This window comes from Proteus hauseri ATCC 700826, assembly GCF_001654965.1.
Taxonomy (GTDB): Bacteria; Pseudomonadota; Gammaproteobacteria; order Enterobacterales; family Enterobacteriaceae; genus Proteus; species Proteus hauseri.
On sequence record NZ_LXEV01000021.1, the window covers coordinates 173015 to 230685 of the forward strand.

General features: G+C 37.2%; 56 protein-coding genes, 2 tRNA genes and 1 pseudogene (2 of these 59 running past the window's edge). 29 read left to right on the forward strand and 30 right to left on the reverse strand.

Going from position 1 to position 57671, the window contains the following annotated elements:
• From arnT to lplA, 5 genes and pseudogenes are all read left to right on the forward strand, one after another.
• A pseudogene (gene arnT, locus M997_RS08670) lies at positions 1–143 on the forward strand (lipid IV(A) 4-amino-4-deoxy-L-arabinosyltransferase); it begins 1520 nt to the left of the window's first position.
• A complete protein-coding gene (gene arnE, locus M997_RS08675) occupies positions 143–484 on the forward strand; it encodes a 4-amino-4-deoxy-L-arabinose-phosphoundecaprenol flippase subunit ArnE (RefSeq protein ID WP_064719718.1) in 342 nt (113 codons plus the stop codon). The pseudogene arnT and the gene arnE overlap by 1 nt, the downstream one beginning before the upstream one ends.
• Positions 478–882 (forward strand): 4-amino-4-deoxy-L-arabinose-phosphoundecaprenol flippase subunit ArnF, encoded by a 405-nt coding sequence (gene arnF / locus M997_RS08680; RefSeq protein ID WP_109406115.1) that lies wholly within the window; start codon positions 478–480, stop codon positions 880–882. The genes arnE and arnF overlap by 7 nt, the downstream gene beginning before the upstream one ends.
• 151 nt (positions 883–1033) lie before the next feature.
• Positions 1034–1525 (forward strand): NlpC/P60 family protein, encoded by a 492-nt coding sequence (locus tag M997_RS08685; protein ID WP_064719720.1) that lies wholly within the window; start codon positions 1034–1036, stop codon positions 1523–1525.
• 77 nt (positions 1526–1602) lie between these two features.
• Positions 1603–2622, forward strand: a complete 1020-nt coding sequence (lplA, locus tag M997_RS08690; protein ID WP_064719721.1) for a lipoate--protein ligase — start codon at positions 1603–1605, stop codon at positions 2620–2622.
• Between the two features lie 93 nt (positions 2623–2715).
• Here lplA and M997_RS08695 read toward each other — a convergent pair whose 3' ends face one another.
• The 10 genes from M997_RS08695 to ppsR form a co-directional block, all read right to left on the reverse strand.
• Positions 2716–3084 (reverse strand): helix-turn-helix domain-containing protein, encoded by a 369-nt coding sequence (locus tag M997_RS08695; RefSeq protein ID WP_064719722.1) that lies wholly within the window; start codon positions 3082–3084, stop codon positions 2716–2718.
• A 519-nt stretch (positions 3085–3603) separates the two neighbouring features.
• Complete coding sequence (locus M997_RS08700) at positions 3604–4398, reverse strand: heme ABC transporter ATP-binding protein (protein WP_064719723.1); 795 nt, start codon at positions 4396–4398, stop codon at positions 3604–3606.
• On the reverse strand, positions 4398–5399 hold the full coding sequence (locus M997_RS08705) for a FecCD family ABC transporter permease (protein ID WP_064719724.1): 1002 nt from the start codon (positions 5397–5399) through the stop codon (positions 4398–4400). The genes M997_RS08700 and M997_RS08705 overlap by 1 nt, the downstream gene beginning before the upstream one ends.
• A complete protein-coding gene (locus M997_RS08710; RefSeq protein WP_064719725.1) occupies positions 5399–6214 on the reverse strand; it encodes a heme/hemin ABC transporter substrate-binding protein in 816 nt (271 codons plus the stop codon). The genes M997_RS08705 and M997_RS08710 overlap by 1 nt, the downstream gene beginning before the upstream one ends.
• Before the next feature lie 15 nt (positions 6215–6229).
• Positions 6230–7279, reverse strand: coding sequence for a hemin-degrading factor (locus M997_RS08715; RefSeq protein WP_064719726.1), 1050 nt, complete (start codon positions 7277–7279; stop codon positions 6230–6232).
• 35 nt (positions 7280–7314) lie between these two features.
• The gene (locus M997_RS08720; RefSeq protein WP_064719727.1) at positions 7315–9342 is read right to left on the reverse strand and encodes a TonB-dependent hemoglobin/transferrin/lactoferrin family receptor; all 2028 of its coding nucleotides are present in this window, start codon (positions 9340–9342) and stop codon (positions 7315–7317) included.
• A 70-nt stretch (positions 9343–9412) separates the two neighbouring features.
• On the reverse strand, positions 9413–11611 hold the full coding sequence (locus M997_RS08725; protein WP_064719728.1) for a TonB-dependent receptor domain-containing protein: 2199 nt from the start codon (positions 11609–11611) through the stop codon (positions 9413–9415).
• 74 nt (positions 11612–11685) lie between these two features.
• Positions 11686–11868 carry a hemin uptake protein HemP gene (hemP, locus tag M997_RS08730; RefSeq protein ID WP_239994663.1) on the reverse strand — a complete coding sequence of 61 codons (183 nt, stop codon included), beginning with the start codon at positions 11866–11868 and terminating at the stop codon, positions 11686–11688.
• 235 nt (positions 11869–12103) lie between these two features.
• A complete protein-coding gene (locus M997_RS08735; RefSeq protein ID WP_064719730.1) occupies positions 12104–13153 on the reverse strand; it encodes a 3-deoxy-7-phosphoheptulonate synthase in 1050 nt (349 codons plus the stop codon).
• Positions 13154–13273: 120 nt separating this feature from the next.
• The gene (gene ppsR / locus M997_RS08740) at positions 13274–14140 is read right to left on the reverse strand and encodes a posphoenolpyruvate synthetase regulatory kinase/phosphorylase PpsR (protein WP_064719731.1); all 867 of its coding nucleotides are present in this window, start codon (positions 14138–14140) and stop codon (positions 13274–13276) included.
• Positions 14141–14360: 220 nt separating this feature from the next.
• On the opposite strand from ppsR, the gene ppsA reads away from it, so the two are divergent.
• On the forward strand, positions 14361–16739 hold the full coding sequence (gene ppsA / locus M997_RS08745) for a phosphoenolpyruvate synthase (RefSeq protein WP_064719732.1): 2379 nt from the start codon (positions 14361–14363) through the stop codon (positions 16737–16739).
• A gap of 440 nt (positions 16740–17179) precedes the next feature.
• On the opposite strand, the gene ydiK is transcribed toward ppsA, so the two are convergent.
• A complete protein-coding gene (gene ydiK, locus M997_RS08750; protein ID WP_064719733.1) occupies positions 17180–18292 on the reverse strand; it encodes an AI-2E family transporter YdiK in 1113 nt (370 codons plus the stop codon).
• 218 nt (positions 18293–18510) lie between these two features.
• Here ydiK and ydiJ point away from each other — a divergent pair, with 218 nt between their 5' ends.
• From ydiJ to M997_RS08810, 12 genes are all read left to right on the forward strand, one after another.
• Positions 18511–21570, forward strand: coding sequence for a D-2-hydroxyglutarate dehydrogenase YdiJ (gene ydiJ / locus M997_RS08755; protein ID WP_064719734.1), 3060 nt, complete (start codon positions 18511–18513; stop codon positions 21568–21570).
• Entirely contained in the window at positions 21567–21980 is a 414-nt protein-coding gene (gene menI / locus M997_RS08760) for a 1,4-dihydroxy-2-naphthoyl-CoA hydrolase (protein ID WP_064719735.1), read from the forward strand. The genes ydiJ and menI overlap by 4 nt, the downstream gene beginning before the upstream one ends.
• 162 nt (positions 21981–22142) lie before the next feature.
• Entirely contained in the window at positions 22143–22763 is a 621-nt protein-coding gene (locus M997_RS08765; RefSeq protein WP_064719736.1) for a hypothetical protein, read from the forward strand.
• Positions 22764–23169: 406 nt separating this feature from the next.
• Entirely contained in the window at positions 23170–23538 is a 369-nt protein-coding gene (sufA, locus tag M997_RS08770; RefSeq protein ID WP_064719737.1) for a Fe-S cluster assembly scaffold SufA, read from the forward strand.
• A 17-nt stretch (positions 23539–23555) separates the two neighbouring features.
• Positions 23556–25058 (forward strand): Fe-S cluster assembly protein SufB, encoded by a 1503-nt coding sequence (gene sufB, locus M997_RS08775; protein ID WP_064719738.1) that lies wholly within the window; start codon positions 23556–23558, stop codon positions 25056–25058.
• Positions 25059–25102: 44 nt separating this feature from the next.
• On the forward strand, positions 25103–25849 hold the full coding sequence (gene sufC / locus M997_RS08780; protein ID WP_064719739.1) for a Fe-S cluster assembly ATPase SufC: 747 nt from the start codon (positions 25103–25105) through the stop codon (positions 25847–25849).
• On the forward strand, positions 25824–27131 hold the full coding sequence (gene sufD / locus M997_RS08785) for a Fe-S cluster assembly protein SufD (protein ID WP_064719740.1): 1308 nt from the start codon (positions 25824–25826) through the stop codon (positions 27129–27131). Before sufC ends, sufD begins: the two co-directional genes overlap by 26 nt.
• Before the next feature lie 8 nt (positions 27132–27139).
• The gene (gene sufS, locus M997_RS08790) at positions 27140–28378 is read left to right on the forward strand and encodes a cysteine desulfurase SufS (protein ID WP_064719741.1); all 1239 of its coding nucleotides are present in this window, start codon (positions 27140–27142) and stop codon (positions 28376–28378) included.
• Between the two features lie 25 nt (positions 28379–28403).
• Positions 28404–28832 carry a cysteine desulfuration protein SufE gene (gene sufE, locus M997_RS08795; protein ID WP_064719742.1) on the forward strand — a complete coding sequence of 143 codons (429 nt, stop codon included), beginning with the start codon at positions 28404–28406 and terminating at the stop codon, positions 28830–28832.
• Positions 28833–28950: 118 nt separating this feature from the next.
• The gene (locus M997_RS08800; RefSeq protein ID WP_064719743.1) at positions 28951–29868 is read left to right on the forward strand and encodes a L,D-transpeptidase family protein; all 918 of its coding nucleotides are present in this window, start codon (positions 28951–28953) and stop codon (positions 29866–29868) included.
• Positions 29869–30040: 172 nt separating this feature from the next.
• Positions 30041–30295 carry a hypothetical protein gene (locus M997_RS08805; RefSeq protein WP_064719744.1) on the forward strand — a complete coding sequence of 85 codons (255 nt, stop codon included), beginning with the start codon at positions 30041–30043 and terminating at the stop codon, positions 30293–30295.
• A 137-nt stretch (positions 30296–30432) separates the two neighbouring features.
• Positions 30433–30855, forward strand: a complete 423-nt coding sequence (locus M997_RS08810) for a hypothetical protein (RefSeq protein ID WP_064719745.1) — start codon at positions 30433–30435, stop codon at positions 30853–30855.
• Positions 30856–31038: 183 nt separating this feature from the next.
• Here the strand turns inward: M997_RS08810 and M997_RS08815 are convergent, their stop codons facing one another.
• The 6 genes from M997_RS08815 to M997_RS08840 all read right to left on the reverse strand — a co-directional run bounded on the left by M997_RS08815 (position 31039) and on the right by M997_RS08840 (position 36339).
• Entirely contained in the window at positions 31039–31275 is a 237-nt protein-coding gene (locus M997_RS08815; RefSeq protein ID WP_064719746.1) for an Lpp/OprI family alanine-zipper lipoprotein, read from the reverse strand.
• Positions 31276–31541: 266 nt separating this feature from the next.
• Positions 31542–32600 carry a linear amide C-N hydrolase gene (locus M997_RS08820; protein WP_064719747.1) on the reverse strand — a complete coding sequence of 353 codons (1059 nt, stop codon included), beginning with the start codon at positions 32598–32600 and terminating at the stop codon, positions 31542–31544.
• 170 nt (positions 32601–32770) lie between these two features.
• Positions 32771–34183, reverse strand: a complete 1413-nt coding sequence (gene pykF, locus M997_RS08825) for a pyruvate kinase PykF (RefSeq protein WP_064719748.1) — start codon at positions 34181–34183, stop codon at positions 32771–32773.
• A 450-nt stretch (positions 34184–34633) separates the two neighbouring features.
• Positions 34634–34710: transfer RNA gene (locus tag M997_RS08830), tRNA-Val, on the reverse strand.
• A gap of 28 nt (positions 34711–34738) precedes the next feature.
• Positions 34739–34815, reverse strand: a tRNA-Val gene (locus M997_RS08835).
• A gap of 150 nt (positions 34816–34965) precedes the next feature.
• On the reverse strand, positions 34966–36339 hold the full coding sequence (locus M997_RS08840) for an MATE family efflux transporter (RefSeq protein WP_064719749.1): 1374 nt from the start codon (positions 36337–36339) through the stop codon (positions 34966–34968).
• Positions 36340–36647: 308 nt separating this feature from the next.
• Here M997_RS08840 and M997_RS08845 point away from each other — a divergent pair, with 308 nt between their 5' ends.
• A complete protein-coding gene (locus M997_RS08845) occupies positions 36648–37310 on the forward strand; it encodes a riboflavin synthase (protein ID WP_064719750.1) in 663 nt (220 codons plus the stop codon).
• A 118-nt stretch (positions 37311–37428) separates the two neighbouring features.
• Here M997_RS08845 and cfa read toward each other — a convergent pair whose 3' ends face one another.
• Positions 37429–38583: a cyclopropane fatty acyl phospholipid synthase gene (gene cfa / locus M997_RS08850; RefSeq protein ID WP_064719751.1), complete on the reverse strand. Its 1155-nt coding sequence runs from the start codon at positions 38581–38583 to the stop codon at positions 37429–37431.
• 306 nt (positions 38584–38889) lie between these two features.
• The gene (gene punC / locus M997_RS08855; protein ID WP_064719752.1) at positions 38890–40113 is read right to left on the reverse strand and encodes a purine nucleoside transporter PunC; all 1224 of its coding nucleotides are present in this window, start codon (positions 40111–40113) and stop codon (positions 38890–38892) included.
• Between the two features lie 119 nt (positions 40114–40232).
• On the opposite strand from punC, the gene punR reads away from it, so the two are divergent.
• Positions 40233–41135 carry a DNA-binding transcriptional activator PunR gene (gene punR, locus M997_RS08860; RefSeq protein ID WP_064719753.1) on the forward strand — a complete coding sequence of 301 codons (903 nt, stop codon included), beginning with the start codon at positions 40233–40235 and terminating at the stop codon, positions 41133–41135.
• A gap of 21 nt (positions 41136–41156) precedes the next feature.
• On the opposite strand, the gene purR is transcribed toward punR, so the two are convergent.
• Positions 41157–42182, reverse strand: a complete 1026-nt coding sequence (gene purR / locus M997_RS08865) for an HTH-type transcriptional repressor PurR (RefSeq protein ID WP_064719754.1) — start codon at positions 42180–42182, stop codon at positions 41157–41159.
• Positions 42183–42450: 268 nt separating this feature from the next.
• Here purR and cydH point away from each other — a divergent pair, with 268 nt between their 5' ends.
• Positions 42451–42534: a cytochrome bd-I oxidase subunit CydH gene (gene cydH, locus M997_RS17935; protein ID WP_103004765.1), complete on the forward strand. Its 84-nt coding sequence runs from the start codon at positions 42451–42453 to the stop codon at positions 42532–42534.
• A gap of 131 nt (positions 42535–42665) precedes the next feature.
• Here cydH and sodB read toward each other — a convergent pair whose 3' ends face one another.
• On the reverse strand, positions 42666–43244 hold the full coding sequence (gene sodB / locus M997_RS08870) for a superoxide dismutase [Fe] (RefSeq protein WP_064719755.1): 579 nt from the start codon (positions 43242–43244) through the stop codon (positions 42666–42668).
• Between the two features lie 257 nt (positions 43245–43501).
• Here sodB and M997_RS08875 point away from each other — a divergent pair, with 257 nt between their 5' ends.
• Together M997_RS08875 and M997_RS08880 are read left to right on the forward strand one after the other, a co-directional pair.
• Positions 43502–44281, forward strand: a complete 780-nt coding sequence (locus M997_RS08875; RefSeq protein ID WP_064719756.1) for a nucleotidyltransferase domain-containing protein — start codon at positions 43502–43504, stop codon at positions 44279–44281.
• Between the two features lie 240 nt (positions 44282–44521).
• Positions 44522–44860, forward strand: coding sequence for a Grx4 family monothiol glutaredoxin (locus tag M997_RS08880; protein ID WP_064719757.1), 339 nt, complete (start codon positions 44522–44524; stop codon positions 44858–44860).
• Positions 44861–44982: 122 nt separating this feature from the next.
• Here the strand turns inward: M997_RS08880 and rnt are convergent, their stop codons facing one another.
• Both rnt and gloA read right to left on the reverse strand, forming a co-directional pair.
• The gene (rnt, locus tag M997_RS08885) at positions 44983–45624 is read right to left on the reverse strand and encodes a ribonuclease T (protein WP_064719758.1); all 642 of its coding nucleotides are present in this window, start codon (positions 45622–45624) and stop codon (positions 44983–44985) included.
• 95 nt (positions 45625–45719) lie between these two features.
• Entirely contained in the window at positions 45720–46127 is a 408-nt protein-coding gene (gloA, locus tag M997_RS08890; protein ID WP_064719759.1) for a lactoylglutathione lyase, read from the reverse strand.
• 182 nt (positions 46128–46309) lie between these two features.
• Between gloA and M997_RS08895 the strand changes: the two genes are divergently transcribed.
• Together M997_RS08895 and slyA are read left to right on the forward strand one after the other, a co-directional pair.
• On the forward strand, positions 46310–46549 hold the full coding sequence (locus M997_RS08895; protein ID WP_064719760.1) for a DUF1289 domain-containing protein: 240 nt from the start codon (positions 46310–46312) through the stop codon (positions 46547–46549).
• A gap of 453 nt (positions 46550–47002) precedes the next feature.
• Positions 47003–47431 carry a transcriptional regulator SlyA gene (slyA, locus tag M997_RS08900; RefSeq protein ID WP_064719761.1) on the forward strand — a complete coding sequence of 143 codons (429 nt, stop codon included), beginning with the start codon at positions 47003–47005 and terminating at the stop codon, positions 47429–47431.
• Positions 47432–47661: 230 nt separating this feature from the next.
• On the opposite strand, the gene M997_RS08905 is transcribed toward slyA, so the two are convergent.
• Positions 47662–48129 carry an outer membrane lipoprotein gene (locus M997_RS08905; RefSeq protein ID WP_064719762.1) on the reverse strand — a complete coding sequence of 156 codons (468 nt, stop codon included), beginning with the start codon at positions 48127–48129 and terminating at the stop codon, positions 47662–47664.
• A gap of 218 nt (positions 48130–48347) precedes the next feature.
• On the opposite strand from M997_RS08905, the gene anmK reads away from it, so the two are divergent.
• The 4 genes from anmK to pdxY all read left to right on the forward strand — a co-directional run bounded on the left by anmK (position 48348) and on the right by pdxY (position 52554).
• The gene (gene anmK / locus M997_RS08910) at positions 48348–49460 is read left to right on the forward strand and encodes an anhydro-N-acetylmuramic acid kinase (RefSeq protein ID WP_064719763.1); all 1113 of its coding nucleotides are present in this window, start codon (positions 48348–48350) and stop codon (positions 49458–49460) included.
• A gap of 43 nt (positions 49461–49503) precedes the next feature.
• Positions 49504–50157 (forward strand): pyridoxamine 5'-phosphate oxidase, encoded by a 654-nt coding sequence (pdxH, locus tag M997_RS08915; RefSeq protein ID WP_064719764.1) that lies wholly within the window; start codon positions 49504–49506, stop codon positions 50155–50157.
• A 133-nt stretch (positions 50158–50290) separates the two neighbouring features.
• Entirely contained in the window at positions 50291–51565 is a 1275-nt protein-coding gene (gene tyrS, locus M997_RS08920) for a tyrosine--tRNA ligase (protein ID WP_064719765.1), read from the forward strand.
• A 119-nt stretch (positions 51566–51684) separates the two neighbouring features.
• Positions 51685–52554 (forward strand): pyridoxal kinase PdxY, encoded by an 870-nt coding sequence (gene pdxY / locus M997_RS08925; protein ID WP_064719766.1) that lies wholly within the window; start codon positions 51685–51687, stop codon positions 52552–52554.
• Between the two features lie 89 nt (positions 52555–52643).
• Here the strand turns inward: pdxY and gstA are convergent, their stop codons facing one another.
• The 6 genes from gstA to sapC form a co-directional block, all read right to left on the reverse strand.
• On the reverse strand, positions 52644–53255 hold the full coding sequence (gene gstA, locus M997_RS08930) for a glutathione transferase GstA (RefSeq protein ID WP_064719767.1): 612 nt from the start codon (positions 53253–53255) through the stop codon (positions 52644–52646).
• A 222-nt stretch (positions 53256–53477) separates the two neighbouring features.
• Entirely contained in the window at positions 53478–54185 is a 708-nt protein-coding gene (locus M997_RS08935) for a DUF3592 domain-containing protein (protein WP_064719768.1), read from the reverse strand.
• Between the two features lie 260 nt (positions 54186–54445).
• Positions 54446–55234 (reverse strand): enoyl-ACP reductase FabI, encoded by a 789-nt coding sequence (gene fabI / locus M997_RS08940; protein WP_064719769.1) that lies wholly within the window; start codon positions 55232–55234, stop codon positions 54446–54448.
• 208 nt (positions 55235–55442) lie between these two features.
• Positions 55443–56252, reverse strand: coding sequence for a putrescine export ABC transporter ATP-binding protein SapF (sapF, locus tag M997_RS08945; protein ID WP_064719770.1), 810 nt, complete (start codon positions 56250–56252; stop codon positions 55443–55445).
• Positions 56242–57243, reverse strand: coding sequence for a putrescine export ABC transporter ATP-binding protein SapD (gene sapD / locus M997_RS08950; RefSeq protein ID WP_064719771.1), 1002 nt, complete (start codon positions 57241–57243; stop codon positions 56242–56244). The genes sapF and sapD overlap by 11 nt, the downstream gene beginning before the upstream one ends.
• Positions 57243–57671 carry the 3' end of a putrescine export ABC transporter permease SapC gene (sapC, locus tag M997_RS08955; RefSeq protein ID WP_064719772.1) on the reverse strand. The gene runs 465 nt beyond the window's last position, so 429 of the gene's 894 nt are visible here — the last part of the coding sequence; its start codon lies off the right edge, out of view; the stop codon is at positions 57243–57245. The genes sapD and sapC overlap by 1 nt, the downstream gene beginning before the upstream one ends.

Genomic DNA, 57671 nt, shown 5'->3' on the forward strand with positions numbered 1-57671 from the left:
GGTTAGAAACAGCAAGAAAAGAAGGTAATGTTTCAGTTGTTGTAACATTCAAAGATCCGAAAACATTAGCGAGATTCCCAAGACCTGAAGAGTTGGTAACAAATCAGAGAATAGCAATATTAACTTATGAGAAACGAGAGTGATGTCATTTGTTTTATTGCTAATTGTTAGTTTGTTAACTTGTATTGGACAAGTTTGTCAAAAACAAGCTGTTGTAAGTTGGCAAAGTAATTCAACCATAAAAGCCAGAAAAACGATTTTCTGGCTTATTGTTGCGATAGCAATGTTAGGCTTTGGTATGCTGTTCTGGCTGCGATTATTACAAATTTTGCCACTGAGTATTGCTTATCCGATGCTAAGTATTAACTTTATTGTTGTCACTCTAATAGGGCAGTTTGTTTATAAAGAACCAGTGAATGCTAAGCATTGGATAGGAATTGTTTCAATTATGTTGGGTATCGTGTTGATGAGTACGCAATCATGAAGGGGTATCTATGGGCTATTGCTAGTGCGCTATTAGTAACAGCAGCTCAATTACTATTAAAAATAGGAATGTCGAGATTACCAGAATTACAGTTGGAAAAGCACTGGTTTGATTTTTCATGGCTATGGGCAAATGTTGGATCTTTAAGTATCGTATTTGCTGGCCTTGTGGGATATGTATTATCAATGGTGTGTTGGTTATTCACATTACGAACAATACCTTTAAATAAGGCGTACCCACTTATTAGTTTAAGCTATGTGTTTGTTTATATCCTCGCAGTTGCATTGCCTTGGTTTCAAGAAACACCGTCATTAACAAAAACGTTAGGTATTGTATTTATTATGATTGGCGTTTGGTTGATTAGTCAAAAAACAAAAGAAACCACAAAATCCCACTAAACATTTTCACGCTATTAATGAATAATCTCTCTCATTGTGAGTTATTGTGCTATTAGCTAGTGAGTTATTATACTTCTATCTTCAATAGCTTGTTTTTGTTTGTAAAAACAGATAAATTTTAAAACCTACTGCGATTATTATGGTGAATGCAATGAGAAAGTCAGTTTTTTATCCTTTCTTACTCTGTATTATCCTTTTGGCTGGTTGCTCCTCTAGCCCTTCTAAACGCATGCCTCCAGCTCCACCATTAAAAACACAGCTTTCTGATCCTATTATGGTTATTGTTCAATTAAAGTCGCAATTAGAACAATGGTATGGCACACCTTATCGGTATGGTGGAATGAGCCCTTCAGGAATTGATTGCTCTGGCTTTGTTTATAAAACTTATAGTGATCGTTTTGATATTCAGCTTCCACGTATGACGATTGATCAAACTAAATATGGTACACAAATTAATAAAAATGATTTGATGCCAGGTGATTTAGTTTTCTTTAAAACAGGTGGGGGTGAGAATGGGCTTCATGTTGGTATTTATGATACTGATAATACCTTTATCCACGCATCAACAAGTAAAGGGGTGATTCGCTCATCACTTGACAACGTTTATTGGAAAAAGACTTTCTGGCAGGCTCGTCGTTTGTAATTTCGTGCCATTGAGACGCTAACTCTATGAGTGTTATGGTATCTTATACCTTATTTTCTTCTTATTAGGTACTCCTTATGTCAGGCAAATTGCGACTGTTAATTTCTGATTCTTACGATCCTTGGTTTAACCTTGCCGTTGAAGAGTGTATTTTTAGACAAATGCCCGCAGAACAACGAGTTTTATTTCTTTGGCGTAATGATAATACTGTGGTTATTGGCCGCGCTCAAAACCCTTGGAAAGAGTGTAATACACGTAAGATGGAAGACGATGGTGTGAAATTAGCGCGTCGTTCAAGTGGTGGTGGTGCGGTTTTTCATGACTTGGGAAATACGTGTTTTACCTTTATGGCCGGTAAACCGGAATATAATAAAACTGTTTCAACGCAAATCATTCTTGATGGGCTAGCAAAAGCAGGAATTAATGCGATAGCTTCAGGGCGTAATGATTTGGTCGTTTCTCATAATGATGGTGAGCGAAAAATATCAGGCTCTGCTTATAAAGAAACTAAGGATCGTGGTTTTCATCACGGTACATTATTGATTAATGCGGATTTATCGCGCTTAGCAAATTATCTCAATCCAGATCCTAAAAAGCTTCAAGCTAAAGGCATTACTTCTGTGCGTTCCAGAGTAACAAATATTATTGAATTAAAGCCTGAGATAACGCACGAGCTACTTTGTAAAACAATTACTGAAAGTTTTTTTGAATATTATGGTGAAACAGTGGATGCAGAAATCATCTCACCACAAAAATTACCTGATTTACCTGGATTTGCTGAGACATTTGCGAAACAAAGTAGTTGGGAATGGAACTTTGGGCAAGCGCCCGCATTTTCTCATTTACTTGATAATCGTTTTAAATGGGGTGGTGTTGAGCTTCATTTTGATATTGAACGTGGCAATATTATTAAAAGTCAGATCTTTACAGATAGTTTAGATCCAGCACCTTTAGAAGTACTTTCTGAAATGTTAGTAGGGCAACGCTATTCGACAGATTCACTAAAAAAGCTTATTGAGCGACTGAAGATAGAGTTTCCACAAAACAGTATTGAGTTAGATGAGCTTAAACAGTGGTTAATAAGTGCAATTGCCTAAAACCAATGATAGTTAAATCAGATAAAAAAACCAGTCTTTGTATTAGTACAAACGCTGGTTTTTTATGTGATAGTAGCGGGTGACAAAATATTTTTAGTGATCCTGACATGACATAAAGCAATGAGTATCAGGCATTTGACCATTTTCTCTAAACTTAGCTGGCGTAGTATTAAAATGCTTTTTAAAGATACGAGTAAATGTTGCTTGAGAACTAAAGCCATACATTAAAGCAATATCCAAAATAGGCATCTCTTTTTCTTGTAATGATTTAGCCGCTTCTAATAAACGACGTTTACGAACATATTCGCCTAAAGTACAACCTTTAAAATCTTTAAAGATACGTTGCAAGTGCCACTTAGAGTAACCACTTTTATTTGCAATCGTATCAATTTTTATGCCTTCGTTTCGCTGTAACTGCGTTTCCAGCCATTTAAGAATATCATTAACGACATTTTCAGCCATAAAACCTCCCACAAATAAGGTGGGGACACAGTGCCCAATTAATAGAATAGTAACGTATGTTATTTATAACCTATTTTAAGCATGGGGAGAATAACTGGTAGGCAAAAAGTGCTTTTTGTTATTGATAATCATTATCACAGCGATAGGAAAAAACAATAAGTAGTCTAATAAAGATAGTTAGTGAGCCGTTTTGATAAATAATATTAATTTCATCGACTTTTATTTTATTGAATTTATTAAATTATTTTCAATTTTAATGCACTGTTATGGTTATAAATTATGATATTGTTATATTATAATGTTTAAATCATAAGCTAATCATTGATTAAGGTGTATTTAAAAGTCAATTTACTTAATTGTAGGAGTAAATATATAGTTTAATTATTCTAATCAATTTTCGTAGAGTTACTTATGGTGAAAAACTTAATTAAATATGTACTTATTATATAAAAAAACCATTACTTAAGGTGAGTTTTAAGTAATGGTTTAGAGTATTAACGTTTTATTGCTTCTATGGTATTAGGGACGCAAAAAAACTTGGGGATGTGATAATTCAGGGTGAATACCAACATTTACATCAGCACCATACCAACTTTGAATATTATCAGCAGTTAATACTTCAGTAGGTGTTCCTTCGCAAGCAAGTTTACCTTGATGTAATAATAAGATCCTATCGGCATAAAGTGACGCTAAATTAAGATCGTGAAGCACACAGCACACCATTAAATTTTGAGTTTTTGCCAGTTGTTTTAATAATCGTAAGCTATGTTGCTGGTGGTAGAGATCTAACGCAGATGTTGGCTCATCAAGAAACAATGCGGCCTTTTGAGGAGAAGGATGCCATAGCTGTGCAAGTACTCTAGCAAGCTGTACACGTTGCTGTTCACCTCCTGATAATTGGCGATAGTCTCGATTTTTAAATTTTAAACAATCTGTTTGTAGCAGAGCGGTTTCTACAGCGATTTGCTTATTTTGTTGTCCATGAGGCGTTCTTCCCATAGCGACAACCTCTTCGACAGTAAATGAAAATGAGAGTTGGCTATTTTGGCGCATTACAGCACGATTTTGTGCTAATGCTCGGCTATTCCACTGTGTGTATGTTTTGCCTTTAAAATAGCATTCGCCTTGAGTTGGTGAAGTATATCCCGTTAATAAACGTAATAAGGAGGATTTACCAGCACCATTAGGCCCAATGATGGCAACTAATTCACCACTATCAAGTGATAACGAAACATCATTAATAATTGTTTTATTACCAATTTGATAGGCCAGGTTTTTTCCATAAAGTAGTGGCATTTTTTCTAATGGTTTCATTACATTCGTCCTGCTGGTTGTCTTAATATAAGCCAAAGGAAATAGGGACCTCCGATTAATCCTGTAATTAATCCAACAGGTATTTCAGCAGGAGAAACTAATGTTCTTGATAAAGTATCAGCAGCAAGTAAAAGTGTTGCGCCACCTAAAATAGTGGCTGGAAGTAGCCAAACATGATTACTACCTATTCTCATACGTATAAGGTGTGGTACAACTAATCCAATAAAACCGATCACTCCACTTAGTGCGACGGCACAGCCAATAAGAATGGCGCTCAGCAGCAAAAGAATAAACTTAGTTCTTCTTACATTTAATCCTAAATAATGTGCTTCTTCATCACCCAATTGGAGTAAGTTTAGTTTATGACTTTGCCAACAGGCTAAAATACTAACAGGAATGATCACTAGAGTGGCTATAGAGAGTGTTTTCCAATCAATCTGACTAAGAGATCCCATCATCCATAATGAAAACTGGCGAAGTTGTTGATCAGTACTGATATAACTTAATACACCAATAAAAGACATGCAGAGCGCATTTATCGCGATCCCTGCCAATAATAATCGAGCTAAATTACCATCACTTAATTGATGAAGAGAAAAAATAATCATAGCGACAATTAGGCCACCAATAAATGCAGCAATAATATGGCTATAAAAAGAGAATGCGGGAGAAAAAGAAAATGGCAAAATAATAACGATAGCGACCATTAAAGCGGCGCCACTGCTAATACCAAGAAGACCCGGATCGGCAAGTGAATTTCTAAATAAACCTTGCATTATTGCGCCAGAAATAGCTAATGCGCCGCCGACAAGAATAGCTAATAAGACACGAGGCAAGCGAATATCTAGCCAGATTTGCCATTCCATATCATCAAAAGACTTATGCCAAAGTGTATTAAATGAGAGCGCTAAGGCTCCACTATTGACAGAAATTAAGGTAACCACGGTAAGTAATAGCAATAAAGCAAGAATACCTACCCACGGAGAGCGAAAATGAACCATTATTGCTCCAATGCTTGACGAATTTGATGCATTACTTCTGGTGTAGAAAGTGTAAAGCCCAGTAGTCCCATATCATTAACAACCACGTAGTGTTTATTTTTACCTGCCGGTGTGTATTTTATGCCGGGTAATTCCCACAATTTATCTATTCCACCAATGGTTTTAAGCCCTTCGGTGGTGACTAATAAAATATCGGGTTGGCTAGCAATAACACCTTCTTGAGAGAGAGGACGATAGCTAGTAAAACCTTGCATGGCATTTTTCCCTCCCACTAGTGTAATTATGGTATCAGCTGCGGTATTTTGTCCGGCAGCCATTGGAACAACACCACCATGACTCATAATATAAATCACTTTTTTATCTATCGGTGTTGTTGGAATTTTAGCTATAGCTTGATTAAGCTTTTGTTTTAATTGATTACCTTCTTCTGTTTTATTGAGTAAGTCAGAAATAGTTTCTATTTTTTGGTTAATGGCTTCTAAACTGTGTATTCCTGTTATCGTTTTTACGGGTACACCAGCTGCTTTAATACGACGTAAAGCAAGTGATGGACGAGCTAACTCACTGGTAATAATCAAGGTTGGTTTTACAGAAAGAATACCTTCAGGGCTTAACATACGCATATAGCCAACATCAGGAAGCGCTTTAACACTTTCAGGTACTAAGCTTGTGCTATCGCGGGCAATAACTTGTTCGCCAGCACCCAGTGCAAAAACAATTTCTGTAATATCACCACCAATAGTTACGATACGTTCAGCCGCAGATGTTGTAACGGTAGTAAGTAAACACAGGGTGAATAGAAGCCATTTTTTCATTAGTTTATTCTCCGATTACACAATTTTGGCGAGAGTATTCACTTGTTCACGCCATTGTTGTTGCTCCGCGGTTCCTTCAGTACGTTGTCCATAAAGTTGAGCAATTTGCTGACCTTTGTTATCAAAGATCTCTAGGCTAGTAACAAAACCATCTTGGGTTGGTTTACGAGTGATCCAGCTTTCTGCAATTTCGCTTTCGATAACATGTAATGTAAATGCAGGATTAAAGACGTTAATCCAGACTTGATCACTATTTTCAAACTGATGAGGTACTAAGCGGTCTATCGTACCCGTAAAAATTTGCACACAACCACGGCTACCAACAAAGATCATAATTTCATTTTGGGCTTCTTTGGCCTGTTCTAATAATGTTTTTAGTGCACTATTGTCTACTTGGTATGCTAAATCATCGCTAACGGCTTTAAAGGCTTGTTGACGGCTGAGATTGTGTTCTTTTAATAATTTGAAAAATTGATGTACATCTGTCATTGAACGCCATTGTTGATCAAGTTGTTGAGCGAGTTCGTCATTTACAGGAGTATCAGTAAAAGGTTCGACAGGGATGATATCTAAGACTGGGTTTTCTTCTGATAAAAACATTTGAATAAGCGCTTCCCACTCATCCATATTGGTATTATCAGTGACGTAAACTTTATGTAATGCATCACCATGCATATCAAAAAACTGAATACTATGGCGAGGGCCTTTGGCAGTTTCTTCAGTTAATGAAAAAATACTTTTCCAGTAAGAGAAAAAGAAACGTAAATCAAGTTCATGAGGGTTGAGGATCAATCCTGCGTGATCATTAAAACGTGCATTGGTATATTCACCAAGATGCTCATGAACGGCGATATCGTTCCGAGTAATGGCTTTTACTTCACCGACTTTACCTAATGCAGTTAGAAGATCACGTACATCATTACGTAGACGTTTTGCATCATGACCAACACGAGCATGGGTTAGTTGTGCTTCGCTAACATTTAAATAAGCGGCTAAATCACGAGCATAAGGTGCTTTTTTATCCGCTTTTGCTTGCAGGTAGCTCTCATAAAGAGATGTATTCACAGAAACTCCTATTATATTGTTTATTTTAGTAATAATTAAAACTGATAACTCATTAGTACTTTTGCGTTACGACCTTCTTGGGGAATACCAGCAGAAGAGTAGTAAGTTTTATCAAAAGTATTACTAAGTACTATCGATGTTGTTAGTCCTTTAAGAGAGGCATCACCTTCATATCGAAGATAAAAATCGTTAACGGCATAACCTGCTTGTTGATTATTGGCAGGCCGGTTAAAACGGTTTGTTTTCGTAAAATCTGTATGTTTGGTAAATTGGCCTAACCAACCGACAGAAATGTGTGAGCTTGGTATTGGTATATCAAAACGGTTTGTTAAAGTATCTGGTTCAACTGAGATGATAGATGCATTTGTTGCATTATCTTTCCCTTTTGTATGGTTATAGGCTAAGTCCCAATTAAAGTAGCGCGACTCATAATTCATAGAAACATCCCAACCCCAAATAGTTGCTCTTGAAATATTTGCAGATTGTGTATATCCCTGAAATATCGCGACATCTGCATCAATATAATCTTTTGCTCGTGTATTGAAATGGGCGATTTTAATTTTCAGATTATCATTATTAGATAATACGTCGTCGAATTGAAAACCGAATCCGTATTCAGTTGTTGAATTGGTTTCGGGTTTTAAATTAGGATTTGGTCGCCAATAGTTAGTAGGTGCACCAGGGAAGGGGGCATCAAAATGTTTTGAGTCGTTATACATTTCACCCAAAGTCGGGGCGCGAAAAGCTTGTGAATAAGACGAATAAAGCATTAGCCAATCTGTTGGCGTAACGCTGATAGCGCCTTTTGATGACCATTTATTGGCGCTGATATCATCATAACGATCATTTTGGCTTTTATATTTGTCAAAACGTGTACCAATTATTAATGAAACAGGTAGATCACGTAGTGTCATTTCATCTTGCAGCCAACCAGACATAAAACGAATATCTGCTTGAGGAAAACTTTCTGTATTTTGGCTAGGGTTCTGTTTTTGTTTGTAAATTTCACTACCATAAGTAAAACTATGAGCAGCAAAACTATGTAATCCAAGATTTGAGCGATTTTCTAGTTTTATGCCATAAGTCTTTTGTTGACGACCTTCGAGTCCGTTTTGTGTTGTTTTTGCATTAATATCAATTTCACTGTAATAAGCCTGCGTTTTCACATTTAGCCAAGGTGAATTTGCAGGATTATATTGATAGGTAATTTGCCCATCTTTTTGAGTTGTTGTTCGATCAGTTTGTACATTAGCCGTAGAGGCGTTACTTGCGATTTGAGGATTTTTAGGTTGATTAGTATCGTTATGGTAATAGCGTAATTGCCCACTCAATGAGTTTTCATTATCAATAAGCCAACGACCTTTTGATAAAAGATTAAATACTGTTTCATCGTTTTGAGCACGATAGCCACCGCCATAACGAATATCACCTTTATCACGAGCCGAAAAAGCGATAAGTCCATCTAAATTATCTTGGCGGCCAAAAGCAGTAACACCAAAACCTTGGCTATGCTGTGCTGTATTACCTAAACCAATAACTCGAACACCACCACGTTCATTTTGTGATAATAAGTCACTTGCATTAACTGTGTCATAAGCTATAACGCCACCTAATGCGCCACTGCCATATAATAAAGCAGAGGGGCCTCTAATCACTTCAACTTGTTTAATAAGTAATGGGTCAATAAAAATACTGTCTATATGTCCTGTATCAGTTCCTTGGCGTATACCATCTACCAGCGTCAAAATGCCATTTTTATCATATCCACGCATACTAATAGTTTCTCCATTAGTACGTCCTGCACCAGAGATAGAAACGCCTGGTAAATGGCGAAGCAATTCTGTAGCGCTGCCTGCTGTTTCTGATAATGCGGTATTATTTTTAATTACCGTAGACATCATCGGAAGTGAGAAGCTATCTCTTTCATTACCTGTCGCATAAACCGTAAGGACTTCTGTTTTTTTCTCTGTATTCGTTTGCTGTATTTCTTGCGCGGTTGCATAACTAGATGAAATCGCTAATGCAAGCAAACTGAACTTGATAAAACGAGGTGACTGAGACATGCAGATGGATCTCCGTAGATTTTAATGGGCTGCTAAGCAGCCCTTTGTTATGTAAATCATTGCTCTTTTTCTACCAGTGATAACTGACGGACATTTTTATATTTCGTCCTTCTTTTGGCACACCCATCGCTGAGAAATACTCATAATTAAAGGCGTTAGCGAGTACTAAAGCAGCTTGGATATTTTTATTTTTTTGCGATAGATAACTGATTGAAAAATCGTGAATGCCATAGCCTGGATATTGTTGAATAAGCTCTTGCATTCGGTTTGTTGTTTTTCCTTTTACATGCGGTGCGCGACCCTTATGAGTTCCTTTATTGTCTGTCGCACTCGCAAATTGTCCTGACCAAGTTAATGTAAATGGTGTTTTGATAACGGGAATAGAAATAAAGGTTGTTAGTATTTCAGGGCGAACTGGCGAGATAGTTTCGTGTGTCGTTAACTCAAGGGTTTTAGTACGGTTATAGTTTAAACCCATTGAAAAATAAGGGTGTGTATAACGTAAACTAATATCAATACTATCAATTAATGCTTTAGGGATATTGAAAGCTTGTAAGTTAAGCATTCCTGCTAGCGATTTTTCATGCCAAGGGCCATAAGTGATATAGTCTTTTGAGACCGTATCAAAATAAGCGGCATTTATAGATAACTTATCTTGTTTTGTGAGTAATTCTTGAAATACAAGTTGACCGCCATATTCCCAAGTCCTATTTTTTTCAGGTTTTAAATTAGGATTAGGTACCCAGTGTGCTGATGTTGTACCAAAAAAGCCCATTCGCATTTTAAAATGCAGAGAATCATTAAACATTTCACTAAGAGTTGGGGCTCGGAAAGCAGTTGAATATGAGGTATAAAGTTGCAACCAATCTGTTGGTGAAAAAGTTAATTTTACGTTTTCTGATGTTCCTTGATAGCTTGCTTTATGTTTTGATGCAATTAGTTGATTAGATTCAAATTTTTTAAAAAATGAATTGAGTTCTTCATGAGGATTATTTTGGTAATAGTGATAGCGAATACCTGCCGTTAACGAAAGAGGAAGTAACGGTGTGCTAAGTGTATTTTGCAACCAACCTGCAGCATAATTCATTTGGGCTAAAGGAAAGTTTTTTGCTTTTTCATTGGATGTCATTTTCTGTTGGTAAGTTTCAGTACCAACAATAAATGAATGCTTGATGATATTTAGATAATCAGCATAAGCTTGGTTTTCTAATTTCAAACCATAAGTCATTTGCGTACGATTTTCATCAACACCCATCTTTCCCATCTCATTATTTTTTAATTGGTTTTCTGTTAATGAGGTATCGGTTAAAAATAGTTGGTTTATATCAAACTGAGAATAATAAAGATGCGTTGTGAGATCTAACCATGAATTTGTTTCTGGTGCGTAATGATGAGTAATGGCGTAATTTTTTTGCTGTGTGTGACGAATGACTTGGTTACTGTCATTTTTACCATACCCCCCCATTCGATGTAATACTTCACGCTGTTCACCATGATTATCGTAATAACGAGCAGAAAAAATAAAAGTTTGGTTTTCTGTTGGATATAAATAGGCTTTAACAAAAACGTTTTTAACGTGTTCGTGATTAGCCATTTTTTCGCCATTAGCAAGACGAATAGGTCCACGTTGGCGTTGACTATAAGCGATTAAACCTTCTGCAATATCATGCCTAGCAGCAATAATACCGCCATAAGTAAAGTGTTTATCGGCAGATGAAACAGAAGTAAATAATTTAGCACTGAGATTTTTATCTTGAGTAAGTAGTGAATGAGGATCGATAGTTTGAAATGACACTACTCCTCCCATTGCGCCTTCACCATCTAATACGGCGGATGAACCATGTTTAACTTTAACGCGCCGTATAAGGGCAGGGTCGATAAAGACGCCTCCCAAATTGTTCATAGTATTTTCAAGAGGTTGCTGAATACCATCAACTATTATTTTTACGCCTTTTTGATCATAGCCACGTATAAGAATATTGGCGCCATTTGTTACACCAGTACCTGATAACGTGACACCTGCAACTTCTTTTAGCATTTCACCCGTTGTAGAGGCGGTTTGAGCTTTAGCTGAGATGGTATCAATTGTTGAATGAAATTCGTGATTTTTGTTTTGTGTTGAGCTAATAACAGTGAGAGTGTCCTTGTCACTATTTTTAAGCTGTGTAATGTGTGCAAAGGTAATAGGGGTATATAACAGACAAAATGCTGTTGCTATCCCTGTAAATTTAAAATGATTTTTCAGCATGCACATACTATAAATATCCATAAAAATTCCTTGTATATGGAGTTCTTTAGCTGGCTGCCTAAAAGATTAGGTGGCTTGCAAGTTATTGTTAAAAACTATTTTGTCAGGATTAATTTTCCTGCTTTGGTTTGACGTAGTTGATATAACTCTCCGCTGTGTTGAATATAAACCACACCATTTTCACCCAATAATTCAAAGCTATTGATAGATTGAATTATTGAAGAACAATCTTCACGTTTTAATAAAGAGTTCGTTAAATTATCTGTTTTTTTATTCATCAGGTAGTTAAGGATGATAAGGGTTATTATTATGATAATCATTATCGTTAACAAATGTGTTTAGACAAGCTTTTTTTAACTTAAATAGGTAAATTTAAGTCATATTGCGAGTAGCTAAGCTATATCAGATGAAAATTAAAGCATTTTTGTTTATTTGATGGGATGTTGTAAAATAAAAGGAGAGCTAAGCTCTCCTTCAAATAATAAGTGTGATAATAATAAATACTGCTTATGGTTATTTAAAACGGCTATCAACAGCTTGAGCAAGTAGTGCTAATAATTGTTCAGTATCATCCCAACTTAAGCATGGATCTGTAATGGATTGACCATACATTAACGGCTTGTCATGAGTGACTTTTTGTGAGCCTTCTTGTAAAAAACTTTCAGCCATTACACCGACAATGGCTTGAGAACCATCGATGATTTGTTGACCAATATTACGCGCTACTTCAAGCTGACGACGATGAATTTTTTCACAGTTGCCATGACTGAAATCGACGATTAAATGCTCGGGTAGATCAAGTTGTTTTAGTGCATCAACAGCATCAGCAATATCACTGGCATGATAGTTAGGTTTTTTACCCCCACGCATAATGATATGCCCATATGGATTGCCGCTGGTTTGATAAATAGTCATTCGCCCATTTTTATCTGGTGATAAAAATGTGTGGCCAACCCTTGCTGCCCGAATAGCATCTATCGCGATACGTGTATTACCATCTGTGCCATTTTTAAATCCGACAGGGCAAGAAAGTGCTGATGCCATTTCACGATGAACCTGGCTTTCTGTGGTTCTTGCACCAATAGCACCCCAGCTGATTAAGTCAGCAATATATTGACCCGTTACCATATCAAGAAATTCGGTTGCTGTTGGTAGCCCAAGTGCATTAATTTCAATTAGCAACTTACGAGCAATACGAATCCCTTCGTTTACATTACAGGAGTGATCAAGATAAGGATCTGAAATTAAACCTTTCCAACCAATAACGGTACGTGGTTTTTCAAAATAGGTTCTCATGACGATTTCTAAGCGGTCATGAAAACGTTCTTTTTGCTGATAAAGCTTTGTTGCATATTCTTTGGCGGCTTTAGGATCATGAATAGAACATGGACCAATAATCACTAAAAGTCGTTTATCTTCACCAGTGAGAATAGCTTCAATTCGTTTACGGGCAGACGTAATATTGTTGATAATCTCTTCAGAGATCGGGAACTCTTTAGATAAAGTTTCCGGTGTCACCAGACTGTCTAAAGCCTTTGTCCGTAGTTCGTCTGTTTTTAACATAATTCATCTCAATAAAAATACAGGGTACAGCTACCCAGTGATTAAGATCACAATAAACGAAACTCAGCTAATTTCAACAAGGTTATCAGTGAACTGCTAATAAAAAAATGCTGTTTGACACTAGAACATTCTTCTAGCTAATCCCATAGAATCTATTACCTTGGTCGAAATTTCTTCAACAGAGTAGTTTGTTGTGTTGAGATATGGAATGTTATTTTTTCTAAATAAAGCTTCAACTTCGGCTAGCTCAATTCGACATTGGCGAATTGACGCATAACGGCTATTTTCTCGGCGCTCACTACGAATGGCGGCTAAACGCTCTGGTGCAATAGTTAAGCCAAATAATTTATGTTGATACTCTTTTAATTCAGCAGGTAATTTTAAAAAGTCCATATCATCAGCTGTAAAAGGGTAGTTGGCAGCCTGAATGCCAAATTGCATTGCTAAATATAAGCTGGTGGGTGTTTTGCCACAGCGCGAAACGCCAATTAAAATAACTTGTGCTTGATCTAGATTTCGTAAAGAGATGCCATCATCATGAGATAAAGTGTATTCAATGGCTGCAATACGCGCATCATATTTACTGAGATTTTTTTCGGTTAAACCGTGGGTTTTATTTAATTTAGGTAAAGCCTGGATCCCTATTTCTTTTTCAAGTGGTGATACAAGAGATTGAACTATATCTTGGCAAAAGCCTTCGCTGTTATTTATTATTTGTTTCACTTCTGGGCTAATAATAGAATAAAACACCAGAGGTTTAGCTCCGCTCTTTTTATAAATTTCAGAGATCTTCTGTTTTATTTCTTCAGCTCTTTCAATCGTTGATACAAAAGGTAATGTATAACTTTTCATTTTTAATGGAAATTGAGAGAGTACGGCATGTCCTAAAACTTCGGCCGTTATCGCTGTACCATCAGAGATAAAAAAGACTGTTCTATCAATAGGTTCATTATTATCGCAATTAATGGAATTCAAGCTTAATATCATAACTCTCACCTTTTTTTAGCTGAATTAGCAAATCAGACAACATTATCTATAACATTTTTAATGATTATAAAGGATAAAAAAATAAAGTTTTCTGGTTGATCGATTCACCTTTCCATATTCCCTATAACATTGTGTTACGCTTATTTATGTTGTCGTTTTGGCAGCGGGTTTTTCTTTTTTTCTCTCTCTCTCATAATTGTTTAAAAAAGGATTGTTCTCAATGTCCAGCAATAGCCTCACCCCGTGCAATGTACTTTGGTATAACCAATTGGGTATGAATGACGTTGATCGTGTTGGTGGGAAAAATGCTTCCCTCGGTGAAATGATCACAAATCTAGCAGAACTGGGTGTATCGGTTCCTAATGGGTTTGCCACCACAGCGCAAGCGTTTAATGATTTTCTGGAACAGAGTGGCATTAATCAACGTATTTATGAATTACTTGATACTGTTGATGTTGATGATGTTAACCAACTGGCGCAAGCGGGTAATCAAATTCGTCAGTGGGTTATTGATACTCCTTTTACTCCTCAGTTTGAAAAAGATATTCGTGATGCTTATCAAACCTTAAGTGAAGGTGAATTAGCTGCTTCATTTGCGGTGCGTTCATCTGCAACAGCAGAAGACATGCCAGACGCTTCTTTTGCGGGTCAACAAGAGACGTTTTTAAACGTTCAAGGTATTGATGCTATTTTAATCGCCATCAAACACGTATTTGCCTCATTATTTAATGATCGCGCAATATCCTATCGTGTTCACCAAGGTTATGATCATCGCGGTGTGGCTCTTTCTGCGGGTGTTCAACGCATGGTGCGTTCTGATTTATCCTCTTCTGGTGTCATGTTTACTATTGATACTGAATCAGGTTTTGATCAAGTTGTCTTTATCACATCAGCTTATGGTTTAGGTGAAATGGTTGTTCAGGGCGCAGTTAACCCTGATGAGTTTTATGTACATAAACCAACCTTAGAGAAAGGGCGTCCATCTATTGTTCGTCGTAATCTCGGTTCGAAAAAAATTCGTATGGTTTACGCAGACAGCATTGAGCATGGTAAACAAGTCCGCATTGAAGATGTGCCAGAATCATTACGCAATCGTTTCTCTTTGACCGATGATGAAATTCAAGAGCTTGCTAAACAAGCTGTATTAATTGAACGCCATTATGGTCGCCCGATGGATATTGAGTGGGCAAAAGATGGACACAATGGCCGTTTATACATTGTACAAGCTCGTCCAGAAACCGTGCGTTCTAACCAACAAGTGATGGAACGTTATCAGCTTAATGAAAGCGCGCCAGTTATTGTTGAAGGCCGTGCAATTGGTCACCGCATTGGTAGTGGTACAGTAAAGGTCATTCATAACTTGAATGAAATGGACAGAATTGAAGCCGGTGATGTGCTCGTGACCGACATGACAGACCCAGATTGGGAACCTATCATGAAAAAAGCCTCTGCAATTGTCACTAATCGCGGCGGTAGGACTTGTCATGCGGCAATTATTGCGCGTGAATTGGGTATCCCTGCGGTTGTTGGTTGTGGTGATGCAACAGAATGTATTACAGAAGGGCAAGTGGTTACTGTTTCTTGTGCTGAAGGTGATACGGGATTTGTTTACGATGGTAAACTGGATTTTTCTATTCAAAGCTCCGCAATCGATAACATGCCTGATTTAGACCTGAAAATCATGATGAACGTGGGTAATCCTGATCGTGCGTTCGATTTCGCTGGGTTACCAAACGATGGTGTTGGCCTTGCTCGTTTAGAATTTATTATTAATCGTATGATTGGTGTGCATCCTCGTGCGTTATTGGAATACGACGATCAAACAGAAGCCCTAAAAGCTGAAATCAACGAAATGATAGCGGGTTATGAATCTCCTGTTGAGTATTACATTAGTAAATTAACTGAAGGAATTGCCACCCTGGCAGCAGCATTCTGGCCTAAGCGCGTTATTGTTCGTCTATCTGATTTTAAATCTAACGAATACGCCAACTTAGTCGGTGGAGATCGTTATGAGCCAGATGAAGAGAACCCAATGTTAGGCTTCCGTGGTGCTGGACGTTATGTTTCTGATGATTTCCGTAGTTGTTTTGCTTTAGAGTGTGAAGCAGTAAAACGCGTACGTAATGATATGGGATTAGATAACGTTGAAGTGATGATCCCATTTGTGCGTACTGTGCGCCAAGCTGAAGAGGTAATTGACGAATTAGCAGCTAATGGCTTGAAACGCGGCGAAAATGGCTTAAAAGTGATTATGATGTGTGAAATTCCATCAAATGCTTTATTAGCCGATCAGTTCTTAGCGCATTTTGATGGTTTCTCTATTGGTTCTAATGATATGACTCAGCTGACGCTTGGTCTTGACCGTGATTCTGGTGTTGTCTCTTCATTGTTTGATGAACGTAATGATGCGGTAAAAGCATTATTATCAATGGCAATTCAATCTGCTAAGCGTAATGGAAAATATGTCGGTATTTGTGGTCAAGGACCTTCTGATCATGAAGATTTTGCCCAATGGTTAATGGAAGAGGGTATTGATAGTTTGTCTCTGAATCCAGATACCGTAATTAAAACTTGGGTGAAATTAGCGCAAGAAAATTAATAGATTTACTCATAATAAAAAGCTCGCATAATAATGTGAGCTTTTTTTATACAATAATAAATCGTAGGCAAAAAAAAAGCCTATCATGGGCTGACAGGCAAAGACTACACACAGCAATATTTTATATTCTTTAATCTTGCTTTTTAATCTATTAATATAATAAGCAAAATCATTAATTCGGTGAAACATTCGTTTCGTTGATATTTATATTAAGAGAAATGCGTTAATTATGCTCTAAGAATTATCTCAATAAAAAGATTATTAGTATATTTAAAATTGAATATAACCTGCTGGTAACAAACAGGTTTAAAAAAATAAAAAATGTTTCAAAATGTAAGTATTAATAAATAAATTACTCTTAAATTGATAATCTTTATTAAAGTTTAACCTATTATATATAGTGTATGTAAGTATCAACCCTTACATACACTATTATTATCTTAATCTTTTGCAATAAAGTTTTTATTCATAAACTCTACTGTTTCTGATAAATCAGGATTAGGTTTTGGTACTTCATTAATCCATCCATTTAATAAACTATGACCCACCGCAAGAACGACTGGACCAATAAATAAACCAATCATACCTAAAGTTAAAATTCCACCAATAACGCCAGTAAGAATAAGTACCATTGGTAAATCTGCCCCCATTTTTATTAAGTAAGGTCGTAATACGCCATCCATAGTGGCAACACTACCGCCCCAAATAACCATGACTATTCCCCATGTTGTATCCCCAGTCCAGAATAACCACAACACAGAAGGAACAAGCACCAATAACGGGCCAATTTGCGCTAAGCAGCAAATAAACATAATAACGGTTAATACGGTTGCATAAGGCACGCCAGCTACCGCAAGACCAATTCCACCTACAATCGCCTGAATTAACGCTGTTAATACCACGCCGAGCGCTACTGCTCGAATAGACAAAGACGCTAATACAATGGCAGCATCACCACGTTGTCCTGCTAGACGTACTGCAAAATGACGTAACCAACTTACAACGTTTTCACCTTGTAAAAAGAGCAAACCAGAAAACAGCAACATAATGGCTAAGTGAAGTGCAAAACGGCCGATATTTAATGCTTGTGCAAAAAACCAATTAGCGGCTTGGCCAACATAAGGCTGTATTTTAGCAATGAGAGCATTACCCCCAGAAACCAAAATAGAATGCCAAGTGTTATAAAGCGTATCGCCAATCATCGGAATATCATTTAGCCAAAGTAATTGAGGCGGTTGAATTTCTGATGGAGATTTAGCGAGTTCAATAAGTGGTGCGCTGTTATCAATCACACTACTAATGAGTAATACGATAGGAATGACGAAAATAAGTAAGATAAGGATCATCATTATCATGGTCGATAACCAACGATATTTTACTTTTTTCTCTAAAATCATCAGTAAAGGCCATGTGGCAACAACGATCATTCCTGCCCAAATAAAGCCAACAATAAATGGATTTAAGATCCAAAAGCTAGCGATAATAAAGAAAGATATAAAAAGAACGGTGAATAAAACTTTGGGTATATCTGTATGGATCTGCGGTTTTTCCATGATTTTAAATCCCTACACGAATAAAAATGCTAAAAGCAGATGAATAAACATGGCAAATATCATGTTGTTTATATCACTACGCAATTTGCCAGAATTGTATGATAAGGTGAACAGGTATCGGTCTGAAAGTACAAAAAAAGGCATATGTATTTTTGGGCATACCTTGAGATGATTTTATATTAAGCAATGTGGACAATTAGATTAAAGAGCTATAACAAATGATCCCACGTATATCGCAAGCACCGCAAGTAAGCGAACTCACAACTGAATTTTTAAAAATACTCCGACAAAACGGATTCACCGGTGATATCTCTAGCTCTTATGCAGACAGACTCACTATGGCAACAGATAATAGTATTTATCAGCTATTACCGCAGGCAGTCATTTTTCCTCGTTCTACGGCCGATGTTACCATTATAGCGCGTTTAGTCGATGAACCTCGTTTTCATTCACTTTCTCTTACACCAAGAGGCGGTGGTACTGGCACTAATGGGCAGGCATTAACTGACGGTATTGTGGTGGATTTATCTCGCCATATGAAGCGTATTATTGAAATTAATCCACAAGAGCGTTGGGTCAAAGTAGAAGCGGGGGTGATAAAAGATGAGTTAAATCTTTTTTTAAAACCTTACGGCTTCTTTTTTGCACCAGAGCTTTCGACAAGTAATCGCGCAACTCTTGGGGGGATGATTAATACGGATGCCTCAGGACAAGGTTCTATGGTGTATGGTAAAACCTCTGATCACGTTTTAGGTGTTAGAGCCGTATTATTAGGTGGAGAGCTACTTGAAACTCGGGCAATGGATACCGAATTAGCGGAGACTATTGCCAAAGAAAGTTCTGTAATAGGCCATGTTTATCGCACCGTGTTATCTCGTTGTAAAGAGCAAAGAAAGCTTATTTTAGATAAATTTCCTAAGCTAAACCGTTTTTTAACGGGCTATGATTTACGCCATGTTTTTAGTGATGACATGAAACGTTTTGATTTAACTCGTATTTTAACTGGTTCAGAAGGTACGTTAGCTTTTATTACCGAAGCAACGCTTGATATAACACCTATTCCTAAACAACGTAGTTTAGTGAATGTAAAATACGATTCGTTTGATTCAGCACTGCGTAATGCACCATTTTTAGTGAAAGCTAATGCGCTTTCAGTCGAAACAGTAGACTCTAAAGTTTTAAACCTGGCACGAGAAGATATCGTTTGGCATTCAGTAAAAGAATTAATTACTGATGTACCAAATAAAGATATGCAAGGGCTTAATATTGTTGAGTTTGCAGGTGATGACGAAGTGTTAATCGCCTCGCAGATAACCTCGCTTTGTCAGCGTTTAGATACATTAATGAATAACCAGCAAGGCGGTGTAATAGGTTATCAAATTTGCGATAACTTAGATGAAATCCATCGTATTTATGGTATGCGAAAAAAAGCCGTGGGTTTACTAGGAAATGCAAAAGGGCAAGCAAAACCAATTCCTTTTGTTGAAGACACCTGTGTACCACCAGAACATTTAGCTGACTATATAACTGAATTTAGAGCATTACTTGATAGTCACCAGCTTAATTATGGCATGTTTGGTCATGTTGATGCGGGGGTATTGCATGTTCGCCCGGCGTTAGATATGTGCGATCCGCAACAAGAGTTGTTAATGAAATCGATTTCCGATGATATCGTTGCTTTAACAGCAAAATATGGCGGATTATTATGGGGTGAGCACGGAAAAGGCTTTAGAGCGCAATACAGTCCAGAATTTTTTGGTGAAACGCTGTATCACGAACTTCGTCAAATAAAAACGGTGTTCGATCCTCGAAATCGACTTAATCCGGGTAAAATTTGTCCGCCATTGGATATTGATGAGCCAATGAAACAAGTTGATACGATTAAGCGAGGCACTTTTGATCGCACTATTCCATTATCCGTACGCCAAGATTTTCGTGGTGCTTTAGAGTGTAATGGTAATGGTCTGTGCTTTAATTTTGATGTTAAAAGCCCAATGTGCCCATCGATGAAAATTAGCGGGCAACGCATCCATTCACCTAAAGGTCGTGCTGCATTAGTAAGAGAATGGTTGCGTTTATTAACTGAGCAGGGTGTTAGCCCTAAACAGTTAGAATCAAGTCTGGTAAACAATAAACCGAGTTTGCGTGGTTTAATTGAGAAAACCCGCAATACATGGAAAGCCAAACGCGGTGAATATGACTTTTCACATGAAGTTAAATCAGCAATGAATGGTTGTTTGGCATGTAAAGCTTGTTCTACTCAATGTCCGATTAAAATTGATGTTCCAGCATTTCGTTCTAAGTTTACTGAGCTGTATCATCAACGCTATTTGCGCCCATTAAAAGATCATATTGTGGCTAATGTTGAATTAACCACGCCACTAATGGCAAAAGCACCCGCATTTTTTAACTTTTTTATGAAACAGCCTTTAGTACAAAAAATCAGTAAACATACTATAGGTATGGTAGATTTACCGTTACTTTCAACACCAACATTGAAACAGCAATTAGCGGGTCATAATGCTTTAGATATGACGTTAGAAGATTTAGAACGTTTATCAGATAAGCAACGTAGTCACCATGTGCTGGTGGTGCAAGATCCTTTTACCAGCTATTACGAGGCTAAAGTTGTTGCTGATTTTATTAAATTGATTGAAAAAATTGGTTTTAAACCTGTATTACTGCCGTTTTCGCCTAATGGTAAAGCACAGCATATTAAAGGTTTTTTACAGCAGTTTAGTAAAACAGCACAAAAGACCGCGACTATGCTTAATCGCGTTGCGAAGTTAGGTATTCCAATGGTTGGTGTTGATCCTGCATTAGTACTCTGTTATCGCGATGAATACCGTGAAATATTGGGTGATGATGCACGAGGAGACTTTAATGTTCAATTGGTGCATGAATGGTTAAGTAAATTAGTTAGTGAGCCAATTGAAGTGCGAAATGACGCTGAAAAATGGTATCTTTTTGGCCACTGTACAGAAGTCACCGCATTGCCCCAAAGCATGAAACAATGGCAGACAATTTTCCAACGTTATGGGCAGCAACTTGAGTTTGTGAGTACTGGTTGTTGTGGAATGGCCGGAACTTATGGACATGAGCTAAATAACTATGAAAGCTCGCTGGGAATTTATCAGCTTTCATGGGGAATAGCGCTAAAAACATTGCCCACAACACATTGCTTAAGCACAGGTTACTCTTGTCGGAGTCAGGTAAAACGTATTGATAATATTACGTTAAAACATCCTTTACAGGCACTTTTGGAGATTATGCCATGATATGGAAACGAGAAGTAACGTTAGAGCAGCTCAATCAAATTGGTCAAAACAATATGATGAGTCATCTTGGCATTGAATTAACCTATCTTGGTGATGATTATCTTGAAGGGACTATGCCTGTTGATCATCGTACTAAACAGCCATTAGGTTTATTGCATGGTGGTGCTTCGGTGGTTTTAGCTGAAACCTTGGGGTCTGTTGCTGGTTATCTGTGCACGCAAGGGGAACAGAAAATTGTGGGTTTAGAAATTAATGCTAACCATATTCGTTCTGCTAGAGAAGGTAAAGTTAGGGGTGTTTGTAAACCTATTCATTTAGGTCGTTCTCATCAAGTTTGGTCAATAGAAATATTTGATGATGAAAATCGTCAAGTCTGTATCTCAAGATTGACGACATCGGTCATTGCTTAAAAATATTATTTATTAACGCACAAAGAATATAGTTATCTTTGTGCGTTTTTTATTAGTAAAAAATAAATTTAAGACAGGAAATTATTCTTTATTTAAAATTTATTTTTAATGATAATCATTACCTTCATGTTATCTCCACTATGGAAATTTAAGAAAATAATAATGTTAACTATTTCAAGATTTAAAACAGTAATAGTATTAATGACCAGTTTATTACTGAGTGCTTGTGATAATAATTCTACAACCAGCACAAGTAAAAAAATCGCTGATTATCCTGTTCAAGGAATATCAGGATTTAATATTCATTATCCAACTTCATTTTCAATGAATAGAAAAGATACCGAACACTATTTTCAATTGTTACCTGATTATGTTCAGGATGTAACAACAGAAATGTTGGTCTATAAATCAGAGCCTATTTGCAATTTGACCGAAGTTCGTCTGGCTTATTTTAAAATGAACGAAATAATGACTTACGATATTAATTCAGGTGCTCAGGGAATAGTTGATAACATCGCGTTATTAGATGGGATGAAAGAAATATTTACATCAATAAAACCATTAGATATTTCAGGTTTTCAAGGTCGCCATGTTTTTTTTGAAGGGAAAATGGCGCAGGAAAATGTTAGTTATGAGGGGATATTAGTTGCTGATACAAAAACTAACCGTGTATGGCAGTTGCAATTTATTGCTGATGTAAATAGCCAATCAAATCGTGAAAAACATCGTCAACTTCTTGAATGCACAAGTGAATATGTTAATTCGATTACTATCGAAAAATAAGTTAAAACAGCACACAATCCAATAAGAGATAATCACAAAGGTGATGATATCTTATCCATCAAATAGGAGGCATAGAAAGAAAACTAAAACTATTTTTTAGCACCTCTTTTTATGCTTTTTTCTCTACATTTCAGTAATAAACATATAAAGTGTATTTATATTGCAACTTTTATGCGTATTGTGCGAAATAAAAAGATAATTCAAAGTTTTATTTTTGTGATGAAAAACATTAAAGTGATATATTACAAATAGTTAGTTATTATCTTTAACTTGTTAAACTCAAAAATAGAACAAAAAATAAACATATCTGTAATATCCTTTCAAAAAACATGGTTGAAGTGATAAGGGTTATCATTACCATTAGGGTTGGGAAAGATATTATTCTCCTTTTGAAATGAGGTCAGTAATGACAAACAATGTTGAAACTTTTTCTCTTAACGACACAACATGGCAAGGTATTGTGCTAACGGATAATGCCGCAAAACATATTTGTCATTTAGTAGAGAAAAACCCTGATAGTCAGGGACTTTCCTTAAGTATCAAACCCTCTGGTTGTACAGGATATGGCTATGTTATTGAATTAGCCGCAGGCCCAACTGAAGATGACATTGTTTATGAACACAATGGTGCAAAACTATTTGTTTCACTAAAAGCAATGCCATTTATTGATGGTTTGGTTGTCGATTATGTCCGTGAAGGACTCAATCAGATGTTTAAATTTAATAATCCTAAAGCTCAAAATGTCTGCGGATGTGGTGAGAGCTTCGGGGTATAACATAGTGAAGTCAGATTATGTCTCAGAGCAATGTTGAAATAGGTGATGAAGTTCAGGACTGGCTGAGCTCACATCAATATAAAGAAGGTTTTTATACCGATATATCGACAGATACCCTTGAGAAAGGGCTAAACGAAGCCGTTGTACGTGCAATATCGGCAAAAAGAAATGAACCTGAGTGGATGCTTGAATTCCGGCTTGATGCTTATCGCCATTGGTTAGAAATGGAAGAGCCTCATTGGCTTAAAGCGGATTATCCTTCTTTGAATTATCAGGATTATAGCTATTATTCAGCACCATCTTGTAGCTCATGTTGTGCTAATGGTAGCTGTGAGGGTGGCTCTAATGAAGCTGTCACAAGTGATAAGCAAACGGCTCAAGATTACCTTACCAAAGAAGTTGAAGATGCATTTAATCAGCTTGGGGTGCCAGTAAGAGAAGGGCAAGCGGTTGCTGTTGATGCTATTTTTGACTCCGTTTCTGTTTCTACTACTTATCGAGAAGAGCTCGCTGAACACGGTATTATTTTTTGTTCGTTTAGTGAGGCTATTCACGAATACCCTGACTTAGTTCGTCAATATCTTGGCACGGTAGTTTCTAGCCACGATAACTATTTTGCGGCATTAAACGCAGCTGTCGCCTCTGATGGCACCTTTGTTTATATTCCAAAAGGCGTGCGTTGCCCGATGGAATTATCCACTTATTTTCGTATTAATGCGGCACAAACAGGTCAGTTTGAGCGTACGATTTTAGTGGCAGATGAAGGTAGTTATGTCAGTTATATCGAAGGTTGTTCAGCCCCGGTACGTGATACTTATCAATTACATGCAGCTGTTGTAGAAGTTATTATTCATAAAGATGCAGAAGTAAAATATTCCACTGTACAAAACTGGTTCTCAGGCGGTGATAGCGAAGGTGGTATTCTTAACTTCGTCACCAAACGTGCTATTTGTGAAGGCGAAAACGCCAAAATGTCATGGACACAATCTGAAACCGGTTCGGCTATTACGTGGAAATATCCAAGTGTGATCTTAAAAGGGGATAATTCAACGGCTGAATTTTTCTCTGTTGCTTTAACCAATGGTAGCCAACAAGCAGATACGGGAACGAAAATGATCCATATCGGCAAAAATACTAAATCAACCATTATCTCTAAAGGTATTTCTGCGGGTAAAAGCCAAAACAGTTATCGCGGGTTAGTCAAAGTGCTTCCTTCTGCGAAAAATGCACGTAATTTCACACAATGTGACTCTATGTTAATTGGAACACAATGTGGTGCGCATACTTTCCCTTATGTAGAAGTGATGAATAACTCAGCACAGCTTGAACACGAAGCGACAACGTCACGTATTGGTGAAGACCAACTATTTTATTGTCGTCAGCGTGGTTTAAGTGAAGATGATGCAATCTCAATGATTGTAAATGGATTTTGTAAAGACGTATTCTCAGAATTGCCGCTGGAATTTGCTGTAGAAGCACAAAAATTATTAGCAATCAGCTTAGAGCACAGCGTAGGTTAAGTATTAACACATTTCTGGGTGTATCAATACCGAAGGCATATATTATGTTAGATATCAAAAATTTACATGTCAGCGTTGAAGGCAATGAGATCCTAAAAGGATTAGATTTGCAGATTAAAGCCGGCGAAGTACATGCAATTATGGGGCCTAATGGCTCAGGTAAAAGTACATTATCAGCAACACTTGCTGGTCGTGATGAATATGAAGTTGATGATGGTACTATTACCTTTAAAGGCAAAGATCTATTAGCGCTAGAGCCAGAAGAGCGGGCGGGTGAAGGCATTTTTATGGCATTTCAATATCCAGTTGAAATTCCCGGTGTAAGCAATCAGTTTTTTTTACAATCCTCTGTTAATGCTGTAAGAGAATATCGTGGTTTAGCGCCATTAGATCGTTTTGATTTTGAAGATTTTATTGAAGATAAAATTGCGCTACTTGATATGCCACAAGATTTGTTAACGCGTTCTGTTAACGTTGGTTTTTCTGGCGGCGAGAAAAAGCGTAACGATATTTTGCAAATGGCAGCGTTAGAGCCTGAATTATGCATTTTAGATGAAACAGATTCAGGGCTTGATATTGATGCGCTAAAAATTGTCTCTAATGGCGTAAATAGCCTACGTGATGGCAAACGTGCCTTTATCGTTGTAACACACTATCAACGTATTTTAGATTATATCAAACCTGATTTTGTGCATGTGCTGTATCAGGGGAAAATCATTAAATCAGGTGATTTTTCATTGGCGCAAAAATTGGAGGAACAAGGTTATGGCTGGCTTATTGACCCTCAATGAAAAGCGTGAAAAACAGCGCCAAATAGAACAGCGCAACCAACAGGCACTGAAAATGTTTGCTGACTTATATCACCAACGCAAAGGTGAAGATAATTTGCATTCACGTAACCACTGGTTAGAAGTCGAAAAAGTGGGTTTTCCTATTTATCGCCATGAAGATTGGCACTACACGCCTCTTGATGAAACGTTAAATCAGCAATATCAATTATTGCCCCCCTTTGATGTACAAAACATTGTAGTTAAGCAAGCGTTACCGTTAGATTGCTATCGTATTGTTATGGTGAATGGTACTTTTTCACCAACGGAGAGCACTAAAGATTTTGGCCCTTATCAGATTACGTTATTAGATAGCCAAAGTGAGTTACCCGCAGCGATAAACGGAGAAGTGTTTTTACACTTAGTTGAGAGTTTGGCGCCACATCCGCTGCTAATCACCCTAAAGTCAGGGGTTATTGCCGACAAACCGCTCTATATTCTTAATATTACTCAAGGTAATGATATCGCTGAAGTAAATAGTGCCAATTATCGTTTCCATTTTGAAGTTGGCGCGAATGCACAAATGCAGGTGATTGAACACTATATTAGTGATAATGACGACAATCGCCATTTTACAGGTGCAAGATTAACAGCAAATATTGGTGATAATACCTCGTTTAATCATATTAAATTGGGTTTTGAAAATGCAGTCAGCCAGCACTTTGCTCATAATGATTTGGTGGTTGGCCGAGATGCCAGGGTTGATAGTTATGCTTTCTTATTGGGAAGTAAACTCACCCGACATCACACCAGTTCAGCGTTAAAAGGTGAAAATACCGAGCTTTCGATGAACAGTGTGGTATTGCCTAAAGCGGGTGAGATTGCTGATACAAGAACATGGTTGATGCATAACGAGAAAAATTGCCAAAGTCGTCAACTGCATAAAACTATTGCAATGGATGCAGGTAAAGCGGTGTTTAATGGCATGATCACGGTTACGCCTAAAGCGTTAAAAACGGATGGTCAAATGACCAACAATAACTTGCTATTAGGCGAAAAAGCACAGGTCGATACCAAGCCACAGCTCGAAATTTATGCTGATGACGTAAAATGTAGTCATGGTGCAACAGTGGGTCGTATTGATGATGAGCAGCTATTTTATTTACGCTCTCGTGGTATCTCATTGAGTGCAGCACGTAAGATGATTATTCATGCTTTTGCAGCTGAACTAACTGAATCGTTAGAAAATAGCATAATTAAAGCGCATGTATTGGATAGAATTAATCAGCGCTTATCCGAGGTATAACCGTAATTATGACGCAATTTATTGAAAAAGCACGTAGTGACTTTCCTATTTTGTCACAGCAAGTAAGAGGTAAGCCATTGGTTTATCTCGACAGTGCAGCTAGTGCTCAAAAACCTATTTGTGTAATAGAGCATGAGAAAAATTTTGCGTTAACACAATATGCCGCGGTTCATCGCGGCATTCATACGTTAAGTGCAGAAGCGACAACATTAGTTGAGAATGTGCGTAAACAAGCTGCTGATTTTTTAGGCGCTAATAGCGAAGAAGAGATAGTTTTTGTTAAAGGAACAACCGAAGGCATTAACTTAGTCGCTAACACATATAGCCAGCGCTTTCTTAATGATGGCGACAATATCATTATTACTGAAATGGAGCACCACGCTAATATCGTGCCTTGGTTTATGTTATCGAAACAATATGGTTTTGATATTCGCATTATTCCAATGTTGGAAAATGGTCAATTAGATTTAACTAAGTTGCCGGAACTAATTGATGAGCGTACTAAGTTACTTAGTATTACTCATCAGTCTAATGTATTAGGTACAGTAAATCCTGTTGCAGATATTATTCGTGATGCTCGTCAATATTCGGCTCAACAGGGGGGTGAGTTACATATTTTGGTTGATGGTGCACAAAGTGCAATGCACCAGCTGATTAATGTCTCACAAATCGATTGTGATTTTTTTGTTTGTAGTGGTCATAAACTTTATGGTCCCACTGGTATGGGGTTGTTGTACGGCAAAAAAGCGATTCTTGATGAGTTACCACCTTGGGAAGGGGGTGGTGCAATGATTAAGCATGTACATCTTAATGGTGATATTACTTATGCTGATGCACCTTGGCGCTTTGAGGCAGGAACCCCTAATATTATTGGTATAATAGGGTTAGGTGCAGCATTAAATTATCTCACCAAGCTGGGAATGAACGTTATTGCAGAGCATGAAAACAACCTTATGCAATATGCCCAAGAGCAATTGAAAAAAGTAAAATCGTTAGTACTTTATGGTAATGAAAACCGTCAAGGTGTAATCGCGTTTAATTTGGGTAAACATCATGCGTATGATGTAGGTACTTTTCTTGATAATTATGGCATTGCTATTCGCACAGGACATCATTGTGCGATGCCAATTATGGATTTCTATCAAGTGCCAGCGATGTGCCGCGCTTCATTAGGTTTGTATAATAGTAAAGAAGATATTGATACATTAGTGAACGCACTGTTACGTGTTGAGATGTTATTAGGTTAAAGAATAAAAAAGAAAGAGGCTATTTATGGCAGTTGCCAACTTACCCGATGAAACAAAATTACTGCGCAATTTTTCTCGTTGTCAGGACTGGGAGCAGCGCTATCTGTATATGATGGAATTAGGTGAACGCCTTGTACCATTAACAGATGAACAACGTACCAGTGCAAATTTTATTGAAGGTTGCCAAAGCCAAGTTTGGATAGCTGTTGAATTGAATGAGCAAAAGCAGCTGGTACTTGTAGGTGATAGTGACGCAGGTATTGTAAAAGGGCTGGTGGCGTTGGTGATTATTTTGTTTCAAGGTAAAACAATAGAGCAAGCATTAGCAACAGATGTAAAACACTATTTTGCATCGCTCGAACTTGAAAGTCATTTAACGCCATCTCGTACACAAGGCCTACATGCTATGGTTACGACGCTTATTAAACGATTTTCAGATTACACTGTAGCGTAAATGTTATCTAATCTCGTGGTAATATTCTAAACTGGCTTAATATATAATAAGAATAAAGTACTATAATCTTATTATCATGATAGCCAGTTTACTTTATTTCTAAAATACGGGATCAATGATGAATAAATGGTTAACCCTATTGGGTGTAGCGCTGTTAGGGATGAGCAGCCACTTATCTTATGCAAATGAATACCTGTTACCTGCTGATGGTGAGCGTATTATTGGTGAAAATTTTTCGTATATAGTTCCCGATGATAAACGCCCACTAGAGGCTATTGCGTCCGAATACCAAGTGGGATTGCTCAATATGATGGAAGCCAATCCAGGTGTTGATCCCCTCTTACCTGCTGCAGGTAAAACCTTAACGATCCCATTACAGATGATTTTGCCTGATACTTTACATAAAGGCATTGTTATCAACCTTGCTGAATTACGCCTTTATTATTATCCCAAAGAGGGCGGAACTGTTGATGTTTATCCTATTGGAATTGGTCAATTAGGGCGAGAAACACCTGAAATGGTGACATCGATTTCTCAATTAATTAAAGATCCCACTTGGACACCGACGGCGAATATTCGCAAAAACTATGCGGCTAAAGGGATCACGCTACCGGCTGTCGTCCCAGCTGGCCCTGAAAACCCAATGGGAGCATATGCCCTAAGATTGGCACATAGTCGAGGTGAATATCTTATTCATGGTACTAATGCTGATTTTGGTATTGGCTTAAGAGTGAGTTCAGGCTGTATTCGTTTAAGACCAAATGATATTGAAACGTTATTTAATGTGGTACCTAAAGGTAGCCGTGTTCAAATAATTAATAAGCCGATTAAATTTACTGAAACCGCAGATGGTAGACAATTTATTGAAGTTCATCAGCCATTATCTCGTAACGCAGATGATGATCCACAAACCATGCCATTGACGTTTACTAAACAATTTAATGAGTGGTATGAAAGCGGTAAAGTAGATAAAGATAAAGCAGATGCAGAAATTATTCGTCGTTCAGGATTACCTGTAGATGTAACTGCCTATTAAGTTTTTAACAACAGTAATAAATAATAAAACAGATGCTTAAGGCATCTGTTTTTTATGTAAGGGGTAGGGTTTAAAGCTAAATAATAGGATAAAAGGCGCATTTTCAACATTAATTCAACAAGTTTTCATTAATATCAATAATATCTTTTATTGATATAGGAACGTTGCGATTATGGAAGTTAATTCAAGAAATAATACTAGTATTTTTGCACGTATTGCCTCTAGTATTGAAAATAAATTTAGTCAATTAGCCGATTCATTAACGTCAATTAAAAATAGTGGCAAAATATTTTTGTTTGGTAGTGAAGATCGTAAAAATGAAAATATAAAATTGATATGTGCAGAAATTATTCAACGTAATTCTCCAATGTTAAACAATAAATCTGAAACTATAAATGAATATAAATTATCTTTTAAAAAAATATAAGTATACGATATAAATATAAAATTGGTTCTAAAAGTGTCAATAAACTATTTAATATAATAAAAAATGAATTACTAAATCAGCATGATAACAAACTAGACCTGAGAACGGGTCATAGAAATAAAGAAGTTAATTTTATATTGGCTACATTGTATGAAATTTACAAACAAGAAAATTATCTTATAGATAAACATTTTGAATCGCAAAAGAATAAACAGCTAGCGCTAGTGAAGGAACAGCAAGTGCTAGTGAATGAGCAGCAAGGGCTAGTGAATGAACAGCTAGCGTTAGTAAATAAACAGCTAGAAAATGAAAAGGCTATTTCATCTACAAGCTCATATTTAGTATTAGGTATTGAATCTTTAATTAAAGATAATTTTCTTATTCAAGAAATTAAAAATGGGAAAATTAAAACAGTTAAACTTGATAAAAATAAAATTGTTAGTTTTCTTAAGTGTATTAATGAAAGACATAAAGACGAATTAGATAGTTATAAGAAAGAGGTAGGAGAAAAAATAAAAGGAAAAGTGGTTAAAATTAGTCCGTTAGGTAAAGATTTTTAATTACTCAAGTTATTTTAAATAGCTTAAAAAATTTAACACAAAAGTGGTATGAAGCTCGCATAACAATGCGATATGAGATATAAAACAACGCCCTAACATAAGGTTAGGGCGTTGTTGATATATCAAAAGTTTACAGTGTTAATCAGGCTAATTGATTGGCTTGATTATAAGTAAACAGTCACCTTATTTTTTATAAGTAGTAACTTGGTTATCTAAACGCTGATTTGCACGAGCTGCTTCGTCGTAAGCTGATTTAGCTTCAGCACGAGCAGACTGTACATCACCGCTTAACTGCTGAACTTGTGTATTTAAACGGCTTACATCAGAAGAGATTTGATCTAATTGAGCATTGTTGCTGGAGCAACCCGCTAATAAGCTCGAAGCCACAATTACCGCACCCAGTACTAGTTTCGCTTTCATGGTAACAACCTCTATTATTAGTTTGTTTAAAGGAACAAGTAGCATTTTTATATGAAGCTATTAATAAGTATGGCACAGTTATAAAAAAGTGCCGGATTTATTTATAACTCACTACTTACTCAGTATTTGAACAATAGGAAAAATAGCACCTAAAACGCAAATATTCAGTACAAAAAATGCGTGTTGTTTCACAAAAGAATTTTATTCATAAAAGTCTGATAGAAAAACATTTTATCTGTAGTTTTTCATTTTTATCAAAATTATGTTTATAAAACACCTTCTAAATTTACTTTAACAAAAATTGCCTCTGCTTCATTCTTAAAGGATTCAAGTGTGAATTTTTGAAAATTTAAATTGTTATATCCTCTAAAGAACATGATCCCTCTTTTTAAATCAGTCAATGTTGTCCAAACTGAAAACTCACTAGTATGAAGAGCTTGCAGTGTGTCATGACCTAATAGTGGGTCAATAGTCGAATTTTTAGGACGATCAAATCGGTTCATAATATGTGCTAATTCAACTAATTGTTTATCAGGATCAGAGACTTTGTGGTAATAAGTCGTGTAGTAAACAGCACGAATAAATCTATCTACAGAAGTATCAGAACTTGGTAATGTCACTAAAGCAATGCCACTGTCAGGTTGCTTAACCTTGATATTGCCTAGTGTATTGGTAGAAATATTAATATTAGAAAGATGGGTGTAATTATTTAAATTAGTTAAATGCCACGGAAATAATGGGCCATTTGTCATGCAATAGGTCGGGTTATCATAAATATGTAATTTACCCTCGGAAACTTCAACCACAATACAAGCACCAGTGGTGTCATAAAAAGCGTAATGGAAAGGGCTTGGTAAATTACGTAACAGTAACAGTTTTTGTGACCAAAAAATGGTTTGAGGAAGAGCCTGTTTTAATTCCTCGACTGTTGCATATTGAGCTAAAGCCCATTCGCCAATAGCCGCAATAGGCACTGAATTAGCGTAATCTTGAGGATTAATATCATCAAGTTTTGAATCAGGTAACATATTTAAGCTAAAAGAGAGTCCTTGAGAATTTACACCTTCCAGTACATCTTTTGTACCTGCAAGATTAATTGGCGCAGTGATCGCCATAAAAGGGTATTTTACAGTATATTTTAAGCCAGGAGTTCCATCAGGGGCATTCTGCTGGAATGTATGTCCTGTAGGATAATATGCAAATATTGATGCTGGTTTATCTGCTGAAAACTCCATTGTTCTGCCATGATAAACTCGATTTTTTTTATCAGTAATAGCAAGTGTGGTACAAGCAAACACATTTCCATTTATGTTGTCGTTTGACATTTTATATCCTTCTTTAGCGTGTATTAATAAAAAGACTCATTAAAAAGAATAGAAGAAATAAACGTTATATGAGAAAAAAATAAGCAGGTAGAGAGAAAAAGATGAAGCATGGAACAAATAAAAACGCCACTGCAAGAGTGGCGTTGAGATAATTTAAACGTTAAGTAAAATTACAGAACGTGGACAGAAGAAGTATTCGTGGTTCCGCTATCAACCAGTGCGCCTGTTACCATAACAACGCGATCACCTGCATGCGCTAAACCGCTTGCTAATGCAGCTTCTTTACCAATACGGTAGAAATCATCAGTAGATGCAATTTCTTTTACTAATTGAGTTGTTACACCCTTAACTAACAGTAATTGACGAGCTGTTTCTTCGTTATTAGTTAATGCTAAGATTGGCGCAGTTGGGAAGTATTTACGAATAGAACGCGCTGATTTACCACCATAAGTCGCAACAACAATCAGTGGTGAATCTAAGTTATCAGCCATTTCTACTGCGCCACGACATACTGCTTCAGTGACACGCAGTTTTGCGCCAACTTGGCTAAGGTCAAGGCGTGATTTCATAATACGGTCAGTACGTTCACAGATAGTCGCCATAATAGTTACAGCTTCTACTGGGTATTTACCTTTTGCACTTTCGCCTGACAGCATAACGGCATCTGTACCATCTAAGATAGCATTTGCAACGTCACCCGCTTCTGCGCGAGTAGGGCGTGGGTTTTTGATCATTGAATCTAGCATTTGCGTTGCAGTGATAACTACTTTACGCGCTGCGTTACATTTTTCGATCATCATTTTTTGTGCGAAGATAACTTCTTCTACAGGGATCTCAACACCTAAGTCACCACGAGCAACCATGATACCGTCAGAAGCTTCTAAGATTTCATCAAAGTTATTAAGACCTTCTTGGTTCTCAATTTTTGAGATGATCATGATGTTTTCGCCGCCGTGTGCTTTTAAGTGCGCACGCATTTCTTCAACATCAGAACGTTTACGAATAAATGAAGCCGCAACAAAGTCAACGCCTTGCTCACAACCAAAGATAAGGTCTTGTTTATCTTTTTCTGCTAGTGCAGGTAGGCCGATAGAAACACCTGGTAAGTTAACACCTTTGTTTTCGCCTAAGTCACCGTTGTTTAATACTTCACAAACAACTTCAGTAGCAGTAACGGCAGTTACTTTCATGCCGATAAGACCATCGTCAACCAATACTGTGTTGCCGACAGCTAAATCTTTTGCAAAGCCTTCATAAGTTACAGCGACACGATCTTTATTACCAACAACAGACTTGTCAGTTGTGAAAGTGAAAGTTTGACCTGCAACTAGACTTACATCGTTACCACCTTCTAATTTGATGGTACGGATTTCTGGGCCTTTAGTGTCTAATAAAATGGCTGCTTTTTTGCCTGTTTTAGCACAAATATTGCGAAGGTTTTTGATACGGTTGCCATGTTCTTCATAGTCACCGTGAGAGAAGTTAAGACGCATAACGTTCATGCCTGCGTCCAGTAATTGATTCAGTTTTTCTTCAGATTCGGTTTTTGGCCCGATGGTGCATACAATTTTTGTCTTTTTCATGGCAGTCTATTTAATGGTTTATTGTAATGGATGAATAGGGAGTAATGCCGCTGTTTATTAATTAACTATACATATAACAACAAAACGCTAGTTAGGTTAGTTGCGCAACATGTTAATGAATCAGCAACATCATAAAATCCTTGTTACTAATTTGCATCGAGGGTTTGCAGATATCATACATTATAGTCTATCACGGTTCATTTGTTCTTTTTTCTAAAGGTGCCCGTAAATCAATGCGCTGAAACCTTTCAACAAAATTATGTTTCGTATTATAGAGGTTAATTTCTATGAATAAAATGGAAAAAAGATAAATTTAAGCGATGTGATCAAAATACGGTGTTGACTGCTTGTTTTTTAAGCATTTTGTTGCGCAATAAAATATTGCAAGCAAAATGAATTATTTTGTAGGGAGGGTAAGAAGAGTAAAAATAAGAAAGTAGAGAATAGAAATGGTGCGTCCAAGTGGACTCGAACCACCGACCCCCACCATGTCAAGGTGGTGCTCTAACCAACTGAGCTATGGACGCACTGTATTGTGATGTTGTTCAGATTAAATGGTGCGTCCAAGTGGACTCGAACCACCGACCCCCACCATGTCAAGGTGGTGCTCTAACCAACTGAGCTATGGACGCATTGTTTATTCTGGATGACAACGGGGACGAATATTAGCGAGATGATTTGATTCTGGCAAGAGGAAAAACACAAATTTATATTCAACTGCTCGTATTTAAAGCTATTTGTTGATATTTGTGTCATTCCTTTGCCCAGATAGAGTCTAATACTTAGCGTTCAGAACGATGTAACACAACTTCATCAGGTTGACGTTGGATCCACCAAATACGACTTCCCATCATAATTGCAGAGGCAGTTAAACCAAGAATAAAGCCAATCCAGAAACCTGCGGGACCCATCGCCTCGACTATATAATTAGTTCGACCTAATAAATAACCCGAAGGTAGACCAATAATCCAATAGGCAGTAAACGTTATAAAAAAGATAGAACGTGTATCTTTATAGCCACGTAGCACACCAGAGCCTATTACCTGCACTGAATCTGATAACTGATAAAGTGCTGCAAATAACATTAGGTGTGAAGCAAGTGTAACAACCTCTATATCATCGTTATACATTAAGGCAATTTTTTCTCTAAATAGGATGGAGAAAATAGCCGTACAAGTTGCCAACATTAAACCCACTGCTAAACCAGTAATCGCCGAGATACGTGCTTGCTCAGTTGAACGTTGCCCAAGGTTATGGCCAACGCGAATAGTTGCAGCAATACCTAATGATAATGGAAACATAAACATCAGTGAGCTAAAGTTTAATGCGATTTGGTGACTTGCTACTGCGGTAACCCCTAGAGGTGAAACTAATAGCGCCACAACAGCAAATAGAGTGACTTCAAAAAAGAGTGCTAACCCAACCGGCAGCCCTAAGAAAGTAATACGTTTTAGCGTATGAAGGTCGGGGGCAACAAAGCGTTGTTTAGGAAGAACGTCGCGTTGTGTTGGTGCTCGGCGCACGTAATAGCGCATCATCAAGAACATCGCCCAAAAAACAGATGCTGTCGCTACACCACAACCAATCCCCCCTAATTGTGGCGCGCCAAATTTACCGTAAATAAAGGCGTAGTTAACTGGGATATTAATCAGTAATCCCACAAAGCCGATAATCATGCCAGGTTTAGTTTTGGATAATCCTTCACACTGACTTCGCAAGACTTGATAATAAAGACAGCCCGGCGCACCCCACATAATAGCGTGAATAAATCCGATAGCTTTTTCTGCTAATTCAGGGTCAATATCTTCTTGAGCTTCAATAATAAACCGAGAATTATAAAGAATTGCAATAACCATTATCGATAAGAATGTGGCTAGCCAAAAACCTTGCTGGGTACGATTAGCAATCAGTTTTCGTTGTCCTGAGCCATTTAATTGGGCCACAATTGGCGTCAGTGCCATTAATATGCCCTGGCCTAAAAGGATGGTTGGTAACCAAATTGACGTACCGACAGCAACCGCAGACATTTCTGTGGCGTTAACAGCACCCGCCATTACTGTATCGACAACACCCATTGCGGTTTGGGAAAATTGAGCGATGATAACTGGGATACCAAGAGCAAGTAAGCTACGCGCTTCTTTTACGTACTTTTGCACGCATACACCTTTATTAATTATAAGAGAACGGAAGGGGGAGAATGAACGCCCTATTGTTAAAATGACGTAAAATGATCCTCAAGAGCGCTTATTCTAATGATAAAAGTTTAATTATCAATGAAAGATGTGACGTTTTTCAAACACAGAAATTTGATAATTTTTTACCTGCTTTTACGCTATATTTAACGGCAATAATTGGTCAGGAATAAAAGCGGTAATTGTTCCTTTGTATTAATAATAGCTATGTTATCCTAAACAGTATCAACCTAATTAGGGTAAACCAGTTTGTAGAATCAAGGAGATGTGAGATGTTTACAGGTATTGTTCAGGGAAAAGGGCGGGTTGTTTCCATTGAAGATAAAGGTGATTTCCGTACTCATATCATTGAATTACCAGAAGCGTTAGTCCAAAACTTAGAAACAGGAGCTTCTGTTGCTAATAATGGCTGTTGTTTAACAGCAACTAAAATTGAAGGTAATCAAGTTAGCTTTGATTTAGTTAAAGAGACATTACGTTTAACTAATCTGGGCGAATTAAACGTAGGTTCTGAAGTTAATATTGAACGAGCTGCAAAGTACGGTGATGAAATTGGCGGGCATGTTATGTCGGGCCATATTGTAACTACAGCAGAAGTTGCAAAAATTATTACTTCAGAAAATAACCTACAAATTTGGTTTCGCATCTTTGATAAAGAACTGATGAAGTATATTTTGCATAAAGGCTTTATTGGTATTGATGGTATTAGTTTAACTGTTGGTGATGTGGTCAATAATCGTTTTTGTGTTCACTTAATCCCTGAAACAAAAGATAGAACGACATTAGGTCGTAAACGTCTTGGTGATAAAGTCAATATTGAGTTAGATCCACAAACACAAGCCATTGTGGATACGGTTGAGCGTTTTATGTTGCAACAACAAGCACAGAAACAAGAATTACCTGTTGAACAACAGGTTGAGAACGAAGAAAAATAAAACCCTGATTATATTGTTTATGTTTAATTTGTTTATCGCCCATTATTCCTAATCAAATAGATGATAAAAAGCCAGCACTTAAAGAGACTGGCTTTTTACTTTTTATGACAGTTAAAATTTAACGCGGCGTGTGTAATCCACCTATTTTACCTTTAGGGCTTAACATTATTTGCCATAATTGAATATCTCTGGCACGAAAAGCACCGGCACAGGCATTAAGATAATAACTAAACATACGTTTAAATCGAGGCGTGTAGTTAGATTCAATATCAGGCCAACAAGCAAGAAAACGCTGATACCATGCCATTAACGTTTTATCGTAATCGGCACCAAAGTTATGCCAATCCTCCATAACAAATTTATTATCCATAGCTTGTGCGATTTTTTGAATGGAAGGAAGGCAACCATTTGGAAATATGTATTTACTGATCCAACTATCAACATTCACTTTATCGCGATTAGAGCCGATGGTATGGAGTAAAAATAAACCATCTTCTTTTAAATTACGGCGTACAACATCGAAATAAGTCGCGTAATTCTTAGGACCGACATGTTCAAACATTCCTACTGATACAATGCGATCAAATTGTTTATATAAATCACGATAGTCTTCTAAAATAATATCGACATCCAGTCCTTGGCAACGTTGTTGAGCTAATTTTTGTTGCTCCACAGAAATTGTGACACCTGTAACTGAAACGCCAAAGTGTTTTGCAGCATATGCGGCAAGCCCGCCCCAGCCACAACCAATATCTAATAATGTCATATCTGGTTGAAGAGCCAGTTTCCGGCATATTAAATTTAACTTGTGCTCTTGAGCTAATTCTAATGAATCTGCATTTTTCCAATAGCCACAAGAATATTGCATATTAGGATCTAGCATCGCAGTAAAAAGATCATTACCAAGGTCATAATGCTCTTTGCCCACCATCCATGATCTTTTCTGTGTTTGCAGATTAAAGAGACGAGCGACAGCTATTTTTAGGATGTCGTGAATATTTTGCGGGAGTTTGTTTTCAAGTCCTGCACGTAAAACCTTATGAAAGAATATATCGAGCCGTTCACAATCCCACCAGCCATCCATATAGCTTTCACCGAGACCTAATGAGCCTTGTTGTAATACTCTTTTATAAAAATTTTTGTTGTGAACCTGAATATCATAAGGTTCTGAACCATTGATGCGAATATCTGCTTGAGAAAGCAGCTCGGTTGCTATTCGTTGGTAAGAATTATTGGAGGTCTTTCGGCCTTCTTCTACACAAGATGTACTCATATACTCTCCGGCGTAAACTAAGCGGGTTTTGAGTTATGAATCAAAGAAAGGATGTGTGCAGATTTGCTGTGTTAAATGGGATCTTATTCAAAAAGTGTTGTATGAATAGGATTAATAAAATAACTAATCTGACATAATCAGGCAATGATCCGTTAATGCACCTCAAAATCCGAAAGAAAATTGAACAAAACGCTATAATTGGCGTTTGTTAAGTATAGGGACGTAGAATATTTTTCTCTAGAAAAGAAAAAGGTCATTTTGTAAAAATGACCTTTTTTGAGAATTATCTTAAAAATGTAAAGAGCGTTATTCAGCTGTTTGAATTGTGTGTTTGCTAACGGATTTATTGCGTTGAATAAAGTAGCCGACTGCCATTGGGATAGCTGTTAACGCCATAATTGCGGTGGTGTTAATCAAAGGCTGGTGGCTAATAAAGGCTGAAACAATAAAGCTTGCTAAACTACAAAGCCCTAATTGAAGCGCATTTTGTAACGCTGCCGCTTTACCACTGATTTCAGGATAAGCAGATAACGCATTAGATACCGCAATTGGATAAGAAGCACCATTCATTGCGGCCATAATACAAAATGGAATTAAAATAGTGGTTAATGTTGGTTGAGTTAACTTCGCAACTAAAAATAGTGCGGTCATACTAACGGCATAACCTATTAACAATAATGGTAGCAGTGATTTGCCAGTCATTTTAGACAGTAAGATACGACAGCCATAACCACCAACCATAAAGGCGATAGTTTGTGGGATATAGCTTAAGCCAATATCTTGAGGGGAATAGCCCATTTTTTCTAAAATGATAGGAGAACCCGCTAACCAAGCAAAGAAACCGGCGCTACAAGAGGCATAAATTAAAACGTTACCGCTGTAGATAGGTGATTTTAGTAATGTCATAAAAGAGGCCGAAGCTTGAGCTGAGCCATTCTCTGTAACAGGTTTTTGTTTAATATTTTTCAGCATTAAGGTTGGTAGCATTAGAACGATAGTTACCGCCATTAATAAAATAAAAATCATACGCCAGCCACCATGTTGTAAAAACCATGCACCAATAAGAGGGGCTAATGCAGGTGATAAAGCAACCAGTGGCATAATTAAAGCAAAAACATGCTGTGAACGAGATTCATCAAAGCGGTCAATAACTAATGCTTGCCAAATTACAGCAGCAGAACAAACACCAAAGGCTTGTAAAAAACGCATTGCAAGTAAGCTGGTTGCACTATCAACCCAAAGCATACCAAGGCAACCGAAAGAGAAAAGACTTAAACCGATTAACAGAACAGGCTTACGACCAATTTTGTCAGAAAGAGGTCCCCAAAGTAATTGAGCAATAGCAAAACCGAATAAAAAGATACTTAAACTATTACTGATCGCGCCTTCGCTGATTGAGAGTTCCCGTTGCATCATACCGAATGCAGGCAGGTACATATCAATAGCTAAATAACCCAACATGCTTAGGCCAGCAAGGTAGACCATAAAGCGCGCAGGTGTTTTTGTTTGTGTGGATGTATTTAAATTCATTTTAATTTTCTATGTTATGTGATGTAGAACATTTTATATATTGTAACTAAGACCTATTTTACTTGTGAAACGGGAATATTTGGTTAATGCTGTGAAAAATTTTCAAAGGAATAAACTTTATGTGGTCAGAATACTCTCTAGAAGTCGTTGATGCTGTCGCTCGAACAGGAAGTTTTAGTTCGGCCGCTCAAGAGTTACACAGAGTACCCTCCGCTGTTAGTTATACTGTTCGACAATTAGAGGAATGGCTTGCTGTGCCTCTATTTGAACGCCGCCATCGTGATGTCGAATTAACGGATGCGGGTAAGATTTTTATCAAAGAAGCCCGTTCTGTTATCAAAAAAATGAATGACACTCGACATATGTGTCAGCAAGTCTCTAATGGTTGGCGCGGACAATTTAGTATAGCAGTAGATTGCATCGTAAAACCGGAAAGAACACAACAACTTATTCTTGATTTTTATCGACATTTCCCCGATATCGAACTTTATGTCTATCCTGAAGTGTTTAATGGGGTGTGGGACTCATTGGTTAATGGGCGTGTTGACCTAGCAATTGGCGCCACCAGAGCATCGCCAATTGGCGAACGATATAGCTTTAAAGATATGGGATTTATGCCTTGGCGCTGTGTTTGTCATATTGATCACCCACTGGCTAAAGCAGAACATCCGCTAACCGACGATGAAATGCGCCCTTATTCAAGCCTTTGTTTAGAAGATACCTCGCGTAGTTTGCCAAAGCGTGATACTTGGGCGTTAAATAATCAGCGTAGAATGGTTGTCCCTACGTGGAATATGGGATTGGAGTGCTTACTTGCAGGATTATGTGTTGGTATGGTGCCATTGCATAGAGCTGAGCCATTAATCGCTCAAGGAAAGCTAGCTGTGCTTAAATTGGCACAGCCATTACCTGATAGTCCTTGTTGCCTCACTTGGGTCGATAAAAGTGAGTCACCAGCTTTGTCTTGGTTATTAGATTATCTTGGTGATAGCCAAACCCTAAATGCGGAATGGCTTCGTTAAGTCAGTCAAGATACTGTTTAATTAACGGCGGTAATCGATGAATGGGCCATCAGCAACAGAGCGGCGCTCAACTAATCGGGGATGAACTTCGATAGTTTGTGCGTCTTCTCTTTTGTTAACTATCCGATCAAGCAGCATAGATAACGCCATTTGACCTAAGCGTTCTTTGGGCTGATGAACGGTTGTTAATGCGGGGGTAAAATAGCGAGCATTACGAATGTTATCGTAACCAACAATAGAAATATCAAATGGTACACGCAGACCTAATTCATCGGCTGCACAAATAGCACCCATTGCCATGACATCTCCACCACAGAACACAGCTGTAGGGCGATGTTTTTGATTTAGCATTTGATACATTGCTTTGTAACCAGACTCTGGTTCAAAATCACCTTGTACAATCCATCCATCTTTTACAATGATTTTCGCTTCTTCCATTGCTTTCAAAAATCCCTGAAGACGTCCACCACCCGTATTACGCTCTAATGGGCCAGGAATAATACCGATATCGCGATGGCCACGCTCAATTAAGTAGCGGCCTGCAATATATCCACCATGAAATGCGTTATCAATAATGGTATCAGTAAAATCACCCCGAGCTTTTCCCCAATCCATTACTACCATTGGAATATTACGATAGCCTTCTAATAGAGAAAGAAGGTGATCGGGATATTCAGAGCACATAACTAATAATCCATCGACGCGTTTTTGCGCTAGCATCGCTAAATAAGCTTTTTGCTTATCTAGATTATTATGTGAGTTACATAATATCAGTGTATAACCTTTGCTATAACAGCTATTTTCAACAGCTTCAATCACTTCAGCAAAGTAAGGAGCTTCACTGGACGTGGCTAACAAGCCAATTGATTTGGTGTGATTGACTTTTAAACTACGCGCAACAGCACTAGGCGAATAATTTAATTCTTTAATAGCGGCCCAAACTGCTGCTCGGGTGTTCTCAGCAACAAAACGTGTTTTGTTGATAACATGAGAAACAGTCGTGGTTGACACTCCTGCGCGTTTTGCCACGTCTTTTATTGTTGCCATGGTGTGAAAAACTCCTGACCTTCATTGGTCTCTTTTAATCTAATTTTGTGGTTCTGCTGCCAGTATAGTCATACATAGGGCGAATACTGGCAATAATTTAGCTGTTAGCTATGAATTTTGTATGATCTAGCTCAAAAGTGGAAGTATTAATCAATGTTATAAATTGTGCACTAGTCGCTATATTAGCAAATTGTGATATGTGATAATAATTAGCCATGACAATGTTATGGTTAATAACGTGTATTATAATCATTTTGAGGGAGAATAAATGGATACGGATCTGAAATTTGGTTTGAGTACAGCAGTTGCAGCACTCGTCATGATTGTTTTATTTTCTACAATGTTGTTTTAATCACTGTTTTATATAATATCAGGTTATTTTTAATTATAACTAATCGGATATCTGTAAATAACAAAGGGCCTAAGGCCCTTTGTTATTTTGCCACCAAACGCCAATAATTGATCTTTGGTGGTTAAGAGAGATTAAGCAAAGTTAGCTTCAACAAATGACCAGTTAACCAGTGCCCAGAACTCTTCTAAGTATTTTACACGCGCATTACGGTAATCGATATAGTAAGCGTGTTCCCATACGTCAACCGTTAACAGTGGTTTGTCATTGCTAGAAATGGGTGTCGCAGCATTAGAAGTATTAACAATAGCAATTGAGCCATCTGCTTTTTTCACCAGCCATGTCCAACCTGCACCGAAGTTTTTAGCCGCCGCATCGTTAAATTGTTTTTTGAACTCTTCAAACGAGCCAAATGCTTTGTTGATAGCATCAGCGATTTTGCCTGTTGGCGCGCCACCTGCATTTGGTGCTAAGCAGTTCCAGTAGAAAGTGTGGTTCCATACTTGAGCTGCATTATTAAAGATACCACCATCAGTAGATTTGATGATTTCTTCTAAAGATTTGCTTTCTAAATCAGTACCTTTAACCAGATTATTCAGGTTGGTTACATAAGTTTGGTGGTGTTTGCCATAGTGATACTCTAAAGTTTCTTTAGAGATATGTGGCTCAAGAGCATCTAACGCATAAGGTAATTTTGGTAATTCGAAAGACATTGCGTACTCCTTTATACTATCTATTTCGGGTTTTGTGCCTAAAATCATTCCATCAAAATCATCTGAATTGATAAAATGAGGCAAATGAATTACTAATTTGTTGCTATTTTGCTAATTATTTTAACAAAAACTTGCTGAAATAACAGCTAAATATCTTTTATCCATTATCATAACAAAATATAAGCTTACATCTTGTCGAAATAAAGGGGTTATATTAAATAGGGTTAATTATACCGATAAATAATTAAGAGGAAAAAATGGCGGTTGATAAAAATGGATATATTTCTGTGTTGGCAATAAAGCCAATACAGAAAGAGTATCAGGCACTCTTAGTGTTTGTTCAATCTCGGTTATTAACACTTTATGAAAGTCACATTTGCAGCATTTTTGTTTATGGTAGTGTGGCAACAGGTGCTGCAAAGCCGCCAAGATCAGACCTCGATCTTTGTGTTATTTTAGATAAAGACATTGATGACATAGATAAATTAAATATGGTCAATATAGCGCAACAGGCTATTGAGCTTTATCCAATTGTACCTAAAGTTGATTTTGACATTGCCTCTAAATCAGAAGTGCTACTACGAGAAAATATAACTAGTTGGGGCTATTGGTTAAAACATCATTGTCGCCATATTTATGGCGAAGATCTCTCTTTACAATTTTCCTTGTTTAAACCTTCACGAGCGGTTGCCTATGCCGTAAATGGTGACTATTTGACGCTACTTTCTGATTACCTTCTAAGAATTGAACAAACTAACGACTTAAAAACCTTTTTAAAATTATCAAAAGAGGCATCTAAGAAACTCATTCGATCTACTAATATATTGAGAGCGCAAGAAGGGGGGGATTGGCCTGACTCACTGGATGAACATCTCTCTAGGCTTATAAAAATAGAGCCTAAATTGGTTAAGGAGTTGATATTTTTTATGAAGCATATCGAGCTAGGTATTTATCAAAAAAATGAGTTTCTTATCCAAATGAAAAATACAATTTCATTTTTATCCGCTGTAGAAAAAAATATAAATGAAAAATTATAGCGATTCATTTGGCAAGAAAGAGCAAACAAAATATGCACAAAAAAATAACTAATATGCTGATTTAATTGTCATGTTCTAGTGGAGTATGAGTCATTTGTCTAGTACATCTTTCATTCTAATCTTATGATTTTAATCAGTATTAAACTTATATAGAGCTTTCTAATATAAAGTGGTATTCTTCTTTCATGTTTTCACCAATATAAAACATATTGAATATAAAAGGTTGTAAGGACGTAATAAATGACGACTATTGAAAAAATTGAACGCCAGATTAAAGAAAACCCAATTATTTTATATATGAAAGGTTCACCAAAATTACCAAGTTGTGGTTTTTCTGCACAAGCTGTTCAGGCACTTTCTGCATGTGGTGAGCGTTTTGCTTATGTTGATATCCTGCAAAATCCAGACATTCGTGCAGAATTACCAAAATATGCACATTGGCCAACTTTCCCTCAATTATGGGTAGATGGTGAATTAGTCGGCGGATGTGACATCATTTTAGAAATGTATCAGCGTGGCGAATTACAGAAGTTATTAAAAGAAACCGCTGATAAATATCGCGATGAAGAAGCAGAATAATTGATTTAATTTTACAATAAATTAAACCAAAAGATAAAATAAAAGCCAGTTTCAGTATCTATAAATCTGAAACTGGCTTTTTCGTTTAACCATGACTTCAAAGCTATTGATTTAAAATTTAATTAGTTTTGGGGCGGTAAAGGCCAACCACCTAATTTTTTCCAGCGATTGACTAATTCACAAAATAACAGTGAGGTACGGTTAGTATCGTATAACGCACCATGAGCGAGTTTACTATCAAACGGAATTCCCGCAGTTAAACAGGCCTTAGCTAAAATGGTCTGCCCTAATACTAATCCACTCAATGCAGCAGTATCAAAAGTTGCAAAAGGATGAAATGGATTACGTTTTAAACTTGCTCGCTCAGCTGCCGCCATGACAAAGCTATGATCAAAATTAGCATTGTGTGCGACAATAATAGCACGATTACAATCGGCATCTTTCATGCCTTTGCGCACCATTTTAAAAATAGCGTGCAACGCTTCATATTCACTCACTGCACCACGAAGCGGGTTTGTTGGGTCAATGCCTGTAAATTCTAAGGCTGAAGGTTCTAAATTAGCGCCTTCAAAAGGTTCAACGTGAAAATGTAGGGTGTTATCTGGTTTTAACCAACCCTGTTCATCCATTTTTAATGTAATCGCTGCTATCTCAAGTAAACCGTCAGTTTTTGCATTAAATCCACCGGTTTCAACATCGATAACAACAGGGTAGTAACCACGAAAACGGTTACACAATTCATTTGGGTTATTTTTATCAGGCATTAAATTATACTTATCCGATAAAAGTGAATATCGGAAATTAACAATAAGCAGAAACCAAAAAGACAGATTTACTGCCTTTCTGGTTAAAATAAAAATTAGTGACCAAGTGCGCGACTGGCATTTTTATTTTCGATTAATTCGATTTTATACCCATCTGGGTCTTCAACAAAAGCAATAATGGTGGTGCCACCTTTTACAGGTCCTGCATCACGGGTGACATTACCACCAGCTTGGCGAATCGCATTACACGTTGCTGCAACATCATCAACACCAAGTGCAATGTGACCAAAAGCAGTACCCATTTCGTAGTTATTGACTCCCCAGTTATAGGTTAATTCAATCACCGCGCCGCTGCTTTCATCACCGTAACCAACAAAGGCTAACGAGTATTTATATTCCTCATTTTCGCTGGTGCGTAGAAGTTGCATACCCAGAACCTTAGTGTAAAAATCGATAGAGCGTTGTAAGTCGCCTACACGAATCATGGTATGAAGTACTCGCATATAAACCTCTCGTGTTTGTTTAATGATTAACCCTACAGATAAACTGATGGCGCAGTACTATAACGCTTTCAAGCCATAAAATTCAATTTTACTACTTCGCTATCAGTAAACTCACTATCAAAGCAGATAATATCTCTATTAACTATACTCTATAGTAACAAACAATTAGGAGGAAAAATCAAATGCAACAACAATTAGAATTTTTTGATATTCCTAATCCATGTATTGGTCATTGTGAAATGAATATACAAGGGTACTGTATTGGCTGTTATCGTAATAGACAGGAGCGTTTTAATTGGGCAACTATGAATCAACAAGATAAAAGAAATGTACTACGTCTGTGCCGTCAACGTTATTTAAGAAGTGTACAAAAAATAATAAAAGAGACAGAAAGTGAAAATGAACAATTAGATCTTTTTTAGTTCTCTTATTATTTTTTAAAATTTAAAATAATAATATAGAGTGTAAAACTTCCTTGTTACTCGCTGGGTTTAATTAATTTCTGATATTCTATTTGTTTTAATAATAATAATATTATTTGAAATTATTTTAATTATAATTGATTATAATTTGGTGAATTTTAAAGGATTTATCATTCTCTTTGATATTGAATGAAATTATAATAACAATTATGTAAAAAAATATAGATTAGTTTTTATAACGAGGTTATTCTTTATAAAATTTAATTTTAGAAAAAGAAGAATGCTTAATTGAATCTAATGAAATAATTACCCAATATAATATATAGGATTGAAAACTTAATTGTAATAATGCAAATACTAAAGAGAATAGATAAGTTAAGAAAAGTTATTTTAAAAGTATTATCTGAAATTTTATAAAATTCTGACTCAGTATGCTAATTTAAGGAGGGATAAGTGGAATCAACATTAGGAGCAGATTTAGCGCGTTTAGTCCGATTATGGCGTGCATTGATTGATCATCGTCTCAAGCCATTAAAACTGACTCAAACACATTGGGTAACGCTGTATAACATTAGTCAATTACCTCCAGAGCAGTCACAAATACAATTGGCTAAAGCAATAGGAATTGAACAGCCTTCTTTAGTAAGAACTTTAGATCAGCTGGAAGAAAAAAAATTGATTTGCCGACACACTTGTGCAAATGATCGTAGAGCAAAAAGAATTAAATTGACCGCAGAATCAGAACCTTTTATTAAAGAGGTTTACACTGTTATCGAAAAAACACGCCAAGAAATATTAGGTGGCATTCAACAAGAGGAAATTGAAACATTAGTTATTTTAGTTCAAAGATTAGAGAAAAATATAAATAGACTACACGATTAATTATTTTTAATTAAATATATGTCATCTAAGAATGAATGGGGCAAAGTATGCCACATAAATATTTTTAATGTAATTTATATTAATAATTTCTTGTTATAAGTGATTACGTGAAAAGTAATTATTAAGATAGTTATATTATTTTTCTGTGATTGATGGAATATCTAGTAGATAAAAATTAAATATTCTAGAAAAATAGGCAACGATAAAAAGTTGCCTATTTTTTATTAAGTTTAACGAGGTGAAACAGTTAAATTATTACCACTACCAATAACAGCAACACGTTGGCCTTGGCGATAAACTGTGTTATCAGCTTTTTGTACCACTGCAACGGTTTTACCACTGTCTAAACGAACTTCAAGCTGAATACCTTTGGTTGTATTTAATGCGCCTTGAGCTTGTTGTCCTGCCATACCACCAGCGATTGCACCCGCGGCAGTTGCAAGATTACGTCCACTACCACCACCAATAGTGTTACCTAATAGTCCACCTAAAACAGCTCCGCCTACTGCGCCTAATAGGTTTTCATCACTGCCTGCTTGAATATTCACAGACCGAACTGAGACAATAGTACCATAAGTCACACTTTGAGCTTGTTTCGCTTGATTTGCACTGTATGTATCACCAGATAATGAATTGGTATTCACACAACCAGCAAGAGCGGTAACAGTAAACAGACCAATAAGTAAATGCTTAAACATAGTTACTCCTAATAAAAATCCGAGAAAAACCCAGATAATACCAATATTGTTTAGTATAAGTTATAGCTTGTATTTTATGTATAGCGAGACTGATTTTAATAATATATGTCTTACTATATAGTAAAGCGAGATAGTAAACCCAGAAGAGATTTCTGAAAAAAGAAAATATAACATTATATGTTAAATTATTGCATCATCTTGATTATAAGGAAAAGAACATGAGGGCGGGACGGTACATCGGCGTGATGTCAGGCACAAGTTTAGATGGTGTTGATGTTGTACTGGCTGCAATAAGCAATAAATTTGTAGCACAACAAGCTAATTATTTTCTTCCTTATCCACAAAATTTGCGTCAGCGTATTCTTTCTATATGCCAAGGGCAACCCGTCACATTGCATGAACTAGGGGAACTCGATGCACAATTGGGTGAACTTTATGCCCAAGCCATCATTGGATTATTGTCAAAAGCAAAATTAAGTGCCAGTGATATTACTGCGATAGGTTGTCATGGGCAAACCGTCTGGCATGAGCCTGAAAGTCCAATACCCTTTACAATGCAAATTGGTGATAACAATCGAATTGCTGCATTAACGGGCATAACAACCGTAGGTGATTTCCGCCGTCGAGATATGGCTTATGGTGGACAAGGTGCACCACTTGTGCCCGCTTTTCATTTTGCAGTACTTGGTCATCCTATTGAAAAACGTATTATTTTAAATATTGGCGGTATTGCTAATATTTCACTGCTATTACCTGGTGTGGCCGTTAAAGGTTACGACACAGGGCCTGGCAATATGCTATTGGATAGTTGGAACTGGATCCATAATCAAACACCTTATGATGAGAACGGGCGATGGGCAGCGACAGGGACAGTAAATAAAACATTACTTAAAGAGATGCTGGCTGATCCTTATTTTTCTCGTTCTGCACCAAAAAGTACAGGGCGAGAATATTTCAATACACAATGGTTAAATTATTATTTAGCGCAAGTACCTAATGTTTTTCCTGAAGATGTGCAGGCGACCCTCGTCGAATTAACTGCAATAAGCATTGTTCAACAAGTTCAATTGAATGGGGGATGTGAGCGTCTTCTTGTTTGTGGTGGTGGTGCGCGTAATGGACAGATAATGCAACGACTAGCAGCATTATTACCGGGCACTGAAGTAGCTCCAACAGATAAATATGGCCTAAGTGGTGATGATATGGAAGCCCTTGCATTTGGGTGGCTTGCAGCACGCACTATTGCTAATGAATCAGGAAATTTACCTTCTGTAACAGGGGCATCAAGAGAAACTGTTTTAGGGGCGATTTACCCTACAAATCCCCGTTAAGCGTGATATGCTGAATGCAGTTTCTCAAAAGAGAGAGTGAAAAATGACTGAACTTGATTTTATTGATGTTGCTGACCTTCGCCGTGAATATATGAATGGTGGATTACGACGTCATGAGTTAACAGAAGAGCCTCTGGTTTTGTTTGAAAAATGGCTAAAACAAGCCTGTGAAGCAAGACTTAGTGATCCTACCGCAATGTGTGTGGCGACGGTTGATGAAACGGGGCAGCCCTATCAGCGTATTGTGCTGTTAAAACACTTCGATGAGAAAGGGTTAGTGTTCTACACCAACTTAGGTAGCCGCAAAGCGAGCCATTTAGAACATAACCAAAAAGTAAGTCTATTATTTCCTTGGTATCCGTTAGAAAGACAAGTGTGCTTTTTGGGTAAAGCAGAAAGACTCTCTTCGTTTGAAGTCATTAAATATTTTCATAGTCGCCCTAAAGATAGTCAAATTGCAGCTTGGGCTTCGGCGCAGTCATCGCGTATTTCTGCGAGAGGCGTATTAGAAAGCAAATTTATGGAATTAAAGCAGAAATTTCAAAATGGTGAAGTGCCATTACCAAGTTTCTGGGGTGGATATCGAGTAACGTTTGATTCTGTTGAGTTTTGGCAAGGAAGAGAAAACCGTTTACATGATCGTTTTATCTACCAAAAATCACCAGAAGGATGGGATATAGCGCGATTAGCGCCTTAATTGCGCGTTGATAAATTTTATCTCAAAAAGGCTTTTTCTACTGGTACTTAGCGTGGTAGCGCTTTATGCTATACCACTTATGTTTTACTTATATTTTAAATAGACAAAAAATAATAAACCGATGGAGTCATTGATGTCTAGCAAGAACCTAATCACACAATTGCAGGAGCGTGGGCTAATCGCTCAGGTCACGGATGAGGCAGCTTTAGTAGAGCGTTTGGAGCAAGGTCCTATCGCTCTCTATTGTGGCTTTGATCCTACCGCTGATAGTCTGCACTTGGGGCATTTGGTTCCTTTGCTGTGTTTAAAACGATTCCAACTAGCCGGGCATAAGCCTGTGGCGTTGGTGGGTGGTGCAACGGGTCTTATTGGTGATCCTAGTTTTAAAGCCACCGAGCGCAAACTGAATACCCAAGATACTGTTCACGAATGGGTAGAAAAAATTCGTCGACAAGTATCACCTTTCTTAGATTTCGACAGTGGTGAAAACAGTGCGGAATTAGCAAACAACTATGACTGGTTTGGTCAAATGGATGTGCTAACTTTCTTGCGTGATATCGGTAAACACTTCTCTGTGAACCAAATGATCAACAAAGAAGCGGTAAAACAACGTTTAAACCGTGATGATGTTGGTATCTCCTTTACTGAATTCGCCTATAACCTATTACAAGCTTATGACTTCGCATCATTAAATAAGCATGTAGGTGTTGAATTACAAATTGGTGGTTCTGATCAGTGGGGTAACATCACTTCAGGTATCGATTTAACCCGTCGTTTCAATCAGAAACAAGTATTTGGTATGACAGTTCCATTAATTACCAAATCTGATGGTACAAAATTCGGTAAAACAGAAGGTGGTGCGGTTTGGTTAGATCCTAAGAAAACGAGTCCGTACAAATTCTACCAATTCTGGATCAATACGGCTGATGCTGATGTTTATCGCTTTTTAAAATTCTTTACCTTTATGAGCATTGATGAAATTAATGCACTTGAAGAAGAAGATAAAAATAGTGGACAAGCACCTCGTGCACAACGTGTTTTAGCAGAACTTGTTACTCGCTTAGTGCATGGTGAAGACGGTTTAATTGCTGCGCAACGTATCACAGACAGTTTATTTTCTGGTGCAATTGCAGACTTAACTCAAGCAGACCTAGAACAATTAGCGCAAGATGGTATGCCTACTATTGAGTTAGAAAAAGGTAGCGATTTACAACAAGCGTTGGTAAATGCAGAATTAGTACCTTCACGTGGTCAGGCGCGAACAATGATTGGCTCTAACGCTGTCGCGATTAATGGCGATAAGCAAGATAATCCTGAGTACATTTTTGAAGAAAAAGATTTCTTATTTGGTCGTTACTCTATTTTACGTCGTGGCAAAAAACACTATTGCCTTGTCATTTGGAAGTAACTGACAGTCAAGGGCAGCCCTATGTGTTGCCCTTTTTTTTGATAAAAATAAATAAATATACCTCGCCTATGATGATAGAGCTTGGGTGTTGTGTGTATTCACAATAATCGGTTTATGTCATGAAAAATATACTTTCTATTCAATCTCATGTTGTTTTTGGTCACGCTGGTAATAGTGCTGCTGAATTTCCAATGCGCCGTATGGGTGTTAATGTTTGGCCTTTAAATACCGTTCAATTCTCTAATCACACACAGTACCCAGAAAAATGGACAGGTTGCGTAATGTCAGCCTCACACATCACTGAGATTGTGGACGGTATCGCCGCTATTGGTAAACTTGCACAATGTGATGCTGTATTGAGTGGTTATTTAGGGTCAGCAGAACAAGGTTTACGTATTGTTGATATCGTTAAAAAAGTAAAACAAGCTAATCCAAATGCATGGTACTTCTGTGATCCTGTGATGGGACATCCTGAAAAAGGCTGTATTGTGCCACCTGAAGTCTCGGGAGTGTTATGCGAAGCAGCATTACCTATTAGCGATATTATTGCGCCTAATTTACTAGAGTTAGAAACGCTTGCGGGTGGTAAAGCACTTCATAATGTTGATGAATGTGTAAGAGCGGCTCGTGAGCTTTGTCAACAAGGTCCTAAAGTTGTATTAGTTAAACACTTATCACGTGCTGGTTATCGTCATGACCGTTTTGAAATGCTATTAGTCACAGCAGAGCATAGCTGGCATGTTAGTCGCCCATTAGTGGATTTTGGTGAGCGCCAACCTGTGGGTGTCGGGGATTTAACAAGCGGATTAATGCTGGTGGATTTATTAAAAGGTGTAGAGCTATCAACGGCTTTAGAACATGTTGCCGCCGCAGTTTATGAAGTGATGTTAAAAACGAAAGAAATGAATGAATACGAACTGCAATTAGTTGCTGCTCAAGATCAAATGGTGCATCCAACTCATAAGTTCTGTGCAACACAATTAGATTGATTAACCAATGAGAAACGGAAGCGTAGAGCTTCCGTTTTTTATATTAATAACCTAATTATGGCTATATTGCTTAAATACAGCACCAAATTTTATTCTTTAATTAATCCCTCAGTAACGAGTGCGCTATGTACATTAGGACGTTGTGCAATTCGTTTTAAATAATCTTGTAGATGGGTTAAATCGGTAATATCTAAACCAACATGTGGCGCCCATTGGCTAAGTGTAAATAAATAGGCATCAGCAACGGTAAAGTTGTTACCACAAATAAAATTATGCTTGGTTAATACTTCATCAATATAACGGAATTTGCTTTTCAGTTTTTCTTTCACTACCGGTACATAACTTTCTGGTGTGTCTGGTGAAAATAGAGGGCCATAGCCTTTATGCATTTCACTGGCAAGAAAGTTTAACCACTCAATTTGGTGATAACGCTCTAACGTTTTTGGTGGGGAAATTAAGTTTCTATCAGGTTTTAAATCAGCAAGGTATTGCACAATAGCAACACCTTCAGTAAGAACATCACCATTATCTAATTGAAGTACGGGGACTTGCCCTTTAGGGTTAATACTCAGAAAATCTTTACCAGATTCGGTTTTTTTTGCTCGTAAATCGATACGCTCAATAGAAAAATCTAAACCTGTTTCACGTAAAACGATATGAGGAGAAAGTGAGCAACTGCCTGGTGCGTAGTACAATTTCATATTGAACGACTCCCTATCAATGAGATGGCATTAATGGTGCGGATATAAAATAATATCATCACTAAGTTTAGATGATAGGGTGTTCTGAAAAATTAGCAAATTCAAAATAGGTTAATAAAAAAAGCTTTTTGTAAATCTGTGAACAGTGATGTTAATTGATAAAATTTATAGAAATAATAATACTTCCCCGATTTAGATAATGACAATTATACCGAGAGATATCTAAAATGAATCTTCTAATGTTGGCAGAAAAGAGATATCAAGATAATATTTTTTAGGATTATTTTTATCTATATAAATAGTAATAAGATCTGAATTAATATAAGGAGAGGGATCAAAGAAAATATAGTCACTTTTATATCGAATAATTCGATTATTCAATTTATCGTGATGATCAGCAACGATTTGATAAGGTGATTGACGGTTAATATGAACATGCTGATTAAGAATAACATCAGTTATTTTTACCGTTAACGGTGTTCCTTCTCTTTTTAATCGTTTGTTTTTATTGTTTTTTCTTCTTATTATAACAAGGGGGATAAGTCCTATCGAAGTGAAAATTAAACCAAAAATAGTTAAGATTAGCCCCGGGCCATATAAGCTAAAAAAGCTATTAATTGATGCTTTTTGAGGATTATTAGGAAGATAAATAATAGGAACCTCGTTACCAATACTATTGCGATAACCGCTACTGCCTGTAGTGGAACGAAAAGTAGTTTCTACATTTTTTTCAGTATTAAATTGAATAATAGGGAAGTAAGTTTCTTTATTATTAGAAGAACGGTCAATGCTGATATCAATAACAACACCTGTTGTTTCTATACCATTTGTAATTAAATATAATTCGGATTTAATTACAAATAATGCAATGATAATAATTCCTGCACCAATAAGAGAAAAAATATAAAAAAGGAAACTAAATTTCTTCATACATTACATCCACTGTTTAATATACGGCAATATTATTTAATCAGTGAAAAGACTATAGGAAGATGTTTATAAATAAAAGAAGAAATTATCTATAATGAAGAAAACTAACAAAATGATTAATAAGTAAATACTGCTATGAAATAACAGCGAAAGAAACAATGTGGTATATATGGTGTCTGTGGTGTAAAAGCAACTGACTATTTGGCCCAATGAGAAAAAGAAAACCTCGAAAATGAGGTTCTCTTTTTAAAGAATGAAAATTATTTCAGTTCTAATTCATTCATTGCAGCGATGCTAAAGCCACCATCAACATGAATAATTTCACCTGTAATACCACCTGATAAATCAGAGCACAGGAATGCTGCTGTATTACCTACATCTTCAGTCGTTACTGTGCGACGAAGTGGTGTTACAGATTCGCAATGGCTTAGCATTTTACGGAAGTCTTTAATACCTGATGCCGCTAATGTACGAATAGGGCCGGCAGAGATACCGTTAACACGAATACCTTCAGGACCCATTGCATTTGCCATATAACGAACGTTAGCTTCTAAAGAGGCTTTAGCCAGACCCATAACGTTATAGTTAGGAATTGCACGTTCAGCACCTAAATAAGTTAGGGTTAACAGCGCCGAGTTAGGGTTTAACATTTCACGGCTTGCTTTTGCCATTGCAACGAAGCTGTATGCACTGATATCGTGGGCGATTTTAAAACCTTCACGAGTTACAGCATTAACATAGTCACCGTCTAATTGGTCTGCTGGTGCAAAACCGATAGAGTGAACAAAACCGTCGTATTTAGGCCAAACTTTAGCAAGTTCTGCATACATTGCAGTAATACTGTCGTCTTGTGCGACATCACACTCTAATACAATGCTAGAATCTAATGATGCTGCAAATTCTTCAACACGAGGTTTGAGTTTTTCATTTTGATAGGTGAATGCAAGTTCAGCACCTTGGTCATGCATAGCTTTGGCAATACCATAAGCAATTGATAATTTACTAGCAACACCAGTAATAAGAATGCGTTTGCCGGTCATAAAGCCCATAGCTGTATCCTTGTTTTTTTTCGTAAATCGCGATAATAACATCATTCAGAATTTTATTTATCTGTTAGGTTATCACGCTTATTGTTAATAAACGTGGCTGATTCTACCACGACATTTGTAAAATTGTTTAATTTCCCTAGCACCTCCGAGGAGTTAAGGAAAAGGGGCGAAATAATGTGCAATACAATTATTTCGATATTATTCACCCTTAAGCCAAATCTTGGCGCCAAGCTTCTGCTGACAAGGCTTCACCAAAATGACTAGCGACAAGACGGCGCGTTACTTCATGTAAAGGCGATGCAAGTACTTCAGCGGTATTGCCTCGTTCAACAACCTCGCCGTTATCCATAACGATAATTTTATCACTGATATGTTTAGTCATACCTAAGTTTTGCGTAACATAAATATAAGCAATATCATGGGTTTCTTGCAGTTCTAACATTAAGTTAATGATTTGAGAACGCAAAGACATATCAAGAGATGCTATTGCTTCATCAGCAATAATAACTTGTGGTTGTAAAATTAATGCACGAGCTAAAGCTATTCGTTGGCGTTGTCCTGATGCAAACATATGAGGGTAATAATTCGCATGTTCAGGTAAAAGTCCTACTTGACGTAATGTTTGATAAATTCGTTTTTCTCGTTCTATCGCACTTAAATCGGTATTAAGGCGCAAAGGAATATCAAGGGTTTGTCCAATACGCTGACGGGGGTTCAGTGAGTTTGTGGGATCTTGAAATATCATCCGAATTCGCTGACTACGATAAGAATAATCGCCAAAACTGAGTTGATGTCCATTAATAAAAATTTCACCCTCAGTTGGCTCTGTAACACCCGAAAGCATTCTTGCCAATGTTGATTTCCCAGAACCATTAGCACCAATAATGGCCAATGTTTGTTTAGGTTCAAGAGTAAAACTGACGGGTTTTACTGCAACATGCTGCTGACGACGAAAAAGCCCAGTACGATAGCGAAATGTTTTTGATAAGTTTTTAACTTCGAGCAATTTATCGAACATCTGTCGGCTCCACATTTAATGGAAAATGGCAGGCTACAGAATGATTTTTAAATAAACGCAAACGCGGTGCCTCAATACATTGACGTTGTGCATAAGGGCAGCGAGGCCCTAACCGACAACCTACTGGCAAATGTTCTAACGAAGGAATTGCACCAGGTAATGTATTTAACCGACTCTTATGGATGAGAGAGTTAGTAAAGTCAGGAATAGAACGGACAAGTGCTTGTGTATATGGATGATAAGGCGTAACTAATAGTTCGTCTGGTACCGCAGTTTCGACTGTTTGACCACAATACATCACTGTAATTTTATTCGCCAACTTACTCATCCATTGTAAGTCATGGCTAATCAAAAGAATGGTCATATTATTGTTTTGATTAAGGCGTGTTAATAAGCGAAATATTTGTGTCTGTGTCGCCGGTTCCATAGCATTAGTTGGTTCATCTGCGATTAATAATCGTGGTTGGTTTGCAATAGCAATAGCGATCATCACTTTTTGACACTCGCCCTCGGTGAGTTCATAGGGGTAACTACGCATAATATCTTTATGATCTTTAATACCAACTCGATGCAATAATTCAATAGCGCGACGTTTACGCCAATGAAATCGCTGCCACCAATGACCTTTAAATGTCCAACCTGGAATAGCTTGAATTAACTGTTGTTCAATTTTTGTCGCAGGATCGAGACAAGATTGGGGCTCTTGAAATATCATCGACACATTATGACCAATAACTCGACGACGGGCTCTTGGTGATAGTTTTAGTAAATCAATATCATTAAAACGAAAACGGTCAGCGGTGACATTAATATTGTCTTTGGTCACACCACAAATGGCCTTAGCAATTAAGCTTTTACCAGATCCGGATTCGCCGACTAAACCTCTTACTTCGCCCTCATTTAACGTGATAGATACGCGATCAACGGCTTTTACAGGACCATCCGGCGTCATAAATTCAATGGTTAAATTACGGATATCTAATAATGGCATTATTCGACTCCTTCGTTGATTGCACGCTGTAAACCATCACCTAATAGATTAACAAGTAAAACACTTATCATAATGGTTGCGCCAGGAATTAACACTGTCCAAGGAGCCACATAAATTAACTCTAGTGAATCTCCTAACATTGCGCCCCATTCAGGAGAGGGTAATTGGGCACCTAAATTAAGAAAACCCAAAGCGGTAATATCAAGAATAGCTATCGAGAAAGCTCGGGTGAGTTCTGATACTAAAACAGGCGTAATGTTAGGAAGCACTGTATACCATAAAATAGAGGTATTAGAAGCACCATCAAGCCGCGCGGCAATAACGTACTCTTTGTTTAGTTCATCGTTTACGGCAGAGTAAATCATGCGGACTAAACGTGGTAACAATGCTAACCAGATTGCTATCATGGCATGTTCTAAGCTGGTTCC

Excerpts from the sequence above, each read along its gene's own strand:
- arnE (WP_064719718.1), top strand. The coding sequence starts at position 143 with ATGTCATTTGTTTTATTGCTAATTGTTAGTTTGTTAACTTGTATTGGA.
- M997_RS08685 (WP_064719720.1), top strand. The coding sequence starts at position 1,034 with ATGAGAAAGTCAGTTTTTTATCCTTTCTTACTCTGTATTATCCTTTTG.
- lplA (WP_064719721.1), top strand. The coding sequence starts at position 1,603 with ATGTCAGGCAAATTGCGACTGTTAATTTCTGATTCTTACGATCCTTGG.
- M997_RS08695 (WP_064719722.1), bottom strand. The coding sequence starts at position 3,084 with ATGGCTGAAAATGTCGTTAATGATATTCTTAAATGGCTGGAAACGCAG.
- M997_RS08700 (WP_064719723.1), bottom strand. The coding sequence starts at position 4,398 with ATGAAACCATTAGAAAAAATGCCACTACTTTATGGAAAAAACCTGGCC.
- M997_RS08705 (WP_064719724.1), bottom strand. The coding sequence starts at position 5,399 with ATGGTTCATTTTCGCTCTCCGTGGGTAGGTATTCTTGCTTTATTGCTA.
- M997_RS08710 (WP_064719725.1), bottom strand. The coding sequence starts at position 6,214 with ATGAAAAAATGGCTTCTATTCACCCTGTGTTTACTTACTACCGTTACA.
- M997_RS08720 (WP_064719727.1), bottom strand. The coding sequence starts at position 9,342 with ATGTCTCAGTCACCTCGTTTTATCAAGTTCAGTTTGCTTGCATTAGCG.
- M997_RS08725 (WP_064719728.1), bottom strand. The coding sequence starts at position 11,611 with ATGGATATTTATAGTATGTGCATGCTGAAAAATCATTTTAAATTTACA.
- hemP (WP_239994663.1), bottom strand. The coding sequence starts at position 11,868 with ATGAATAAAAAAACAGATAATTTAACGAACTCTTTATTAAAACGTGAA.
- M997_RS08735 (WP_064719730.1), bottom strand. The coding sequence starts at position 13,153 with ATGTTAAAAACAGACGAACTACGGACAAAGGCTTTAGACAGTCTGGTG.
- ppsR (WP_064719731.1), bottom strand. The coding sequence starts at position 14,140 with ATGATATTAAGCTTGAATTCCATTAATTGCGATAATAATGAACCTATT.
- ppsA (WP_064719732.1), top strand. The coding sequence starts at position 14,361 with ATGTCCAGCAATAGCCTCACCCCGTGCAATGTACTTTGGTATAACCAA.
- ydiK (WP_064719733.1), bottom strand. The coding sequence starts at position 18,292 with ATGGAAAAACCGCAGATCCATACAGATATACCCAAAGTTTTATTCACC.
- ydiJ (WP_064719734.1), top strand. The coding sequence starts at position 18,511 with ATGATCCCACGTATATCGCAAGCACCGCAAGTAAGCGAACTCACAACT.
- menI (WP_064719735.1), top strand. The coding sequence starts at position 21,567 with ATGATATGGAAACGAGAAGTAACGTTAGAGCAGCTCAATCAAATTGGT.
- M997_RS08765 (WP_064719736.1), top strand. The coding sequence starts at position 22,143 with ATGTTAACTATTTCAAGATTTAAAACAGTAATAGTATTAATGACCAGT.
- sufA (WP_064719737.1), top strand. The coding sequence starts at position 23,170 with ATGACAAACAATGTTGAAACTTTTTCTCTTAACGACACAACATGGCAA.
- sufB (WP_064719738.1), top strand. The coding sequence starts at position 23,556 with ATGTCTCAGAGCAATGTTGAAATAGGTGATGAAGTTCAGGACTGGCTG.
- sufC (WP_064719739.1), top strand. The coding sequence starts at position 25,103 with ATGTTAGATATCAAAAATTTACATGTCAGCGTTGAAGGCAATGAGATC.
- sufD (WP_064719740.1), top strand. The coding sequence starts at position 25,824 with ATGGCTGGCTTATTGACCCTCAATGAAAAGCGTGAAAAACAGCGCCAA.
- sufS (WP_064719741.1), top strand. The coding sequence starts at position 27,140 with ATGACGCAATTTATTGAAAAAGCACGTAGTGACTTTCCTATTTTGTCA.
- sufE (WP_064719742.1), top strand. The coding sequence starts at position 28,404 with ATGGCAGTTGCCAACTTACCCGATGAAACAAAATTACTGCGCAATTTT.
- M997_RS08800 (WP_064719743.1), top strand. The coding sequence starts at position 28,951 with ATGAATAAATGGTTAACCCTATTGGGTGTAGCGCTGTTAGGGATGAGC.
- M997_RS08805 (WP_064719744.1), top strand. The coding sequence starts at position 30,041 with ATGGAAGTTAATTCAAGAAATAATACTAGTATTTTTGCACGTATTGCC.
- M997_RS08815 (WP_064719746.1), bottom strand. The coding sequence starts at position 31,275 with ATGAAAGCGAAACTAGTACTGGGTGCGGTAATTGTGGCTTCGAGCTTA.
- M997_RS08820 (WP_064719747.1), bottom strand. The coding sequence starts at position 32,600 with ATGTCAAACGACAACATAAATGGAAATGTGTTTGCTTGTACCACACTT.
- pykF (WP_064719748.1), bottom strand. The coding sequence starts at position 34,183 with ATGAAAAAGACAAAAATTGTATGCACCATCGGGCCAAAAACCGAATCT.
- M997_RS08845 (WP_064719750.1), top strand. The coding sequence starts at position 36,648 with ATGTTTACAGGTATTGTTCAGGGAAAAGGGCGGGTTGTTTCCATTGAA.
- cfa (WP_064719751.1), bottom strand. The coding sequence starts at position 38,583 with ATGAGTACATCTTGTGTAGAAGAAGGCCGAAAGACCTCCAATAATTCT.
- punC (WP_064719752.1), bottom strand. The coding sequence starts at position 40,113 with ATGAATTTAAATACATCCACACAAACAAAAACACCTGCGCGCTTTATG.
- punR (WP_064719753.1), top strand. The coding sequence starts at position 40,233 with ATGTGGTCAGAATACTCTCTAGAAGTCGTTGATGCTGTCGCTCGAACA.
- purR (WP_064719754.1), bottom strand. The coding sequence starts at position 42,182 with ATGGCAACAATAAAAGACGTGGCAAAACGCGCAGGAGTGTCAACCACG.
- cydH (WP_103004765.1), top strand. The coding sequence starts at position 42,451 with ATGGATACGGATCTGAAATTTGGTTTGAGTACAGCAGTTGCAGCACTC.
- sodB (WP_064719755.1), bottom strand. The coding sequence starts at position 43,244 with ATGTCTTTCGAATTACCAAAATTACCTTATGCGTTAGATGCTCTTGAG.
- M997_RS08875 (WP_064719756.1), top strand. The coding sequence starts at position 43,502 with ATGGCGGTTGATAAAAATGGATATATTTCTGTGTTGGCAATAAAGCCA.
- M997_RS08880 (WP_064719757.1), top strand. The coding sequence starts at position 44,522 with ATGACGACTATTGAAAAAATTGAACGCCAGATTAAAGAAAACCCAATT.
- rnt (WP_064719758.1), bottom strand. The coding sequence starts at position 45,624 with ATGCCTGATAAAAATAACCCAAATGAATTGTGTAACCGTTTTCGTGGT.
- gloA (WP_064719759.1), bottom strand. The coding sequence starts at position 46,127 with ATGCGAGTACTTCATACCATGATTCGTGTAGGCGACTTACAACGCTCT.
- M997_RS08895 (WP_064719760.1), top strand. The coding sequence starts at position 46,310 with ATGCAACAACAATTAGAATTTTTTGATATTCCTAATCCATGTATTGGT.
- M997_RS08905 (WP_064719762.1), bottom strand. The coding sequence starts at position 48,129 with ATGTTTAAGCATTTACTTATTGGTCTGTTTACTGTTACCGCTCTTGCT.
- anmK (WP_064719763.1), top strand. The coding sequence starts at position 48,348 with ATGAGGGCGGGACGGTACATCGGCGTGATGTCAGGCACAAGTTTAGAT.
- pdxH (WP_064719764.1), top strand. The coding sequence starts at position 49,504 with ATGACTGAACTTGATTTTATTGATGTTGCTGACCTTCGCCGTGAATAT.
- tyrS (WP_064719765.1), top strand. The coding sequence starts at position 50,291 with ATGTCTAGCAAGAACCTAATCACACAATTGCAGGAGCGTGGGCTAATC.
- pdxY (WP_064719766.1), top strand. The coding sequence starts at position 51,685 with ATGAAAAATATACTTTCTATTCAATCTCATGTTGTTTTTGGTCACGCT.
- gstA (WP_064719767.1), bottom strand. The coding sequence starts at position 53,255 with ATGAAATTGTACTACGCACCAGGCAGTTGCTCACTTTCTCCTCATATC.
- M997_RS08935 (WP_064719768.1), bottom strand. The coding sequence starts at position 54,185 with ATGAAGAAATTTAGTTTCCTTTTTTATATTTTTTCTCTTATTGGTGCA.
- fabI (WP_064719769.1), bottom strand. The coding sequence starts at position 55,234 with ATGGGCTTTATGACCGGCAAACGCATTCTTATTACTGGTGTTGCTAGT.
- sapF (WP_064719770.1), bottom strand. The coding sequence starts at position 56,252 with ATGTTCGATAAATTGCTCGAAGTTAAAAACTTATCAAAAACATTTCGC.
- sapD (WP_064719771.1), bottom strand. The coding sequence starts at position 57,243 with ATGCCATTATTAGATATCCGTAATTTAACCATTGAATTTATGACGCCG.